Annotated in this window: 55 protein-coding genes and 1 tRNA gene (1 of these 56 running past the window's edge); 26 read left to right on the top strand and 30 right to left on the bottom strand. The window is 59.5% G+C overall.

All coding sequences use genetic code 11. The features are described from left to right. Positions 1–1,037: the 5' portion of an LPS export ABC transporter permease LptF gene (gene lptF, locus ACR0C9_RS01330; RefSeq protein WP_480780197.1), read on the bottom strand. It extends 103 nt beyond the left edge of the window; the window shows 1,037 of its 1,140 coding nt (coding positions 1–1,037); the start codon lies at positions 1,035–1,037; the stop codon falls past the left edge of the window. Between the two features lie 297 nt (positions 1,038–1,334). Between lptF and ACR0C9_RS01325 the strand changes: the two genes are divergently transcribed. Beyond that, the gene (locus tag ACR0C9_RS01325) at positions 1,335–2,615 is read left to right on the top strand and encodes a hypothetical protein (protein WP_480780196.1); all 1,281 of its coding nucleotides are present in this window, start codon (positions 1,335–1,337) and stop codon (positions 2,613–2,615) included. Positions 2,616–3,035: 420 nt separating this feature from the next. After that, positions 3,036–3,431 carry a hypothetical protein gene (locus ACR0C9_RS01320; protein WP_480780195.1) on the top strand — a complete coding sequence of 132 codons (396 nt, stop codon included), beginning with the start codon at positions 3,036–3,038 and terminating at the stop codon, positions 3,429–3,431. 482 nt (positions 3,432–3,913) lie between these two features. Here the strand turns inward: ACR0C9_RS01320 and ACR0C9_RS01315 are convergent. Next, positions 3,914–3,989 (bottom strand) — tRNA-Trp (locus ACR0C9_RS01315). A gap of 142 nt (positions 3,990–4,131) precedes the next feature. On the opposite strand from ACR0C9_RS01315, the gene ACR0C9_RS01310 reads away from it, so the two are divergent. Continuing rightward, positions 4,132–4,839: a DUF374 domain-containing protein gene (locus tag ACR0C9_RS01310; protein ID WP_170622939.1), complete on the top strand. Its 708-nt coding sequence runs from the start codon at positions 4,132–4,134 to the stop codon at positions 4,837–4,839. Here the strand turns inward: ACR0C9_RS01310 and ACR0C9_RS01305 are convergent. From ACR0C9_RS01305 to ACR0C9_RS01285, 5 genes are all read right to left on the bottom strand, one after another. Continuing rightward, on the bottom strand, positions 4,836–5,081 hold the full coding sequence (locus tag ACR0C9_RS01305; RefSeq protein WP_170452499.1) for a MoaD/ThiS family protein: 246 nt from the start codon (positions 5,079–5,081) through the stop codon (positions 4,836–4,838). The two genes, ACR0C9_RS01310 and ACR0C9_RS01305, sit on opposite strands and share 4 nt — an antisense overlap. Next, on the bottom strand, positions 5,074–7,329 hold the full coding sequence (locus tag ACR0C9_RS01300; RefSeq protein ID WP_170452501.1) for a xanthine dehydrogenase family protein molybdopterin-binding subunit: 2,256 nt from the start codon (positions 7,327–7,329) through the stop codon (positions 5,074–5,076). The genes ACR0C9_RS01305 and ACR0C9_RS01300 overlap by 8 nt, the downstream gene beginning before the upstream one ends. Beyond that, complete coding sequence (locus tag ACR0C9_RS01295; protein WP_170452503.1) at positions 7,329–7,808, bottom strand: (2Fe-2S)-binding protein; 480 nt, start codon at positions 7,806–7,808, stop codon at positions 7,329–7,331. Before ACR0C9_RS01295 ends, ACR0C9_RS01300 begins: the two co-directional genes overlap by 1 nt. Next, entirely contained in the window at positions 7,805–8,671 is an 867-nt protein-coding gene (locus tag ACR0C9_RS01290; protein ID WP_480780194.1) for an FAD binding domain-containing protein, read from the bottom strand. The genes ACR0C9_RS01295 and ACR0C9_RS01290 overlap by 4 nt, the downstream gene beginning before the upstream one ends. A gap of 162 nt (positions 8,672–8,833) precedes the next feature. Continuing rightward, positions 8,834–9,685 (bottom strand): LysR substrate-binding domain-containing protein, encoded by an 852-nt coding sequence (locus ACR0C9_RS01285; RefSeq protein ID WP_480780193.1) that lies wholly within the window; start codon positions 9,683–9,685, stop codon positions 8,834–8,836. Between the two features lie 104 nt (positions 9,686–9,789). Between ACR0C9_RS01285 and ACR0C9_RS01280 the strand changes: the two genes are divergently transcribed. Further along, positions 9,790–10,494, top strand: coding sequence for an SDR family oxidoreductase (locus ACR0C9_RS01280; protein WP_480780192.1), 705 nt, complete (start codon positions 9,790–9,792; stop codon positions 10,492–10,494). Between the two features lie 4 nt (positions 10,495–10,498). Here ACR0C9_RS01280 and ACR0C9_RS01275 read toward each other — a convergent pair whose 3' ends face one another. From ACR0C9_RS01275 to ACR0C9_RS01265, 3 genes are all read right to left on the bottom strand, one after another. Further along, positions 10,499–11,770, bottom strand: coding sequence for an NAD(P)/FAD-dependent oxidoreductase (locus ACR0C9_RS01275; protein ID WP_480780191.1), 1,272 nt, complete (start codon positions 11,768–11,770; stop codon positions 10,499–10,501). A 215-nt stretch (positions 11,771–11,985) separates the two neighbouring features. Beyond that, a complete protein-coding gene (locus tag ACR0C9_RS01270; protein WP_480780190.1) occupies positions 11,986–13,143 on the bottom strand; it encodes an acyl-CoA dehydrogenase family protein in 1,158 nt (385 codons plus the stop codon). Between the two features lie 112 nt (positions 13,144–13,255). After that, positions 13,256–13,819 carry a TetR family transcriptional regulator gene (locus ACR0C9_RS01265; RefSeq protein ID WP_170452525.1) on the bottom strand — a complete coding sequence of 188 codons (564 nt, stop codon included), beginning with the start codon at positions 13,817–13,819 and terminating at the stop codon, positions 13,256–13,258. Between the two features lie 303 nt (positions 13,820–14,122). Between ACR0C9_RS01265 and ACR0C9_RS01260 the strand changes: the two genes are divergently transcribed. The 7 genes from ACR0C9_RS01260 to ACR0C9_RS01230 all read left to right on the top strand — a co-directional run bounded on the left by ACR0C9_RS01260 (position 14,123) and on the right by ACR0C9_RS01230 (position 22,565). After that, the gene (locus ACR0C9_RS01260; RefSeq protein WP_170452529.1) at positions 14,123–14,587 is read left to right on the top strand and encodes a nuclear transport factor 2 family protein; all 465 of its coding nucleotides are present in this window, start codon (positions 14,123–14,125) and stop codon (positions 14,585–14,587) included. A gap of 11 nt (positions 14,588–14,598) precedes the next feature. Then, a complete protein-coding gene (locus ACR0C9_RS01255; protein WP_480780189.1) occupies positions 14,599–15,219 on the top strand; it encodes a pyridoxamine 5'-phosphate oxidase family protein in 621 nt (206 codons plus the stop codon). Between the two features lie 48 nt (positions 15,220–15,267). After that, positions 15,268–15,429, top strand: a complete 162-nt coding sequence (locus ACR0C9_RS01250) for a hypothetical protein (RefSeq protein WP_170452532.1) — start codon at positions 15,268–15,270, stop codon at positions 15,427–15,429. Between the two features lie 141 nt (positions 15,430–15,570). Then, positions 15,571–18,042 carry a heavy metal translocating P-type ATPase gene (locus ACR0C9_RS01245; protein WP_480780188.1) on the top strand — a complete coding sequence of 824 codons (2,472 nt, stop codon included), beginning with the start codon at positions 15,571–15,573 and terminating at the stop codon, positions 18,040–18,042. After that, the gene (gene cueR, locus ACR0C9_RS01240) at positions 18,039–18,428 is read left to right on the top strand and encodes a Cu(I)-responsive transcriptional regulator (protein ID WP_170452536.1); all 390 of its coding nucleotides are present in this window, start codon (positions 18,039–18,041) and stop codon (positions 18,426–18,428) included. Before ACR0C9_RS01245 ends, cueR begins: the two co-directional genes overlap by 4 nt. Positions 18,429–18,524: 96 nt before the next feature. After that, entirely contained in the window at positions 18,525–19,397 is an 873-nt protein-coding gene (locus ACR0C9_RS01235) for an NAD(P)-dependent oxidoreductase (protein WP_170622925.1), read from the top strand. A gap of 69 nt (positions 19,398–19,466) precedes the next feature. Next, the gene (locus ACR0C9_RS01230) at positions 19,467–22,565 is read left to right on the top strand and encodes an aminotransferase class III-fold pyridoxal phosphate-dependent enzyme (protein ID WP_480780187.1); all 3,099 of its coding nucleotides are present in this window, start codon (positions 19,467–19,469) and stop codon (positions 22,563–22,565) included. A gap of 41 nt (positions 22,566–22,606) precedes the next feature. Here the strand turns inward: ACR0C9_RS01230 and ACR0C9_RS01225 are convergent, their stop codons facing one another. Both ACR0C9_RS01225 and hemP read right to left on the bottom strand, forming a co-directional pair. After that, positions 22,607–23,083: a hypothetical protein gene (locus tag ACR0C9_RS01225; protein WP_170452540.1), complete on the bottom strand. Its 477-nt coding sequence runs from the start codon at positions 23,081–23,083 to the stop codon at positions 22,607–22,609. Then, the gene (gene hemP, locus ACR0C9_RS01220) at positions 23,080–23,253 is read right to left on the bottom strand and encodes a hemin uptake protein HemP (protein WP_170452542.1); all 174 of its coding nucleotides are present in this window, start codon (positions 23,251–23,253) and stop codon (positions 23,080–23,082) included. The genes ACR0C9_RS01225 and hemP overlap by 4 nt, the downstream gene beginning before the upstream one ends. Positions 23,254–23,477: 224 nt before the next feature. On the opposite strand from hemP, the gene gph reads away from it, so the two are divergent. Further along, entirely contained in the window at positions 23,478–24,140 is a 663-nt protein-coding gene (gph, locus tag ACR0C9_RS01215) for a phosphoglycolate phosphatase (protein ID WP_480626333.1), read from the top strand. A 269-nt stretch (positions 24,141–24,409) separates the two neighbouring features. On the opposite strand, the gene dld is transcribed toward gph, so the two are convergent. From dld to ACR0C9_RS01195, 4 genes are all read right to left on the bottom strand, one after another. Next, entirely contained in the window at positions 24,410–26,119 is a 1,710-nt protein-coding gene (gene dld, locus ACR0C9_RS01210; protein WP_170452547.1) for a D-lactate dehydrogenase, read from the bottom strand. An 18-nt stretch (positions 26,120–26,137) separates the two neighbouring features. Further along, positions 26,138–27,289 carry an alpha-hydroxy acid oxidase gene (locus tag ACR0C9_RS01205; RefSeq protein ID WP_170452549.1) on the bottom strand — a complete coding sequence of 384 codons (1,152 nt, stop codon included), beginning with the start codon at positions 27,287–27,289 and terminating at the stop codon, positions 26,138–26,140. A gap of 12 nt (positions 27,290–27,301) precedes the next feature. Then, positions 27,302–29,365, bottom strand: coding sequence for a TRAP transporter large permease subunit (locus ACR0C9_RS01200; protein WP_170622923.1), 2,064 nt, complete (start codon positions 29,363–29,365; stop codon positions 27,302–27,304). A 118-nt stretch (positions 29,366–29,483) separates the two neighbouring features. Then, complete coding sequence (locus tag ACR0C9_RS01195; RefSeq protein ID WP_170521774.1) at positions 29,484–30,533, bottom strand: TRAP transporter substrate-binding protein; 1,050 nt, start codon at positions 30,531–30,533, stop codon at positions 29,484–29,486. A 335-nt stretch (positions 30,534–30,868) separates the two neighbouring features. Between ACR0C9_RS01195 and ACR0C9_RS01190 the strand changes: the two genes are divergently transcribed. Together ACR0C9_RS01190 and ACR0C9_RS01185 are read left to right on the top strand one after the other, a co-directional pair. Further along, the gene (locus tag ACR0C9_RS01190; RefSeq protein ID WP_170452553.1) at positions 30,869–31,642 is read left to right on the top strand and encodes a FadR/GntR family transcriptional regulator; all 774 of its coding nucleotides are present in this window, start codon (positions 30,869–30,871) and stop codon (positions 31,640–31,642) included. 111 nt (positions 31,643–31,753) lie between these two features. Next, positions 31,754–32,578, top strand: a complete 825-nt coding sequence (locus ACR0C9_RS01185; RefSeq protein WP_480707766.1) for an IclR family transcriptional regulator — start codon at positions 31,754–31,756, stop codon at positions 32,576–32,578. Here ACR0C9_RS01185 and ACR0C9_RS01180 read toward each other — a convergent pair. After that, positions 32,575–33,141, bottom strand: coding sequence for a tetratricopeptide repeat protein (locus tag ACR0C9_RS01180; RefSeq protein ID WP_170452557.1), 567 nt, complete (start codon positions 33,139–33,141; stop codon positions 32,575–32,577). The two genes, ACR0C9_RS01185 and ACR0C9_RS01180, sit on opposite strands and share 4 nt — an antisense overlap. 30 nt (positions 33,142–33,171) lie before the next feature. Further along, positions 33,172–33,657: a winged helix-turn-helix transcriptional regulator gene (locus tag ACR0C9_RS01175; protein WP_170622915.1), complete on the bottom strand. Its 486-nt coding sequence runs from the start codon at positions 33,655–33,657 to the stop codon at positions 33,172–33,174. Between the two features lie 103 nt (positions 33,658–33,760). Between ACR0C9_RS01175 and putA the strand changes: the two genes are divergently transcribed. Both putA and ACR0C9_RS01165 read left to right on the top strand, forming a co-directional pair. Continuing rightward, positions 33,761–37,159: a bifunctional proline dehydrogenase/L-glutamate gamma-semialdehyde dehydrogenase PutA gene (gene putA, locus ACR0C9_RS01170; RefSeq protein ID WP_480780186.1), complete on the top strand. Its 3,399-nt coding sequence runs from the start codon at positions 33,761–33,763 to the stop codon at positions 37,157–37,159. Between the two features lie 42 nt (positions 37,160–37,201). After that, positions 37,202–37,945, top strand: coding sequence for a rhomboid family intramembrane serine protease (locus ACR0C9_RS01165; RefSeq protein ID WP_480780185.1), 744 nt, complete (start codon positions 37,202–37,204; stop codon positions 37,943–37,945). A gap of 7 nt (positions 37,946–37,952) precedes the next feature. Here ACR0C9_RS01165 and ACR0C9_RS01160 read toward each other — a convergent pair whose 3' ends face one another. Together ACR0C9_RS01160 and ACR0C9_RS01155 are read right to left on the bottom strand one after the other, a co-directional pair. Then, positions 37,953–38,738 carry an inositol monophosphatase family protein gene (locus ACR0C9_RS01160; RefSeq protein WP_480780184.1) on the bottom strand — a complete coding sequence of 262 codons (786 nt, stop codon included), beginning with the start codon at positions 38,736–38,738 and terminating at the stop codon, positions 37,953–37,955. 98 nt (positions 38,739–38,836) lie between these two features. Then, positions 38,837–39,742, bottom strand: coding sequence for a LysR family transcriptional regulator (locus tag ACR0C9_RS01155; protein WP_170452567.1), 906 nt, complete (start codon positions 39,740–39,742; stop codon positions 38,837–38,839). Between the two features lie 94 nt (positions 39,743–39,836). On the opposite strand from ACR0C9_RS01155, the gene metF reads away from it, so the two are divergent. After that, a complete protein-coding gene (gene metF / locus ACR0C9_RS01150) occupies positions 39,837–40,703 on the top strand; it encodes a methylenetetrahydrofolate reductase [NAD(P)H] (RefSeq protein ID WP_170622907.1) in 867 nt (288 codons plus the stop codon). 228 nt (positions 40,704–40,931) lie between these two features. Next, positions 40,932–41,588 carry a J domain-containing protein gene (locus ACR0C9_RS01145; protein ID WP_480780183.1) on the top strand — a complete coding sequence of 219 codons (657 nt, stop codon included), beginning with the start codon at positions 40,932–40,934 and terminating at the stop codon, positions 41,586–41,588. 59 nt (positions 41,589–41,647) lie between these two features. Here ACR0C9_RS01145 and ACR0C9_RS01140 read toward each other — a convergent pair whose 3' ends face one another. Next, complete coding sequence (locus ACR0C9_RS01140; RefSeq protein WP_170622905.1) at positions 41,648–42,166, bottom strand: YHS domain-containing (seleno)protein; 519 nt, start codon at positions 42,164–42,166, stop codon at positions 41,648–41,650. 239 nt (positions 42,167–42,405) lie between these two features. On the opposite strand from ACR0C9_RS01140, the gene yghU reads away from it, so the two are divergent. After that, positions 42,406–43,284, top strand: a complete 879-nt coding sequence (yghU, locus tag ACR0C9_RS01135) for a glutathione-dependent disulfide-bond oxidoreductase (RefSeq protein ID WP_170452572.1) — start codon at positions 42,406–42,408, stop codon at positions 43,282–43,284. A 57-nt stretch (positions 43,285–43,341) separates the two neighbouring features. Here the strand turns inward: yghU and ACR0C9_RS01130 are convergent, their stop codons facing one another. Beyond that, positions 43,342–44,130, bottom strand: coding sequence for an SseB family protein (locus ACR0C9_RS01130; RefSeq protein WP_480780182.1), 789 nt, complete (start codon positions 44,128–44,130; stop codon positions 43,342–43,344). Continuing rightward, complete coding sequence (locus ACR0C9_RS01125; protein WP_480780181.1) at positions 44,123–44,710, bottom strand: uracil-DNA glycosylase family protein; 588 nt, start codon at positions 44,708–44,710, stop codon at positions 44,123–44,125. The genes ACR0C9_RS01130 and ACR0C9_RS01125 overlap by 8 nt, the downstream gene beginning before the upstream one ends. 151 nt (positions 44,711–44,861) lie before the next feature. On the opposite strand from ACR0C9_RS01125, the gene ACR0C9_RS01120 reads away from it, so the two are divergent. Genes ACR0C9_RS01120 through ACR0C9_RS01105 form a run of 4 tightly spaced genes read left to right on the top strand, consistent with a single transcriptional unit; the run spans position 44,862 to position 49,436 of the window. Then, positions 44,862–45,521 carry an ATP-binding cassette domain-containing protein gene (locus tag ACR0C9_RS01120; RefSeq protein ID WP_170452578.1) on the top strand — a complete coding sequence of 220 codons (660 nt, stop codon included), beginning with the start codon at positions 44,862–44,864 and terminating at the stop codon, positions 45,519–45,521. Further along, on the top strand, positions 45,499–47,085 hold the full coding sequence (locus ACR0C9_RS01115; RefSeq protein ID WP_480780180.1) for a KpsE/RkpR family capsule polysaccharide export protein: 1,587 nt from the start codon (positions 45,499–45,501) through the stop codon (positions 47,083–47,085). The genes ACR0C9_RS01120 and ACR0C9_RS01115 overlap by 23 nt, the downstream gene beginning before the upstream one ends. A gap of 5 nt (positions 47,086–47,090) precedes the next feature. Beyond that, positions 47,091–47,924, top strand: a complete 834-nt coding sequence (gene kdsA, locus ACR0C9_RS01110; protein ID WP_480780179.1) for a 3-deoxy-8-phosphooctulonate synthase — start codon at positions 47,091–47,093, stop codon at positions 47,922–47,924. A gap of 15 nt (positions 47,925–47,939) precedes the next feature. Continuing rightward, positions 47,940–49,436: a phosphomannomutase/phosphoglucomutase gene (locus ACR0C9_RS01105; RefSeq protein ID WP_480626341.1), complete on the top strand. Its 1,497-nt coding sequence runs from the start codon at positions 47,940–47,942 to the stop codon at positions 49,434–49,436. Between the two features lie 30 nt (positions 49,437–49,466). On the opposite strand, the gene ACR0C9_RS01100 is transcribed toward ACR0C9_RS01105, so the two are convergent. Beyond that, positions 49,467–51,419 carry an AsmA family protein gene (locus tag ACR0C9_RS01100; RefSeq protein WP_480626342.1) on the bottom strand — a complete coding sequence of 651 codons (1,953 nt, stop codon included), beginning with the start codon at positions 51,417–51,419 and terminating at the stop codon, positions 49,467–49,469. Between the two features lie 95 nt (positions 51,420–51,514). Between ACR0C9_RS01100 and rimO the strand changes: the two genes are divergently transcribed. Together rimO and ACR0C9_RS01090 are read left to right on the top strand one after the other, a co-directional pair. Then, positions 51,515–52,903 carry a 30S ribosomal protein S12 methylthiotransferase RimO gene (rimO, locus tag ACR0C9_RS01095; protein ID WP_170622896.1) on the top strand — a complete coding sequence of 463 codons (1,389 nt, stop codon included), beginning with the start codon at positions 51,515–51,517 and terminating at the stop codon, positions 52,901–52,903. A 110-nt stretch (positions 52,904–53,013) separates the two neighbouring features. Further along, a complete protein-coding gene (locus ACR0C9_RS01090; RefSeq protein ID WP_170622894.1) occupies positions 53,014–53,364 on the top strand; it encodes a hypothetical protein in 351 nt (116 codons plus the stop codon). Positions 53,365–53,490: 126 nt separating this feature from the next. Here ACR0C9_RS01090 and ACR0C9_RS01085 read toward each other — a convergent pair whose 3' ends face one another. Next, a complete protein-coding gene (locus tag ACR0C9_RS01085) occupies positions 53,491–53,676 on the bottom strand; it encodes a hypothetical protein (protein ID WP_170452593.1) in 186 nt (61 codons plus the stop codon). Positions 53,677–53,905: 229 nt separating this feature from the next. Between ACR0C9_RS01085 and ACR0C9_RS01080 the strand changes: the two genes are divergently transcribed. Then, on the top strand, positions 53,906–54,148 hold the full coding sequence (locus ACR0C9_RS01080; RefSeq protein WP_170622891.1) for a CDGSH iron-sulfur domain-containing protein: 243 nt from the start codon (positions 53,906–53,908) through the stop codon (positions 54,146–54,148). On the opposite strand, the gene ACR0C9_RS01075 is transcribed toward ACR0C9_RS01080, so the two are convergent. The 5 genes from ACR0C9_RS01075 to ACR0C9_RS01055 all read right to left on the bottom strand — a co-directional run bounded on the left by ACR0C9_RS01075 (position 54,131) and on the right by ACR0C9_RS01055 (position 56,085). Next, on the bottom strand, positions 54,131–54,409 hold the full coding sequence (locus ACR0C9_RS01075; protein ID WP_480780178.1) for a DUF6455 family protein: 279 nt from the start codon (positions 54,407–54,409) through the stop codon (positions 54,131–54,133). The genes ACR0C9_RS01080 and ACR0C9_RS01075 overlap by 18 nt on opposite strands. Then, the gene (locus tag ACR0C9_RS01070; RefSeq protein ID WP_480582581.1) at positions 54,409–54,678 is read right to left on the bottom strand and encodes a DUF6455 family protein; all 270 of its coding nucleotides are present in this window, start codon (positions 54,676–54,678) and stop codon (positions 54,409–54,411) included. Before ACR0C9_RS01070 ends, ACR0C9_RS01075 begins: the two co-directional genes overlap by 1 nt. A gap of 13 nt (positions 54,679–54,691) precedes the next feature. Next, complete coding sequence (locus ACR0C9_RS01065; RefSeq protein WP_170452601.1) at positions 54,692–54,943, bottom strand: DUF6455 family protein; 252 nt, start codon at positions 54,941–54,943, stop codon at positions 54,692–54,694. 69 nt (positions 54,944–55,012) lie between these two features. Then, positions 55,013–55,381, bottom strand: coding sequence for a YigZ family protein (locus ACR0C9_RS01060; RefSeq protein WP_170622887.1), 369 nt, complete (start codon positions 55,379–55,381; stop codon positions 55,013–55,015). After that, positions 55,378–56,085 (bottom strand): M48 family metallopeptidase, encoded by a 708-nt coding sequence (locus ACR0C9_RS01055; protein ID WP_480780177.1) that lies wholly within the window; start codon positions 56,083–56,085, stop codon positions 55,378–55,380. The genes ACR0C9_RS01060 and ACR0C9_RS01055 overlap by 4 nt, the downstream gene beginning before the upstream one ends. Positions 56,086–56,184 lie beyond the last annotated feature (99 nt).

The raw sequence follows: 56,184 nt of genomic DNA, 5'->3' as shown, positions 1-56,184 counted from the left end.
GCAGGAACGTAGAGCAGGCCCCACAGCCTTGGATCATCGATAACAACTGGTGACACGAAACCTCGAACCCCTTCGAGCAGGACCAGGATGGTAAAGGCACCCAGAATCTGGGGCCAGAGCCCAAATCGGGAAAAGCTGCCCAGCATCAGCGTTGAATACCCTGCCAGCGACACCGCGATACATATGGCAATCCATGAGAATCGCTGGTGCAACTCTTCGACCAGATGGCCCCGGCTGTGCCGTTCGGCCTCTTCCACCGACTTCATGTCATAGATCAGCTCGGCGGTTGAAATCGCCTCGAGGCTGCGGCGGGTCATGCCACCGGATCGCGTAAGGTCCGAGATGTCGTAGGACGCATCCTGAAACAGGGTCGACGACAGGGTCCGACCCTCTTGGTTCAGGCGCAGCGCGAGCCCGTCCACCATGACCAGATGGATGCCCGCGCTATTGTTGACCAGATAGGCGGTCGCGCTGGAATAGCTGACCGCATTTTCCGGATCGCGACGATCAGAGACAAAAACCTCTTTCAGCGTGCCATCCAGATCGATGCGCCCGATATAGACGGTAACATTCTCGGCCGGATGCAGGAACTCGCCTTCGTTCAGCAACTGAGCGGTCACGTCGCCTGCAACCTCGGCTTGTCTGATCTCAAGCTGTTCGACCGAGGCCGGGCGCAGAAACACACTGATCACCGCCATCATCAAACCTGTGATCAAGCCGAACAGAACCACCGCCCGCGCCAACCGCCAGGGGCTGGACCCGGTCGCCAGCATCACCGTCAACTCGCTTTCCCGGCTCAGACGGTTGGTGACGTACACCGCCGCCGCAAACACGGCCATTGGCATCACGGTGCGGATCAGAGTGGGTAAGGTCAGCGCGGTGAATTCCAGAAACACCATCGCCGACTGCCCGCCGCTGATCACGCTGTCAAACAGGCTGACAGACCGGGTAACCCAGAAGACCCCGACAAGGACCAGAGTGAAAAAGCCGAACAGAATCAGCAATTGCCGCAGGAAATATCCATCGAAACGCGACATGGGCCCTCTTTCCGGTTTCTGTTCTGCCGGGACATTAGGCCATTCATCCGCCAGAGGAAACCGGGTTCCGCGCGATGAACGCCCGCGCCCAAGATACCTGTTTAGGGGAAGTGACAGCGGCAGGCAGCCAATCTGCACGCTTCGGGCTTACCAATAGACTTGTAACATGTAGCAGTAGCCAAGTGGCCGATCTGAGGCTAGCCAACGGCGGCAGCCCTCACTGGCTTGGCTTTCCAACTGTGACGCTGTTTAAACAAAGTTGAATTCTTGGTCAGGTATCTGATTGTCGGCAATGCCATGAAAACGCGGTTCGGTCGCGCGATTGGTGGCAAAATAAGAAGCAGGGCCAAATTTCCACGTGGGAACAAGGTTCAACACATAGCAGAGGGCGACGTGGCAAATCAGGAAGAAGCTAATAAGAAGATAGTCTATTTGCACGTGGGGCACGCCAAAACAGGCACGTCCGCACTTCAGACGTTTTTTGCCCGACACACTGAAGAGCTATCTCAAGCGGGAATCTACTATCCACCTCTGGTCGATTTGACCGATGCTATCAAGGGAAAGGCCACAGGCGGCAACGGTACGCCCCTGGGTTCCGTCCTGGCAAAAGACATCGAAGAAACAAGTATCTTCAAAAGAAAAGAGGCTGTTCGAGAAACGGTAGGCGACTTTGTCGCTCGAAATTTGGCGGTGTTTCAAAGGAATGAGCCGCATGTCCTGATCTCAAGCGAATTCCTGCAGGCTTTTGACAGCAAGCGTTTGAAAGAATTTGCGTTGGAGTTGCAAAACTTGGGCTTTGCAACTCACATCGTGTTTTTTGCCAGAAACTACAGTGAGCTATTATTTTCAAGCTGGCAGCAAGGCATCAAACGCGGTCGATTTACCGGTGACTTTCGTCAGTTTATTGAAGCCGCAGAAGACACTATGGGCGCAACTATGGAAGAGATTTTAGCCGCCCAAAGATTGGGTTTGACCTTTGATGTCTTTAACTACGACGATGCCAAACGCGACATATGCAGCTTCTTCTTGGAAAAGGTTCTGAACCTACCACCTGGGAACTGGCCAACAGTGAGCCCTCTCAGGGTCAATCGATCGTTAACTGAACGCGAAAGTCAGTTTCTTCGAATGATAAACGGCGTATTTGATCATGCAACTTATCCGCTGATTGCGGATCGTCTGATCGAGGCTTCCCCGGAACTCGAATTTAGTCATGGTCCATCACCGGATGACATTGCTATCGTCAATCAGAAATTTGCAAAACAAACGGCACTTATTAATCAACAAATCAAGGGAAGCCCACTCACCGAGCCAACGGCAGAACAGGACAACCAAGAAGACGAAACTCAAACCCTAATGCGAATTATGGCCGTCTTCTTTAGATACGTTGAAAATGAAAAAAGACGTGATTTCCGGGGATTGAACCCAGCTGGCACCAAGCATGCAAGGTTGAGTCGCAAGGAGTTGGAAGAGCGCCTTGAGGTAGAAACAAGAAAGACAAATTTGTTGGAGACAAAGCTTGCCAACCTTCGGCGACATCCATTGAAAAAGTTGTACCACAGAGTCGTCAAACGGCTTTAGAGCGACTTTCTGCAACTCTACTCAGCGAAACCAGTGCCTTACGTGGTTGCAGGTGCTGTTCGCGAAGGTTAGGCCCCCGGCACATCTTGCCCCACCCTTCCCTCAATGCAGGAAAGCAACTCGCCCCATCCGGTGGCAGGCTGCTCGTGGCCTGCGTCCCAACAGCAAGGTTTAGGCAAGGGCTCACCCAGCCTCTCTAGCCTTCGTGTATTTCCTATGTGAATTGGTTCCTTTGTCGGAATGCGGACTCGAGTTAAGATTATTTCAAATATGGCGCGCCTGAACGATACCCAGATATTTCAAGCCCTGGCGCCCACCTCAAATTTCATAGTCCGTTCAATGGAGTAACCCATGCCTAAACTTGATCCTCAAACGCAAAAGAAGGTCAACGCATTCTGAAAAAAGAAAAAGCCGGCAGCCGTGAAACACAGCGCGAAAAAAGAGAAGAAACGTGCCGAAACGGCCCTAGCAAAAGCGAAATGGTCCGTGAAACAAGCGCCAGCACCCGAGAAAAAAGCCTATGCCGAAGTAGAGCAAGCGGTCGTGGAAATGTGCGCTGAAGAAGGGCTGGAGGAAGTGCAAAAAGCAATGTCCGACGCAAAAGTGGAAAAGGCAAAAAAGGAAGTAAAGGCGCGGATCAAACAGAGGGTGGGTCAAATTCAGAAGGCCAAACAGCGTGTCAAAAAAGCCTTGGCCAAACTGCCACCGAAACCGGCGCAGGCCGTCGAAAAAGAACTGGAATCCACTTTCAAGTCCACGCTGAAATTCTGGAAAGACCTTGAGGCTGACGCCAAGAAAGAAGGTCTGGCCGATTAATTTGCTCGGCATTTCGCCGCACCGGCCCTAAATTCGCTCGTCAGGCGCGTTAAGGCAGTTTCCTGTTTGCCGACCTATGGCCTATGTACTACGCCCACCGGGGTATCAGTATTTGCGACCCCAATTGCTGTCGCTGGGTTGGCAAAGTTTGCAACCCCTCTTTCGCTCTAATCAACAGGGACTAACAGCGAGAGCCCAGGATGTTACGCTGACCTACAGACCAAATGGTGATGGCAGTTTCTTTGTCCTTACCGTTGTTGTGGCCCAGCTCTTTCAGCAATGACGTGTACAAACCCCGCATTTTGCTGGGTCCTGCTCGCTGGCCGCAAAGGTTCTCCCTGAAACCTGGCCGACCACCTAATAAGGTGGAAACGATGCCGGGCTTGATTTGAACCCTGCTTCACACGCTCTTTCAAACGCACAAAAAACGCGCCGAGGTCAGTGACGAGCGCGGTGATACAGTTACGTGATTGGTTTGGAAATGGCAGGGGCAGCAGGGTTCGAACCCGCGACCTACGGTTTTGGAGACCGTCGCTCTACCAACTGAGCTATACCCCTATGGTGAGGCCCCAAATAGGCCAGCCGCGCGGCGGACTCAAGAGGCTTTTTTACAATCTCTCATACTTCGCAATCTGACAAACAAGTTGCGCGGGCCGTGCAGTTGGGTAAGACAAGGTCTGGTCAGCAAAAGGAACCCGGTGTGAGCCTCCGCAAGAAGATCGCAGACAGCGAAGCCGTACTGAACTGGACCGCGCGGCGGATTGCCAGCTATATCCGGATGGTCAACCGCAACACGCGCTGGCAGCGCATCGGGTATGAGGAGCTGGACCAGCTGGCCGAACAGGGTGAGCCGGTCATTGTCGTCCTCTGGCACCAGCGGCTGGCCCAATCCCCTTATTTCTTTCCGCTGGATAAAGGGCGCATCTGTTCAATTACGTCCTCGGCGCGGGCAGGCAGCATGGTAGGTCGGGTGCAGAAGCTGTTCGGCATGGACACGATCGCCATGACCAGCAAAAATTCCAACAATATTGCCGTGTCGCGCGAAGTGATCGGAAAGGTGAAGCAGGGCATTTCCATCGGAATCGCCGCGGACGGTCCGCGAGGGCCGGAACGGGTTCTGTCGACCGTGCCTCTGGTATGGGCGCGCACCTCGGGCAAGCGCGTGTTCGGCATCACTTTTTCCGCCAAACACGGGCGCGAGGCGGGAACCTGGGACCGGTTGCTGATGCCGCGCCCGTGGCGCAACGAAGGCGTGTTTCTGTGCCGTGAGTGGACGGAAACCGTACCGCGCAAGGCCAGCGAAGACACCCTTGAGACCCTTCGCCTCAGCCTTGAGGCGCATATGAACGACATCACAGCCGAGGCTGACCGTATGGTCGGGCGCGCGCCGTGGACGCCAAAGGGCTAGCCGCCCCGCAACCTCTGCATCAGATAGACTTCGCTGCCTTCCGGGATGGGTTCGGTCAGGCCGGTGGCAATGACGCGCCCGTCGATGGCGATGGACACCCCCGCGTCGATGGGGGCCTGCAATTGCGGGTGGGCGCGCACTAGGGCGCTCAACAGCTCTCCGGTGGTGGCGGCTTCGACCGTCACCACTTGCCTGCCCCCGGTCAGTGACCGGAGGCTGGACCAGAGGTGGACGTCAATCATTGTCCTTCAACGCAGCCAGAATCCGCGGCGGTGACATGGGCAGTTGTTTCATCCGAACCCCTGCCGCGTTCGACACCGCATTGGCGATGGCAGCGAGGGGCGGCACGATGCCTGTCTCGCCGACCCCACGCACACCAAACGGATGGCCGGGGTTGGGAACCTCGACGATCACCGTGTCGATCATCGGCAGGTCGCTGGCGACCGGGATGCGGTAGTCGAGGAAGACCGAGTTCTGCAGCCGTCCATCCTCGCCATAGATGTATTCCTCGTTCAGTGCCCAGCCGATGCCTTGTGCGGCCCCGCCCTGATACTGGCCTTCGACATATGCCGGGTGGATCGCCTTGCCTGCGTCCTGAATGACCGTGTAGCGGGTGATCGAGGTTTTGCCGGTTTCCGGATCGACCTCGGCATCGACGATATGGGTGCCGAAGGACACGCCCGCGCCTTCGGGGGTGGCCTCGAAATGCCCCGAGATCGGACCGCCGGTGCGACCCATGTTCGCCGTGATATCGGCCAGCGGTAAGGGGTCGAAATCGCCCGCGTTGGGCCCGGAAGGCACCGCGCAGCCGTTTTCCCATTTCACCGCGTCCACAGGGATGCCCCATTTGGCCGCCGCGCGTTCGCACAGCTTTTCAACCGCGTGTTTCGCCGCCTTGATGGTCGCCAGACCGCTGGCATAGGTCACGCGACTTCCGTGCGAGACGTCGTTATAGCCCAGCGTTGCCGTGTCAGCGATGGTGACGCGGATGTTCTCGTACGGAATGCCCAGCACTTCGGCCGCCATCAACGCCATGGACGCGCGCGAGCCGCCAATATCGGGCGTTCCGACCATCAACTGGGCCGAGCCGTCCTCGGACAGCGCCAGCGATACCGAGGTTTCGCCGCCGTGGTTGAACCAGAACCCGCAAGAAATCCCACGCCCCTGCCCCGGTTTCAGCGGGGCCGCGTAGTGAGGATGCGCCTTGGCGGCTTCCAGCGTTTCAACCAGACCGATGCGTTCATAGGTTGGCCCGTAACTGGCCCTTGTGCCCTCATGCGCGGCGTTTTTCAGGCGCACTTCGACCGGGTCGAGGCCCAGCTTGTTGCACAGCTCATCGATCACCGATTCGACGGCAAAGGCCCCCATCGGAGCCCCCGGCGCGCGATAGGCCGCCTGCTTCGGGCGGTTGGCCATAACGTCATAACCGATCTGCCTGACGTTGGTCAGGTTATAGGGCGCAAAGGCGCACATGGCGGTCATGTCGCCCGGCGCACCAGGGAAGGCCCCGCCTTGCAGGCGGAACACGCCCTGCGCCGCCGAAATCGTGCCGTCCTTCTTCATCCCGATTTTCACATCCATCGACGCGGATGAGGTCGGACCGGTGGCCCGGAACACCTCGGAGCGCGACATAACGATTTTCACCGGACGGTTGGCCTTGCGGCTCAGCGCCAGTGCGACGGGTTCAATGAAAACGGTGGTTTTGCCGCCGAACCCTCCGCCGATTTCCGACGCGGTTACGCGCAATTGCGAGGTCTCAATGCCCAGCAGCGCGGCGCAGGTTTTCTGTGCGATCCAGTGGCCCTGGGTGGTGCACCACAGCTCACCCTTGCCGTCATTGCCCAGCATACCCAGACAGGCATGCGGTTCGATATAGCCCTGATGCGTCGCCTCGGTCACAAAGCTGTCTTCGATGACCAGATCAGCCTCGGCAAAGCCAGCCTCGACATCGCCATGGCCGCTTTCGTGATAGCGGACAACGTTCGGATGCATGCCTTGCGGCACCGAGTAATCCGCAGCCCCTTCGCGGATCACCGGCGCGTCCGCTGCCATCGCTTTGTCTACATCGGTGACATGGGGCAGAACTTCGTATTCAACCTCGATCAGCTTGAGCGCATCGCGGGCCGCCAAAGCCGAACTTGCGGCAACCGCTGCGACCGCGTGACCGTCATACAGCGCCTTTTCACCGGCCATGACGTTTTCCAGCACGTTCCAGAACTCGCCCGCCAGACCGGGGGCAAAGGGCACGTCAGCGAAATCGGCGCGTGTCACGACGGCTTTGACGTCCTTGTGCGCCTCGGCTTTCGAGGTGTCGATCTTCACGATCCGCGCATGGGCATGGGGCGAGCGCAGAACCGCGCCGTGCAACATGCCGGGGGCCGACATATCCGCGCCGAACTTGGCACGGCCCGTGACCTTGTCCAAACCATCGGGGCGGTTCGGGCGGGTGCCCACAAAGGTGAAGTCAGATTTGCGATCGTCCAGAGCCATTATGACGCCTCCCGCAGGTCTGCTGCCGTTTCCATCACGGCGCGAATGATCTTGTCGTACCCGGTGCAGCGGCAGAGGTTGCCTGCCAGCCAATACCGCGCCTCTTCCTCGGTGGGGTCCGGGTTCTTTTCCAGCAGCGATTTGGCCGCCACCAGAATGCCGGGCGTGCAGATGCCGCATTGCAGGGCAGCGTGCTCGATGAACTTCTGCTGCAATGGATGCAGCACGTCACCGTCTGCAATCCCCTCGACGGTTTCGATCTGTTTGCCGTCCGCTTCGACCCCCAGCACAAGGCAGGAACAGACCAGACGACCGTCAACTGTGACCGAACAGGCCCCGCAGTCTCCGGTGCCGCAGCCCTCTTTCGCGCCGGTCAGGTTCAGTTTGTCGCGCAGACAGTCCAGCAGTGTTTCGCGCGGGTCGCACAGGTATTCGACCGTGTCCCCATTCACGGTTGTGGATACGTGGAGCTTGCTCATACATCTTCTCCCTTCGCACGGGCATAGGCGATCTTTGCGGCGCGCTTGGCCAGAACGCCTGCGACCTCGGTGCGGAATTCAATTGTGCCACGCTTGTCGTCAATTGGGTTGCAGGCGGCAGAGGCCGCAGCGGCCAGCGCGTCAAGCGCTGCATCGTCCAGCGTGCTGCCAATGATCGCCGTGGCGCAGTCTTCCACCAGCAGAACAGTCGGTGCCACAGCACCCAAAGACACACGCGCTTCGGTGATGGTATCGGCGTCCAGACGCAGGCTGACACCGACGCCGACAACCGCAATATCCATTTCGGTCCGCGGAATGAACCGCAGATAGGCGTCGCCTGCGTTGTCGCCACGGGCGGGGATGTTAACCGCCGAAACCAACTCTCCCTTCACCAGCGAGGTTTTGCCCGGTCCGGTCGGAATATCCTCAACCGCGACCTCTCGGGTACCCTCCGGCCCGGTGACCGTGACCGTCACACCCGCAGCCACCATGGCAGGCACCGAGTCCGCCGCAGGCGACCCGTTGCACAGATTGCCGGTCAAAGTCGCGCGCCCCTGAACCTGAGTCGAGCCGATCAGGTCCATCGCCTCGACCACGCCGGGCCAGTCGCGGCCAAGTTCGGCATGCTCGCTCATTTCCGCGCCGGTGGTTGCCACGCCCAGCGTCCAGCTACCATCCGCATTGCGGGTGATGTCGTGCACACCGTTGATTTTCTTGACATCGATCAGCGTGTCGGGCGTCACCAGCTCGGCGCGCAACTGTACCAAAACATCGGTGCCGCCTGCCAGAAATCGTGTTATGCCCGTTGCGTTTGCCGCCAGGGCCGATGCTTCGGCAAAGCTGGCAGGACTGTGATAATCCATGAATTTACCTCGCGCCTGTATCTCAGGGTTCACTGGGGATCGGGGCGACGTTAGAGGAGCCTAATGCCCGCGTCTATGGCTGGAATGGTAAATTTTCGCGGTCCCATTTTGCACGGTCGGGGGAACAGCAAACGCTTGGCCCGCCGAGCGTACTATGGGCGCTTAGACCTGTGACAGCAACCAACGCCGCATCGCTTCGACCAGTTTGGGCTGGCGCGGCTTCCTCGGGGTCACGATGTAAAACCCCGGATCGCCGCTCAGCACCTGCTCGAAGGGTTTGACCAACTGGCCTAAGGTCAGTTCGGACCCGACCAGCGCCGCATCTGCCAGGGCAAACCCCTGTCCCGCTACAGCCGCGTCAATTGCAAGGCTGGTGTGGTTGAAGGTCATCATGCGCGGCCTTCCGTCCACCCCAGCATGTTCCAAAAACAGCGGCCAAAGACCATGTGAATCGCTAAGCAACGTATGCCCCAACAAATCCGGCACATCAGACACGCGCCCTGCCAGATCTGGCGCGCAAACCACAATAAGTTCGGTCGAAAACAAGGGCTCGGCCCGCAGATCGGATGTCAGATGCGATTGACCGTGGCGCACAGCGATGTCGGCACCGTCCTTGCCGAATTCGGCAAGATGTTCCTGCGCATCGATCTGAACCTGAATTTCCGGGTGCTTTGCCGTGAAATCCGACAGCCTGGGCACTAGCCATTTCGACGCAAAGCTGGGCGTCACGGAGATTGTGATCTGACGCTGGTCTGCCGCCTCTTCCACCGCGTTTTCGATCAGGCGAAACGCGCGTTTTAGAGGCGCGCTGAGTTTGCGGCCCTCTTCCGTCAGGTGCAGACCGCGCGGCATCCGATCGAACAGGGCAATGCCCAAGCGCGCCTCAAGCCCCCGAACCTGCTGCGCCACAGCCCCTTGCGTGACGCCCAGTTCTTCCGCCGCAAGGCGAAAATTCAGATGTCTGGCCGCAGCTTCAAAAGCACGCAAAGCGTTCAGAGGTGGAAGGGCTGGCATATCCGCACACAGTAGATTTTCTACAGGCTTAGAGCAGAAGAACTGATTGGTCAAACGCAGCGCCGAGGCTCATTCTAAGGACAGATGCAGATTGGAGTGCGAAAATGACAGAAAAAGTTGCCCTGATAATGGCCGGTGGCAGCGGGATGGGCGCCGACGCGGCCCGTCGGCTGGCCGCTGACGGGTTCAAAACCGGTATCCTGTCCTCATCCGGAAAAGGTGAGGCATTGGCCCGGGAACTGGGTGGCGTCGGGATAACCGGGTCCAACCAATCCACCGACGATCTGCAACGGCTGGTGGATGCGGCCATGTCCCATTGGGGACGGATCGACGTTCTGGTCAATTCAGCCGGGCATGGCCCAAAAGGCGCGGTGCTGGATCTGTCGGATGACGACTGGCATCTGGGGATGGAGGTGTATTTTCTAAACGCCGTCCGCCCGACCCGGCTGGTGACCCCGATCATGCAGGCCCAAGGCGGTGGATCAATCATCAATATCTCAACCTTCGCCGCATTCGAACCGGACCCGGCCTTTCCGACCTCGGGCGTATTTCGCTCTGGCCTCGCGGCTTTCACCAAGCTCTATTCCGACAAATACGCGGCAGACAACATCCGCATGAACAATGTGCTGCCCGGCTTCATCGACAGCCTGCCCGAGAAACAGGACTTCCGCGACAGGATTCCGATGGGCCGCTATGGGCGCAGTCGCGACGAAATCGCGCCGGTGATTTCTCTGCTGGCTTCTGAGGGAGGCGGATACATCACCGGACAAAACATCCGGGTCGATGGTGGTATCACCCGCTCGGTCTGACGTATCAGAGCCGCGCCTTGATCAGATGCGTCAGCGCCGCGCCGGTTTCGAAATAAGCACGGCGCAGGCGCGTCCAGCTTTCGCGGTGCTCGGATACGACTGGCACCGGCAGGCATGAGAAATCCCCTGTCAAAAGGCTTTCAGCCATCAACCGCCCGAACATCGTGCCGGGCCCGATGCCGCGCCCGGAAAACCCATGGGCGGACAGGGCGTTTGGGCCAAGCTGAGTGATCTTGGGAATATGATCCGACGTCATGGCTATCCGCCCGTGCCAGCCCTGAACCAATGGTTGATCCGATAGGTGCGGAAACAGTTCGGCCAATTTGCGACTGACCCATCCTGTATGGGCCGCGCGGCCAGCATGGCTTAGATCCCCCATCCCGCCAATGATCATGCGTCCGTCCTGATCCAGCCGGAACGATGTCATGATCAGGCCGGTATCCCAGCATCCTTCGCCCTGCGGCAGAATGCTGTTGCGCAGATTGTGGGACAAAGGCGCGGTCGCATATTGAAAGTAGTAGACCGGCACATAGGCGGGCGCGGTGTCCTCAATACCTTGATGATAGGCGTTTGTGGCTTGAATGACCGCCCTTGCGCGCACCGATCCGCCGGGGGTTTCCAGAACCCAAACCTCACCTTCCCGGCGCAGGTTGCGAACCGGACTGTTGGTGTAGATCTGCGTGCCGAACTCACGCGCCACTCGCGCCATACCCTGCACATAGGACAGTGGCTGGATCGTACCGGCCCGAGGATCAAACAGCGCCCCATGAAACGCCTCGCTACCGGTTCTTTGCGCTGCGGTCCGGGCCGACAACAGCTCGACCGGAGCGCCCGCCGTGCTAAGCTGCGCGTGGCGGGTTTGCAGATCGCGCAACCCGGCAGGTGAGTGCGCGCAGTGAAGTGTTCCGTTCCGCACCGGCTCGCAATCGATCTGGTGCTTTTCGATCAGGGCAAAGACCTCGGACGGAGCTTGGGACAGAAGGTCAATCAGGCGGTCACCAGTTGCCTGACCCAAGTGCTTGCGAATGTCGTCGGGGGGCAACCAAAGGCCCGCATTGACCAACCCGACATTCCGCCCCGAGCCGCCATGGCCGATGTCCTGCGCCTCCAACAGACAGACCGACGCGCCGGATTTCGCAGCGTAAAGCGCAGCGGAACACCCGGTGTATCCGCCACCGATAGTGGCCAGATCCACCGTCACATCGGCTGAGAGGGGCTCGGCGTTCAGGTCTTCACGGCATGTCTCGCGCCACAGAGAGTGTTCGGGGTTGGTCACGGGTCACCTTTCATCCTTGTCCGCAGCATTAGCGCGCAAGGTGGCAGCAACTCAAGATGAGGAAAGAGGAACGGCCTGTCGGGGTCGTGTCGGCGCAAATTTCGATGGCAGCGGTGAATATGACCCTTCGGGCCTGAACAAACGCCCTCTGCAAACTGCCCGGCCCAACCAGCACAGTCGTTTCGACAGAAACGACAAAGATGGGCGGGAGCCCCTTAGACGTCGAGTGACCGCGCGATCAGTTCTTTCATAACTTCGTTAGTGCCGCCATAGATCATCTGCACGCGTGCATCCGCGTAAAGACGGGCAATCGGGTATTCCATCATGAACCCATAGCCGCCAAACAGTTGCAGGCATTCGTGCATGATTTCGTTCTGCACCTCGGACCCCCAGTATTTGACCATCGAGGCTGTCGCGGCGTCCAGTTCTCCAGCCTCCAGCTTGGCGATACAGTCGTTCACAAAGCTGCGCAGCACTTCGGCCTTGGTCTTGCACTCGGCCAGTTTGAAACGCGTGTTCTGGAAGTCCATGACACGCTGACCGAAGGCCTTACGCTCTTGCACGTATTTCACCGTCTCGGCGATGGCGAAATCGATTGCCCCAAGGGCCATCAGACCGATGGTCAGACGTTCCCAGGGCAATTGCTTCATCAACTGATAAAACCCCTGCCCCTCATCCGGGCCCAGCAAGTTCGTCAACGGCACTTTGACATCCTCAAAGAACAGCTCGGCGGTGTCGTTGCCCTTCATGCCCAGCTTTTTGAGGTTACGCCCCCGGCGAAACCCATCCGCGCCTTCGGTTTCGACCACGATCAGGGAGACACCCTTTGCCCCAAGGGACTTATCCGTTTTCGCCGCAACAACGATCAGGTCCGCCGACTGACCGTTGGTGATGAAAATCTTGGACCCGTTGAGCTTGTAAGAGTTGCCATCCTTCTCGGCCGTCGTCCGCACGGCCTGAACGTCGGACCCGGTGCCCGGTTCTGTCATTGCAAGCGCGCCGACCATTTCGCCCGAGATCAGCTTGGGCAGCCATTTTTGCTTTTGGTCTTCGCTGCCATAGGTCGCGATGTAGTGGGTCACGATGGACTGAATTCCATACCCCCAACCCGCATCACCACGCGCGGCTTGTTCATAGATTGTCACGGCATCGAACCCCATGCCGCCACCAACGCCGCCATATTCTTCGGCGACCGAGCCCGCCATCAGCCCTGCTTCGCCGACCTTGTGCCAAAACACGCGGTCGACAACGCCGTTGTCGGCCCATGTTTCAACATTCGGGGAAAGTTCATCATCCATGAACCGGCCTGCCATATCGGCAAACATGCGGTGTTCATCTGTAACCCAGGCGGCGGACGAGGTGAAAAGCGACATCTTCAGATCTCCGGATAAGCGTTTGTTATAGGCTACCTAGCCCAGCGCTTCCCGCCAATCCATGTGACGTGGCGTTGGGCCCCTGAACAACGCAACGTTCTTTCCCGGAGGGTTAGGCCAGGGCGGTTTTCAGCAGTAATGCGGCAGCCTCTTTGGCGTCTTCGGCAGGGTCGCCGCTTTTCAACAGCACGGCAGAGACTATTGCACCTTCCTGCAGCAAGACAATCTGTCGTGCCAGCGTTTCAGGTGCAGGGGCGCCCGCCTTTTGTGCAAGGTGCGTGAAATGATCCAGCATCACCTGCTTGTGTCTGGCGGCCTGAACATGGATCGGATGATCGGCTTCCTGATACTCGGCCCCCGCCTTGATGAACATGCAGCCGCGAAACTCGTCCTGTTCGAACCATTCCTTGAGGGCGTCGAAACTGGCCAGGATTTGCCCCGCCGGCGTGTCGGCCCTGTCTGACATACGCCCCAGAACCCACTCGCGAAAGCTTTCGTCCCGCAGGCGCAGGACGGCCAGGATCAACTCTTCCTTGGTGCGGAAATGCTTGTACATCGAGGTTTTCGACACGCCCGTTTCCACCACCAGCTTGTCCATGCCAGTCGCGTGAAACCCGTCGCGATAGAACACCTGCATCGCCTTGCGAACAAGCTCATCTCGTTTGTTTGGGCGCATGATCCCGCTCCTGCATGTACTGACCTGTACATATTAAACTTGGCCGCGCGGTTCAATCCACCTTGCCTACCCCGTTGAAATACATAGCTTTTCGCCCCGTTTCTTAAGGAATTACATCAAGTCGCAAAATAATACTTGAGTTTATTGACAGATCGGTACACTTTAGAGGTATTCTTACCGATCAGTTCACCCAAGGATTTGACCGATGAAACGACACGCCAACCTTGTTCCACCACAATATCTGCCGGTCCTGTTGACCCTGGCGATGATCGCCGCTGCACTCGTCTGAAAGAGCACCCGAAAATGTCCCGACCACCGCTGCCGCCCTTCACCGTCGAAACCGCCACGCAAAAGGTTCGTATGGCAGAAAACGCCTGGAATTCCCGTGATGCAGATGTCGTGACCCCGGCCTATACCGAACACAGCCAATGGCGGAACCGGGCCGAATTTCTGTCCGGCCACGCCGACATCCACGCCTTCCTGACCCGCAAGTGGCGCAAGGAACTGGACTATCGCCTGATAAAAGAGCTTTGGGCCTTTTCCGACAATCGCATTGCGGTGCGCTATGCCTATGAATGGCACGATGACAGCGGTCAGTGGTTCCGGTCTTATGGCAATGAGAATTGGGAATTTGCCGAGGACGGGCGCATGTCGCATCGTCACGCCTCGTTAAACGATTTGCCGATCACCGAGGATGACCGCCTGTTTCACTGGCCGCAGGGCGAACGCCCGGAAGACCATCCGGGGCTGTCAGACTTGGGTCTGTGAAAGGACAAACCATGCCGCGCGCCTTTTCCGAACTGACCTTCACCCCAGCCGTTCGCGCCCATCAGGAACGGATGGGATCGGCAAAAACCTATGCCAAGTTTATCGAAGGTGGCCCACAGCAAGGCCACCTGATCGGCGATGCGGAAAAAGCGTTTATCACAGCGCGGGACGGGTTCTATCAGGCCACCGTGTCCGAGACTGGATGGCCTTATGTTCAGTATCGCGGCGGCCCTGTCGGGTTCTTGAAGGTGCTGGGGACACAGACCATCGGCTATGCCGATTTTTCCGGCAACAAACAGTATATCTCGCGCGGGAATCTGGACGGGAACGATCGAATTGCGATGATCCTGATGGATTACGCCAATCAGCGCCGTCTCAAGATTCTGGGGCGTGTGGAGTTTACCGAAGGCGAGGCGGCCACAACCAGCCTGTATCCCGACGGGGCCACCACACGCGCCGAACGCGCCGTGATCATCCGGGTCGAGGCGCTGGACTGGAATTGCCCCAGCCATATCACGCCCCGTTGTACCGAGGCTGAACTGCGCCCGCATCTGAACGCCCTGGGACAGCAACTGGCGCAGTTGCAGGCTGAAAATGAACGGCTGAAACAAGCACTGGCCCAATCGAATTAGGTCGCAGAGACCCTTCAAATCACCTTCGCGGACGGAGGACGGACTACCATGCTACGTTCAACGATGAATATCGCCCTGATCGCGCTTGCAGGTGCCGGTTGCGCCTTTCTTGTTGTCCTCTATGGTTTTTTTGCCTCCCCGAATGCGGTCCGGACACAGCCCGCGACGGGTGAACAGACATTGTTGCTGGACCGTTTGCTGCAAAACTGACGGTGTACCTCGTCAGACGCACTTCCGAATGCCCCAACTGCATTAACGCCTGATTTCCGCGAAAATCCATGGCGCGCCCCTTGACCTTCCCGTCACTGGAACCCTCATGTGGAGGGCAAAGATAGTTCCGAGACGAGTCGTATGGCACAGCCTCAACCAATACAGATCAAGATCACCGGACTGAACTGCGCCTCTTGCGTTGCGCGGGCCGAAGCTGCGTTGAACGGTGTTGCAGGCGTCGAGTCCGCCTCGGTCAACTTGGCAACCCACACTGCGCAGGTCGTAACCACGGGTCCGGTTACGACGCTGACCGAAGCGCTGGACGATGCCGGTTATCCTGCGGCGATCGAACAGACTGTCCTTGCGCTCACCGGGATGAACTGCGCCTCTTGCGTGGCGAAGATCGAACGTGCGCTTGCCGCGACCACAGGTGTTTTGACTGCTGATGTCAATCTGGCGACCGGGGCGGCTCGGGTGACTTATCTTGAGGATGCCACCACGCCCGCGACACTGGCTCGGGTCGCGGCCGATCTTGGTTATCCGGCCCGGATCGAGGGGCAGAATGGCACTGCCCCCGCGACGCAGGATGATGAGGCGCAAAAGCTGAAGCAGACCACGTTGCTGGCCGCGCTGCTTGCGGCACCGGTGTTCATTCTTGAGATGGGCGGCCACATGATCCCCGCCTTCCACCACTGGGTGCACGGCACCATTGGCGCGCAAACCAGTCAGTTGATTCAATTCGCGCTGACGACAGTTTTGCTGATCGGTCCTGGGCGGGTGTTCTATCGAAAAGGCATCCCGTCCCTGCTGCGCGGAACGCCGGATATGAACGCGCTGGTCGCGTTAGGAACCGGTGCCGCCTACCTCTATTCGGTGACCGCGACCTTTGCGCCCGGCGTGCTGCCGCAGGGCACAGCAAATGTGTATTTCGAAGCCGCCGCTGTCATCGTGGTTCTGATCCTTCTGGGCCGCTGGATGGAGGCGCGCGCCAAAGGCAAAACCGGCGTAGCCATTCGCAAGCTGATCGGGCTGCAGCCCAAAACCGCGCGAGTTGAACAGGGCGGCGCTGCTATCGACCGCCCCATTGCCGACATCACTGTGGGCGACATCCTGCAAATTCGGCCCGGCGAGCGCATCGCGGTCGATGGGCAGGTGTTGGAGGGCTCTACGTTTGTGGATGAAAGCATGATCACAGGCGAACCCGTTCCGGTCGGCAAATCACCCGGCGATCCGGTTGTTGGGGGCACCATAAACGGAACCGGTGCTCTGCGGGTGCAGGCCACACGTGTCGGGGCCGATACAGTCCTGGCGCAGGTCATTCGATTGGTGGAACAGGCGCAGGTGGCCAAACTGCCAATCCAGGGGCTGGTGGACCGGATCACCTATCGCTTTGTTCCGGCAGTCATCACTGTCGCTGTTCTGACCGTCCTCGCGTGGTTGCTATTCGGGCCTGCGCCCTCATTGCCGCTGGCGCTGGTGGCCGGGGTCTCGGTCCTGATCATCGCCTGCCCCTGCGCCATGGGTCTGGCAACGCCGACCTCGATCATGGTGGGCACGGGCCGGGCAGCCGAACTGGGCGTGCTGTTCCGCAAGGGTGATGCGTTGCAGCAATTGCAACAGGCAAAGGTGATCGCATTGGACAAGACCGGTACGTTGACACTGGGCCGTCCCGAATTCGACAACATCACAACGACAACCGGGTTCGACCCGACCGAGGTGCTTCGTTTAGCTGCGGCGCTGGAAGCACGTTCAGAGCATCCGATCGCATCGGCAGTCACGCGGGCCGGTCCCAAAGATTTGCCCGATGCGTCCGAGGTTCAATCCCTGACGGGCCTCGGGGTGCAGGGCGTGGTCGAAGGTCGGCGCGTTCTGATCGGATCCAAGACCCTGATGCAGCAACAGGGCCTTGACCTTGGTGAGCTGCAAGCCGAGTCCGACGCCCGCGCCACCGAAGGCGCAACGCCGCTATTCGTGGCGATTGATGGGCGGCTGGCGGCGGCGCTGTATGTTTCCGACCCAATCAAACCCGGCACGCCCGAGGCTTTAGCGCGCCTGCGCGAGGCCGGTTTGACGTTGGCGATGGTCACCGGCGACAACACCCGTACGGCGAGGGCATTGGCCAACCGTTTGGGTATCGATCATGTCACAGCCGAAGTCCTGCCGGACGGAAAACGGGACGCGATACAATCCTTGCAGGACCGGTTTGGCTCCCTGGCTTTCGTTGGCGACGGCATCAACGACGCCCTTGCCCTTGCTGCGGCCGACATAGGTGTCGCCATAGGGACCGGCACAGACGTAGCGATTGAGACTGCGGACGTCGTTCTGATGTCCGGCGATTTGCGCGGCGTTGCAAATGCGGTTGAAATAAGCCGCCGCACAATGCGTAACATTCGGCAGAACCTGGGCTGGGCCTTTGGATATAACATCCTTCTGATCCCGGTTGCGGCGGGGGTTCTCTATCCGTTTGGAGGTCACTTGCTGTCCCCGGCCTTGGCCGCAGGGGCGATGGCCTTGTCCAGTGTCTTTGTCGTCTCGAACGCGCTGCGCCTGCGGCGGGTACGCGCGGATCTGCCTGATAACGCAAAGGCGACATCCAAGGAGGTCCGCGCATGAATATCGGAGATGTCGCTGCACAAACCGGCCTGCCCGCCAAAACCATCCGCTACTACGAAGAGATCGCTCTGATCAAACCCCTGCGCGACGACAATGGGTACCGGGTCTTCCGCCCTCAGGACCTGCACAAGCTAACCTTTCTGGGCCGCGCCCGCGCTTTGGGGTTCACCATCGAAGATTGCCGCACCCTGCTGGCGCTTTACGAAGACGAAACGCGGGCCAGTGCGGATGTCAAACGGGTGGCCCGCGATCATCTGGCGCAAATCGATGCCAAGATCGCGGACCTGAAGGCCATGCGCGACACGCTGAGTCACCTGATCGACGCCTGTGCAGGGGATGATCGCCCCGACTGCCCGATCCTTCAGGATCTGGGCGGCAAGGCGTGACGCGGGGTTGCCCTTTGGGCGCAGCTTTGCTTTGTCTCTGACCAACACTCCGGCCCGCTGAATGATACGGGGCCGGTCAGCAGAGAGGATCACCAAATGGCAAAAGTTGCGTTTCTGGGTTTGGGCGTCATGGGCTATCCAATGGCCGGACATTTGCAGGCGGCGGGTCATGAGGTGACCGTTTTCAATCGGACAGCCGCAAAGGCCGAAGCCTGGGTTGCCCAACATGGCGGCGCGATGGCGATCACCCCGCAAGAGGCTGCTCAGGGCGCAGATTTCGTGATGGCCTGCGTCGGCAATGACGACGATTTGCGCATGGTCTGCACCGGCGAGGACGGCGCCTTTCAAGGCATGGCCGAAGGGGCAACATTCGTCGATCACACCACCGTGTCCGCCAAGGTCACACGCGAGCTGTATGCCGCGGCGCATAGCAAGGGAATTGCCTTTGTGGACGCCCCAATCTCGGGCGGTCAGGCGGGTGCCGAGAATGGCGCATTGTCGATCATGTGCGGCGGCGATCAGGTGGCTTACGATGCGGCAGAGCCGATCATGCAGGTCTATTCCAAGATCTGCCGCAGGATCGGTGACAGCGGCGCGGGGCAAATGACCAAGATGTGCAACCAGATTGCCATTGCCGGTCTGGTTCAGGGCCTGAGCGAAGCGTTGCATTTTGCCGAAAAGGCCGGGCTGGATGGGCGCTCGGTCGTTGAGGTGATCAGCCAGGGTGCTGCGGGCAGCTGGCAGATGGCGAACCGCTATGAAACCATGCTGGACGATCATTTCGATCATGGATTTGCGGTGGACTGGATGCGCAAGGATCTGGGGATCTGTCTGGAGACGGCGAATGAAACCGGGGCCTCCTTGCCAGTGACGGCTTTGGTCGACCAGTTCTACAAGGATGTGCAAAAGCTGGGTGGCGGTCGGTGGGACACGTCCTCGCTGTTCAAACGTTTGCGCGCGCTGGACTGAGGTCAGGGGGGCTGTCTGCCCCCCGCCGCGCCTGAGGGCGCGTCTCCCCCCGAAGATATTTTCAGCCAGATGAAGGGGATCCTGGTGTCGGACGAACAGGGTATGAGCGATATGACTGTGTTCTGGGCAACTGCGCTGCGGCTGCACTGGGGGCTTGAGGCGCGTTTGACGCGGCTGGATGGTGAGTATGATCTGAACTTTCTGGTGCAGGCGAAAAACGGGCAGGATTACATTCTCAAGGTCATGCGCCCCGGCTGCGCGCGCGGTTTGGTGGATCTGCAGATCAAGGCGTTGGAGTATATTGCCGCGACGGCCCCGGGCCTGCCCTTCCCAAAGGTCTTTGCGGATTTGAATGGCGACGTTTTGCCGGAGATTCAGGACGAAACCGGTGCATCCCGTTTGGTCTGGCTGCTTGAGTGCTTGCCAGGCGAGTGTTACGCGCAAGCCGCGCCCAAAAGCGAGGAATTGATCCTGAGGTTGGGGCGTGTTCTTGGCGCGACGGATCGGGCGTTGGAAGGCTTCGCGCATGACGGGTTGGATCGGGCAGGGTTCAAGTGGGATCTGACGCAGGCCGGTTGGATTGCGGATCAACTGGGTGTCATTCAGGATGAAGACCGGCGCAGATTGCTGGGCGAAATCGTCGCCGGGTTCGACGCCATTTCGGACACGCTTGCGAGCCTGCCGAGACAGGCCATTCACAACGACGCCAACGATTACAATGTTCTGATCGAGGGCGCGCTGGGTCAGGGCCAAACCGTCACGGGCTTGATCGATCTGGGTGATATGTGCGCTGCGCCCCGCGTGTGCGACCTGGCCATTGCCGGTGCCTATATCGTGCTGGATCACCCGAAACCCGAACGTGCGCTGACAGCACTGGTACGCGGCTATCACGCCGCGAACCGCCTGAGCCCGCAGGAGCTTGATCTGATCTGGCCACTTCTGCGGATGCGGTTGGCTGTGTCCGTGGTGAACTCGACCCTGATGGCGGCGGAGAACCCGGTTGATCCCTATGTGACGATTTCACAGGCTCCGGCGTGGCGGTTTCTGGAAAACGCTGCGGTCAATGGCGGCTTGATGCCAGCGCGTCTGCGCGCCGCATGTCACCTGCCGGTCACCGACGGGGCCGAGCGTGTTCACGCTTATCTGGCGGCACATCGCGGTCACTTTGCCCTGATGTTCGGACAAGACCTTGGCGAGGTTCCCATGGGCTCGCTGTCGGTGGAAAACTCGACCTGGCCGCAAAACCCGTTCCACATGCCTTTAGAAGAAGCCGCACGGGTCGGGGAAGAGTTCGGAGACGGGCTCTGGCTGGGATATTACAACGAACCGCGGCTGATTTATGCGGAACCGGGGTTTCGCAAAGGCCCGTGGAAGGCGTCCGACCGGCGGACAGTGCATCTGGCGGTGGATGTCTTTGCCCCGGCAGGGACCGCATTGCACGCGCCTGTCAGTGGGCGGGTCGAAGTGGTCGAAAACCGGGACAGCCATCTGGATTATGGCGGCGTGGTGATCCTGCGCCATGAAACGCCCCAAGGCGATCCGTTCTACACCCTCTACGGCCATCTGGACCCCGAGGTCTGTGATCGGCTGAAACCGGGCGATCCCGTGGCGCAGGGCGCGGCCTTCGCACAGCTTGGCGATGCCAGCCAGAATGGCAGCTGGTCCCCGCATGTGCATTTCCAATTGGCGCTGACGACGGTTGGGATGGAGGCCGACTGGCCCGGCGTGGGCGACCCGGACGAGATGTTCCTGTGGCATGCGGTCTGCCCGAACCCCGCCGCGTTGTTGAACTTGCCGGATGACAAGGTGCTCTATCAACCGACCGACAAGCAGGCCATTCTGCAAGGCCGCCATGATCATTTCGGCGGCAACCTGTCGCTGACCTATGATGATCCGGTCATGCTGGTGCGCGGGTGGAAGCACCATCTGTTCGACGAATGGGGTCGCCCCTATTTGGACGCGTATAACAACGTCCCCCATGTGGGCCATGCGCATCCTCGCATTCAGGCCGTTGCGGCGGATCAGTTGAAGCGCATGAACTCGAACACGCGGTATCTGCATCCGGCACAGACGGCGTTTGCCGATAAGGTCTTGTCGAAACTGCCCGATCACCTTGAGGTCTGTTTCTTCGTCAATTCCGGCACCGAGGCCAACGAACTGGCCCTGCGGCTGGCCCGCGCCCATACCGGGGCCAAGGGGATCGTGACGCCGGATCATGGTTATCACGGCAATACCAACGCGGCGGTGGCAATCTCGGCCTATAAGTTCAACAAACCCGGCGGGGTTGGTCAGGCGGATTGGGTTGAACTGGTCGAGGTCGCGGATGATTATCGCGGATCGTTCCGGCGCGATGATCCGGACCGCGCCCAGAAGTTCGCCGATTTCGTCGATCCGGCGATCACCGCGTTGCAAAGCAAAGGCCATGGGCTTGCCGGGTTCGTCGCAGAAACCTTCCCCTCGGTCGGGGGGCAGATCATACCGCCCAAGGGCTATCTGCCTGCCGTTTATGAGAAAATTCGCGCTGCTGGGGGTGTTTGCATCGCGGATGAGGTGCAAACCGGGCTGGGTCGTCTGGGTGACTACTATTTCGGTTTTGAGCATCAGGGCGCGTTGCCGGACATCGTGGTGATGGGCAAGCCCATCGGTAACGGCCACCCTCTGGGCGTTGTGGTCACCACCAAAGAGATCGCCCAAAGCTTTGACAACGGGATCGAGTTTTTCTCGACCTTTGGCGGCTCGACCCTGTCTTGCCGGATCGGCAAAGAGGTGCTGGATATCGTCGATGACGAAGGCCTGCAGGAGAATGCGCGCCTGATGGGTGCGCGGCTGATCGACGGGTTGCGCCAGATCGAATCTGATTTCGGATGTGTCGGAGATGTTCGCGGGATGGGGCTGTTTCTGGGGGTGGAGTTGATCAACCCCGACGGCTCGGAAGGCACTGAAATCTGCAAATACGTCAAGAACCGGATGCGCGACCACCGCATCCTGATCGGCAGTGAGGGGCCAAAGGACAATATCCTGAAAATCCGCCCGCCCCTGACCATCGAAGCCGAGGATGTGGATATGATCCTGTTCGCGCTTAGGGATGTGTTGTCAGAGGTCGGTGATTTCACTCCGGCGCAGGTTTGCGATCACGACCACCATCACGCGGGATGTGGCTGCTGCTGACAAAGTAACCCCGGCCGTTAAGCCGGGGTTTACCGCGTCGTTTAGTGCAACACGGTCGAGGGGGTCTGGTGGCCGGTGGTCTGCATCGGAATGGCCGTCATCATGCGCCGCAGGGTCAGGCCCAGTTCCTCGGACAGTGATGCCAGAGCCGGGGCAAAATCCGGACGCACGATCAGGGATGCCATCATCATCGCATCCTCGCGCGCGCCTTCGGCTGCCGCGCCGATCATTTGCGCGAAACAGTTTTCATCCGCGCCCAGGCATCCGCATCCCAACCCATGCCGCACCAGCGGTCGGCGACCGTGATGGGCACAAAGCGAGCACAGCCGATCCAGCGTCAGCATCGCCGCCCGGCCCTGATCCGCGCCCAGCGCAATGTCGAAATCACTTGCTGCATCCGCACGGCCCTTGGGGCCATCGCCCCAAAGCCGCAGATACATAACAGCACCTGCTTCGATCGGGTCGAGGTCGGACAACCGGCCAACGGACGCCCCACCCCGCGACGTCGGCGCGCTCATTTGGTGAGAATCAATTTGCCCGCGCGGGTGATGCGCAGGGTATACATTTGATCGCCCAGCTCGATATGGGCCAGGTTGCCACCCTTTGTCAGCTCTTCGGCTTTGTGCGAAGGCAGCATGGACACAGCATAGGATTGAGTAGGGTTCGGGGTCGGGGTCTGCGCGTTCATCGGTCAACTCCAGAAGTTTTCAGGCAAACGGCCTTGTTTGTTCGCGGTTTATTACTCTGGCTGACCCGAGAATGGGCTGGCTCTCTGTTCCTGCGCTTAATCTGATTATTTTAGTAAGGTATGTCAAGTGCCCTGTTTGCACGCGCGGGAATTTGCCGGTTTGCGACCAGCGCCAAGCCACGATAAGTCTTTGACAAATTCAGCAATTAGGCAGGTATTCAGTGATGGCAGCGGTTGTATTTGACCTCGATGGAACTCTGATCGACAGCCTCGGCGATATCGTGGCAGCCGCAAACCGGACGCTGGACGACGTCGGCCTGCCGCCCCTGCCCCCAGAGGTCATCGGTCGATTCGTCGGAAACGGTCTGCCCAAGCTGGTCGAGCGCGTGATCCGGCACTGTAACCTGCCGATGGACCGCCACAGCGAACTGACCAAAGTGATGCTGGCCCATTACAATGCCGGGGCCAGCAAAACGACTGTGCCCTATGATGGCATTCCCGAGGCGTTGGACGACCTCAGACGCATGGGCTGTACCCTTGGCGTCTGTACCAACAAGCCCGAGGCCCCGGCCCATCACATTCTGGATGCGCTCAACCTGTCACCTTTCTTCGATGCGGTCCTTGGTGGCGACAGCCTGGACACACGAAAACCCGACCCCAGCCACCTGTTCGCCAGCTTTGACGCGCTCAGCGCCCCAGGGCCACGCCTGTTTGTCGGGGACAGCGAAGTGGATGCAGAAACCTCGGACCGGGCGGGGATTCCATTTCTGCTGTTTACCCAAGGCTACCGAAAATCGCCGGTCGCGGAGATTCCGCACACCGTTGCCTATGACAGTGCAACCGAATTACCGGCGTTGGTATCTCGGATGCTGGAAGAGGCACAGTAAACCCACGCCCAAAAATTATTGAGGGGCCGGCCGAGGGGGTAGTGACCAGCCCCTCATCGGGGAAAAACTGTTTGGTCGCGCGCGACCTGTGGTTGGGTTCGTTCTAACGAATCCCTTTTCGCGGCGAAATTGGGGGTTTCCCGTAGAGAAACAAAAAAGTTGCAAAAGGCTGCTTTGGATACCTGCGACGGTCCCGCAGTATCAATCAGGCCGACCTGGCGAACAGGATGCTGTTCACGCTCGTTCCGCGACTTCTGCGAGCCTTAGTCCTATTGTGCGGCAGAGTTCACACCGCGTTGATCCTGATAGTGTTTTGCCTTCGACATTTTCCCGATACCCGGATTGAACGAGTTGGTCGGATCGCAGCATGTGTAATGTGCCGCCAGATCGGGCTTGGCCTTATACAGGTGGCCAACATTGTGTTCTGCCGGGTATTCCGCCCCGCGCTGATCGAACAGCTTCAGCATCGCAGCCTTGAGCGCCTTGGGATCTGCCCCCTTCCGGACCACGTAATCCTGATGCATCACGTGGCACATGAAGTGGCCGTAATAGAGTTTGTGGACCAGTTGATCCTCGATCTCGGGGGGCAGTTTTTCCAACCATTCCCTATCGTTGCGGCGCAGGGCGACATCCAGCGCGATGATGTCTTCAACCTCATTGGCATGGATGGCCATATAGCGCACGGCGGCACCCGCGGCGGCAAACCGGTGCAGACCGGCAATCTTGGCCTCGCGCGCGTCGCATTCGAAGAAATCCGCATCACGGTCTTTCAGAAATTCCGGCAACCAACTGGCGGCCTCGGCGATGCCACCCTCTTTCATCTTCAGGATCAGGTGGTGTTCGTACTTGTCCCGGAACTGCGTCATTCGTTTAGGCAGTACGCGGGGCCACAAAGACACCGCCATTTGCATGAACCTGTCGGTAAAACTGCTGAGGAACGGAACGCGGCGCAAACGGGCATCCACGGCCCCCTTCATGGCAAAGAAGAATGGCAGCCGATCTGTGCCCAGCTTGTCGATCATCACCACCGTGTCCTTGCCGTATTTCGCGGTGATGTCGAATACCTCACGCTGCATGTATTCGGCGGATACCGGCAGAGACTGGAACTCGGACAGGATATGTCGACGCAAGTCTGCCAGATCCTCGGGGTCGTTGGTTCCGATATAGAAGACCTGTTCGGCCTTGTTCTTGGGGAAGGTATCAAGACGCACGGCAAACACCGCCAATTTTCCGGCGGATCCGGCGGATTCGAACAGTTTGGCCTTGTCCGCGTTGAACCGCGCAGGTGTTTCGGCATCCACGTCCCGTACGATCTGCGCATAGTCGCTGGCCGAGGCGCGCTTGTTCGTCGCCCCCGGATTGCGCTCGAACTGTCCTGCATCGAGATTGGCAAGGATTTCCTCGGGCGTTTCGCCCAGATCGATGCCCAGATGGTTGACCAGTTCCAACTCGCCCTGTTCGGTGATCCGGGCATAGACGGACAGTTCCGTATAAACCGGCCCGCGTTCAACCAGCGAACCGCCCGAGTTGTTGCAGACGCCACCCACAATCGACGCGCCGATACAGGATGATCCGATCACCGAATGCGGCTCGCGCCCAAGCGGGGCCAGCAGTTTCTCCAATGCAAACAGGGTGGCGCCCGGAAAGCTGACGATCTGCGCGCCATCATTCAGGGGCACCAGAGCATCCATCCGCCGCGTGTTGATCAGCACCACATCGCGATCATAACTGCCCGAAGGGGTCGACCCCTCGGTCAGTCCGGTATTGGCCGCCTGCATAATGACGATCTTGTCGGCGGCAACGCAGGCTTGCAGCACCTTCCACTGTTCCAACAAAGAACCGGGTTGAATGACGCACAGCGCCTCCCCCTCGCCCGAGCGGAAGCCGCGCCGGAACCGCTCGGTCGCGCGTTCGCCTGTCAGGACGTGGCGCGATCCGACGATGGAACGGAAATGTTTGATCAGCGCGTCATTGGTCATGGCAGCCTCCGGCCCGTTCTATACGTTGCGAAAACGGATGTTCTCGCGGCTCAGTTGATCGATGCTGGTGACGCCCATCAGTTTCATGTCGCGTTCAATCTCGGCCCGCATCAAGCCAAGGGAGCGTTCGACCCCCGCCTGCCCTGCAGCGGCCAGCGGGTACAGATAGTGCCGTCCGACGCCCACAGCTTTGGCCCCTATCGACAGTGCCTTCAGCACATGCGTGCCACGTTGGATGCCACTGTCCATCATCACGTCCAGCTTGTCACCCACCGCATCGACAATCTCGGCCAGTTGATCGAACGGCGTGCGCGACCCGTCCAGTTGCCGCCCGCCGTGATTCGACAGGATGATGCCGGTGCAGCCGATCTCGGCGGCGCGTTTGGCATCCTCGACGGTCATGACGCCCTTGAGGCAGAACTGACCGTCCCAGTCGCGCACCATCTGCGCCACGTCATCCCAGTTCATCGACGGGTCCAGCATGTCGGTGAAATAGCCGCCGATGGAACTGGCACCGCCGCCCATGTCGACGTGTTCTTCCAGTTGCGGCAGGCGGAATTTCTCATGCGTGACATAGTTGATCCCCCACATCGGCTTGATCGCAAACTGGATCATGCCACCCAGCGTCAGGCGGAACGGGATGGAAAACCCGGTGCGCAGGTCACGCTCACGATTGCCGCCGGTGATGCTGTCAACGGTCAGCATCATCACCTCGACACCGGCTTCTTTGGCGCGCTGCATCATGGCCGAGTTCAACCCGCGATCCTTGTGGAAGTAGAACTGATAGACCTGCGGGTTCTTGTGCTTTTGCCGCAACTCCTCAAGCGAGACCGTGCCTAGCGAGGACACCCCGAACATCGTCCCGTATTTCTCAGCCGCCGCTGCCACCGCGCGTTCGCCCTGATGGTGGAACAGGCGCTGCAGGGCGGTAGGCGAACAATAGACCGGCATGTCCAGCTTTTGCCCCATCACCGTGACCGACATATCCACGTCCTTCACCCCGCGCAGGACCGAGGGCAGCAGGTCGCAACGGTCGAACGCGTTGGTGTTTTCGCGATACGTCACCTCATCATCCGCGCCACCGTCGATGTAGTTGAAGATCGGCCCCGGCAGCCGCTGTTTGGCCAGCCGCCTGAAGTCGTGGAAGTTATGACATTGGGTCAGGCGCATCAGGCAGGCTCCTTAGTAAGCGACCGAAGGTAGCCAGGTGGCTAGGGTTGGCCACAGGAAGACTAATGCCAGGCCGGTCAGCTGCAACAGGACAAAGGGGATAATGCCTTTGTAGATGTGGGTCAGCTTGATCTCGGGCGGGCACACGCCTTTCAGGTAGAACAGGGCGAAGCCAACCGGCGGTGTCAGAAAGCTGGTTTGCAGCGTCACCGCGACAAGGATGACGAACCACACCAGCGCCGGTTCATCCAGAACGCCAAAACCGGGAATGTCGATGCCCAACCCGTTCACGATGGGGCGCATCAAGGGCAGCACGATCAGCGTGATCTCGATCCAGTCCAGCACAAAGCCCAGCAGGAAGACGATGAACAGGATGAAGAGGATGGTGCCGTTGGCTCCGAACCCGGTGGATTGCACGACGTGTTCGATCAACTCGTCGCCGCCCAATTCACGCAGGACGTAGGAGAATACAGTCGCCCCAAGGAAGATCGCGAAGATATAGGCGGTGGTGTTGAAGGTCGAGACCAGCACGTTCCACAGTTTCGCAAAGCTCAGCTTGCGATAGCCAAGCGCCAGCAGCGTCGCACCCAACGCACCGATACCTGAGGCCTCGGTTGGAGTGGTCAGACCAGCAAAGATCGACCCCAGAACCGCGAGGATCAGCATCAGCGTCGGGATGACCGCGATCAGCACGTCCTTGACGGCGGCCCAGTCGGGGGCCTTTGCGCCCTCGGGCACCGGGGCTGCGTCGCGCTTCACCAGCGCGAGGATGAAGATATAGGTCAGGTAGAGGCCACCGATGATCACGCCGGGGAAGACAGCGGCCATGAACAGGTCTCCGACAGACAAGGCCATCTGGTCAGCCATGATCACCAGCATGATCGACGGCGGGATCAGGATGCCCAGCGTGCCCGAGGCCGACACCACACCCGCCGCCAGCGTCGGCTGGTATTTCTGCTGCATCATCGACGGCAGCGACAGCACGCCCAGCAGCACAACAGACGCACCGATGATGCCCGTCGAGGCCGCAAGGATGATCCCGATCAGAGTCACGGTAATCGCAAGACCTCCGCGCACGGTGCCGAACAGGCGCTGCATCGAAGACATCAGACGCTCGGCCACACCGGATTCGTCCAGCATCAGGCCCATGAAGATGAACATCGGCAGCGCCACCAGAACCGCGTTGGACATGGTCGCGTAGACACGATTTACCACCGCGCCGAGGGTCAGGTAATCGAGCCCGGTAAACGTGCTTTCCAATCCGGTCCACAACATCAGATCATTGTCGAACAGGTAGGCCAAACCACAGTAGGCCACACCGACACCGGCCAGAACCCAAGCCACCGGATAGCCGGTAAACAGAAGCGCGATAAAGGTCAGGAACATCGCGATGACCAGCTTTTCCTCGGTCGTCTCAACAAGGAACGTCAGGCCCACGCAAACGGCGGCAAAGACAGCCAGCACCAGCAGGATACGGCGCAGCGGCGCGCCTTTGCGTTCCGAGGCCGGCCCATAAAGCAGCGCGTGTCCATCGTGGATCAACCGCGCCAGCGCGGCCAGCGCCAGCAGGATGAAACTGATCGGAATGACCGCCTTAAACGCCCAACGAGCAGGCAGACCGGTGGGGCTGTCCGACCGTTCATTGACGCGGAAGCTTTCGTAGAAATAGTCATAGCCCTGATCGATCATCAGATAGATGAACGGGGTCAGCAGGGTCAGGATGCCGATCACTTCGATGATCCGCTGCGCCCGGCGAGACAGCTGCATATGCAAGACGTCCACACGCACATGGCTGTCGGTGATCAGGGCGTAGGAAATGCCGATCATCGTGACGATGCCGTAAAAGTGCCACTGGATCTCATCCAGCTTGGGATAGTTCTGGCTGAACAGGTAACGCAGCGAGACCTGAGAGAAGATCGCCGCCATCAGCAGGACGTTCGCCCACATGACCACGTGACCTACGGCCTTGACGCTGGTGTCGATCGCCACGGCGATTTTCTGGCGGTCAGTCTCGGGATGTTCCAGGATGCCCTCATAGGCTTCGACCGGATCGTTGAGGTTCTTTTGCGTGGCCATGGTCATTCCTCGCTCAGCAGCCCGGCGCGCGGGCGGTGAAAGGTTAGAAAGTCCGAAATTCAGAAACAAAGAACCGGAGCCACGGTTGCCGCCGCCCCGGTTGCGTCAGTCAGGAAGGTTACTGACGCGGGAGGAAGGCGTTGGTCTTCCACAGGTCATAGCCATCACGGAATTCGTTCATGTCGGCCAGGACTTTGGCAAAGAAGGCGTCGTTTGCGGCTTCCTCAGCAGCAACCTCTTCCCAGGTCGCGCGGAAGGTATCCAGCATCTCGGGCGACCATTGCTTGATGGTGACACCGTTGTTTTCGACATTGTCGATCAACGCTGCGTGCTGAATGGCTTCGCCTTCGGCAAAGCTGTCCGCCATCGAGGCCTTGCAGGCGTTTTCGATGATTGCCTTGTGCTGATCGCTGGTCTCGTTCCAGACATCCTTGTTGATCATCAGCTCAAACACGGTCGCCTGCTGGTGCCAGCCGGGGAAATAGTTGAACTTGACCAGCTTGTGGAAGCCCAGACGCGCGTCGATCGCGGGCATCGAGAATTCGGTCGCGTCGATAGCACCTTTTTCCAGTGCTGGGAAAATCTCACCACCCGGCAGCAGCGAGGTTGCGACGCCCAGTTTCTGCATGACTTTGCCGCCCAGACCGAAGAAGCGCATCTTCAGACCGTTCAGATCTTCGGGCGAATTGATCTCGGTGGCGAACCAGCCAGAGGTTTCGGGGGCAATAACCGCGCAAGGGATGACGTGGACGTTGTAGCCGGCCTGATCGTACATCTCCTGATACAGGCTCATGCCGTTGCCGTAATACAGCCATGCCATGTATTCGCCTGCCTCGGGACCGAAGGGCACAGCCGAGAACAGCGGCGCGGCGGGGATTTTACCGGCCCAATACCCGGCAGTGGTGTAGCCCGAGTTGATCTTGCCGGTGGACACAGCGTCCAGAATTTCGAACGGCGGAACCAGCTTGCCCGGCTCATACACCTTCATTTTCAGCGTACCGCCCGACATCAGGTCCAACTGCTCGGCCACGCGCGGAATCGGCGAGCCCAGGCCCGGCAATTCGGTCGAGAAGGCAATCGGGGTTTTCAGCAACAGCTTGTCAGCGGCAATCGCTGGTGCGGCCAGAACGCTGGCAGCAACGGCCAGGCTCGTCAGGGTCTTCTTCATGAAATCTCCTCCAGGGTAGGTCGGGCAAGTGCCTCGATCAGCGGCGCAGGCTCTTCCAGCGCCTCTCCGGTGGTAAACTAACTTTACCATTACAAACCAGTCAACAATTTTGTTTACCAGTGGGTAAGATCATCAAGGCAATTACAGGAGCTTTCCCAATTTAATTTGATCGACGACGGGCGCTTCCTCAGCGTCCGTCACGCCGAAAATCGCATTTAAATGAATGAATTGCGCCCAAAAATCAGGCACAGCGTGTTTTCTTGAGTTTTTCCAACAGATGGTTATATTTATTTACCAATAAAGCCATTCATTGCACCCAAAGCGAGGCGACACCCATGTCCACCAAAGCGATTTTCGAACCAGTCGGACACGAATCGCTGGCTGACGCAGTGGTTGCGCAGATCGAGGATCTGATTGCTTCGGGCATCCTGAAACAGGGGCGCAAACTGCCGTCGGAACGCGATCTGGCTGAGATGCTGCGCGTGTCACGCCCGAAACTGCGCGAGGCATTGTCGGTTCTGGAAGAACGCGGCCTTGTGACCACGCAACACGGGGAAGGCACCTTTGTTGCCGCTTTGACCGGGCAAGCAATGCTGCCAGCCCTGTTGGCCCTTTACGAACGGCACGAGCCTGCGTTTTTCGACTATCTGGAATACCGGCGCGAGCAGGAAGGCTTTGCCGCCCGCCTCGCCGCGCGTCGTGCAACCAAGGCCGATAAGGAACGTATTGCCGAGATTCTGGCCGAAAACGAACGTGCCTGGCAGGAGAATGACGCAAAGGCATCGCGCGAGGCTGATTTTGCGCTGCATGCCGCAATTGTCGATGCCAGCCAGAACGCCACGTTGATCCATATGATGGCCTCGATCTACGAGTTGACCAAACAGGGCGTTTTCTACAACCGCAGCTTTTTGAAATCGATTGATGGTTCGGGCAAGAAGCTGCTCGACCAACATCTGGAACTTGGTCAGTCCGTCATAGATGGGGACGAGCAGCGCGCTGAACAGGCCGCGTTCGATCATATCGATTTCGTGGAAGACTCGTTCCGGCTGGGCATCGAACAACAGCGGCGCGAGGTGATGGCTGAAAAGCGGCGGATACTCTCAACGTGACTGAGTGAGACCAAGATCGACTCAACGACCAAAAAATAAAAATATTTTCCACTATATGAAAAATACCGCCTGCCCCCTATGGTTTTGCCGAAACGCAATAAGGGGGCTGGATTGGACACACCGAAACGACCGCGCGGCAGGCCGAAATCCCTGTTCAAGGAAAGCTCGGCCGGGACGCTGCAATCTCTGGACCGCGCCCTTGGCACCCTCAGCGCCGTTGCCCGGCTGGAACGCTGCACTCTGACGGATCTGAGCCGCGAGACCGGCGTGCCGACCGCAACCACCCACCGCATACTGGCCACGCTCGCCAATCGCGGCTTTGTGCGCTTTGACGAAGACCGGCAGGAATGGATGGTCGGGATCGAGGCGTATCGCGCCGGGGCCGCCTTTCTGAAACGCAACAACGTGGTCGAAATCTCGCGACCCATCATGCACAGGCTGATGCAGGAGACCGGCGAGACCGCAAATCTGGCCGTACCAGACGCCGGAGACGTGGTCTTTGTCGGCCAGATCGAGACGAAGAACCCGATCCGCGCCTTTTTTCCGCCGGGTGCGCGGACGCCCATGTACGCCTCGGGCACGGGCAAGGCGATTCTGGCCGCGATGGAGCCCGATGGCGTGCGGAAACTGCTGTCTTCATCAACGCTCGAAGCCTTCACTGAACACACGCACAGCGATGTCGCCTCTCTTGAGGCGGATTTGCAGGTTATCCGGCAGCGCGGCTGGTCGTATGATGTCGAAGAACGCTATCTTGGGATGTCCTGTATCGGCGCGGTGATATTCAACGAACAAAACCTGCCCTGCGCCGGAGTGTCCGTGTCCGGGCCAACCGCGCGGTTTAATTCGGAAACGATTGATCGGTTCGGCGATCTGGTCTCAGCCGCTGCACGTGAAATCACGCGCGCCGTTGGTGGGCGGCCGATGCACCCTGATTAGATGTCCTGTCCGGGCGGGTCCAACGGTCCGCCGGGTGCCAGCAGGGCCCGTTCCGACAACCAGGGATTAAGGTCCAGCGCGTCTTTTAGCGCGGTTCTTGCCTCGTCCAGCCGGTTCAGGCCAAGCAGCGACAAGGCCCGCCCGCTGATCGCCGCAACATGGTTCGGAGACAGCTCAATCGCGATGTCGAGGTCGCGCAGCGCCGATCCGTAATCCTGCCGCAGGTAATTGACAAAGGCCCGCTGATTGTACCCTTCCGCATATTGCGGGCAGTAGTCGACTAGCGCGTTCAACTCGTCCAAAGCCCCGATCAGGTCCCAAGCCTCGCGCCGCGCCATGCCCCGATCCAGCATAGTCTGGGATTTGGCATCGGGCGCATCGGTCCAAAGCTCCCACATCTGGCTGGAGAATACGCGCGCCTCGGTCTCGGACCCGGCCTTTTGGGTCTGCGCAATCAGGTCACTGACGCCGTCGATATGATCTGGCGCGTCCGGGCAAGACTGTGCTGTCGCCGCAGACGCTACCGCACACCCAATGATCGCTGCCTGGAGTAGATGTCGCATAATCCAAGGATGGCGCGGGATGAGGTTCTGTCAAGTTGCGTCCAGTGCGCCCAGCATTCCGGTTTCCTTTACAGCCTCCATCGCGACAAAGGTCGATGTGCTGGCCACATGCGGCAGGGACGAGATCTTTTCGGCCAAAACAGCCCGGTATTCCGACATGGAACCGGTCCTGACCTTCAGCAGATAGTCGAAATTCGACGCAATCATATGCGCCTGTTCGATCTCGGCAATCTTGCGGACCGCCGCATTAAACTCGGCCAGCGCCTTTTCCCGCGTGTCCGTCATGCGCACCTCGACAAAGGCCACGTGATCCAATCCCAGCCGGATCGGATCCAGCATCGCGCGGTAGCCTTTGATGACCCCATCCGCCTCAAGCCGTTTCAACCGCGCCTGCGTCGGAGATTTGGACAACCCGATCCGCCGGGCCAGATCCGCGACCGAGATACGCCCATCCTCGGCCAGGGCTTGCAGGATGGACCGGTCGAACCGATCCAGTTCAGGAAAGTGCATTTGCATCGTTCAAAACCCAAATTTCAGGCGAATGGCCCATGATACATCAACCTTCAAGCGATTGTCCTGATTTTTTACGCATATACTACTAAAAACGCCCGGAGGATTCATGTCACACAGCCTGCGCACCCTAATCGACACTCAAACCTATGCGGAGCAGTCATCTGTGCTGCAGTCCCAGATCGACACGGCAAACCTGACCGACGCAGATCGCACCGCCATTTGCGCTGCCGCCGCCCAGCTGGTCCGCGACATCCGGTCAAGTACCTCGCCGGGGATGATGGAGGTGTTTCTGGCCGAATACGGCCTGTCGACCGACGAAGGCGTGGCCTTGATGTGTCTGGCCGAGGCGCTGTTGCGCGTGCCGGATGCAGACACGATCGACGCGCTGATCGAAGACAAGATTGCGCCCTCGGACTGGGGCAAGCATCTGGGCCAGTCCTCATCCTCGCTGGTCAATGCCTCGACCTGGGCTTTGATGCTGACCGGCAAGGTGCTGGATGAAGGCAAGGCGTCCCCCGTCAGCGCCCTGCGCGGGGCGATCAAACGGCTGGGTGAGCCGGTCATTCGCACCGCCGTTGGCCGCGCCATGAAGGAAATGGGCCGGCAATTCGTTCTGGGAGAGACCATTCAATCCGCCATGGGCCGCGCCAGCGGGATGGAGGCCAAGGGCTACACCTATTCCTATGACATGCTGGGCGAGGCCGCGCGCACCGAGGCCGACGCCGCCCGCTATCACCTGTCCTATTCCCGCGCCATCGCCGCCATTGCCGAGGCGTGCACCCATGACGACATCCGCGCAAACCCCGGCATCTCGGTCAAGCTGTCCGCCCTGCACCCGCGCTATGAATTGGCACAGGAAGAGCGTGTCATGGATGAGCTGGTGCCGCGCCTGCGCGCACTGGCCCTGTTGGCCAAAGCCGCCGGGATGGGCCTGAACGTGGACGCCGAAGAGGCCGACCGCCTGTCCCTGTCGTTGCAAGTGATCGAAGAGGTTATGGCCGAGCCTGCGCTGGCCGGTTGGGATGGCTTTGGCATCGTTGTGCAGGCTTACGGGCCGCGCGCGGGGTTGGTGCTGGACACGCTCTATGACATGGCGCAGCGCCATGACCGCAAGCTGATGGTCCGTCTGGTCAAAGGCGCCTATTGGGATACCGAGATCAAGCGTGCGCAGGTCGAAGGGGTCGATGGGTTCCCTGTCTTTACTCACAAGGCTGCCACCGATGTGTCCTATGTCGCCAATGCGCGCAAGTTGCTGGGCATGACCGACCGCATTTATCCGCAATTCGCGACCCACAACGCCCACACCGTCAGCGCCATTCTTCATATGGCCAAGGATCAGCCGTTCGAATTCCAACGCCTGCACGGCATGGGTGAGACGCTGCATCAACTGGTCATGGAGAAGCACAAGACCCGCTGCCGCATCTATGCTCCCGTCGGGGCGCATCGTGACCTTCTGGCCTATCTGGTCCGGCGCTTGCTGGAAAACGGTGCGAACTCGTCCTTTGTGAACCAGATCGTGGATGAGGCCGTGCCGCCGGAAGAGGTTGCAGCCGACCCGTTCACCGCCGTTCAGTCGGCCTCGACACCGCTTCCGACCGGGCCGGAACTGTTTCTGCCGGAACGCCCGAATTCCAAGGGGTTTGACCTGCGGCATACACCGACGCTCGACAAGATCGATGCGGCGCGGGACCGGTTTCGGGCGCATCACTGGTATGCGCAGCCCCTGCTCTCCGAACAGGCCAAACCCGCGGCGGATCAACCTGTCATCAACCCGGCGCACCCTCAGGACAAGCCCGGCGCCGTTGCCCCCGCCAGCACCGCAGATGTCGAACTGGCTTTGGCCTCTGCCAGCCCCTGGCAGGCCCCTGCCGCGCAACGCACTGAGGTTCTGAACAAGGCCGCTGATCTGTACGAGGCCCATTTCGGTGAGCTGTTCGCCCTTTTGGCCCGCGAGGCCGGGAAATCGCTGCTTGATGCTGTGGCCGAACTGCGCGAGGCGGTGGACTTCCTGCGCTACTATGCGGCCAACATCCCTGCGGCCAAACCGGCCGGGATTTTCACCTGCATCAGCCCGTGGAACTTCCCGCTGGCGATCTTCACCGGTCAGATTTCCGCAGCTCTGGCAACCGGAAACGCGGTTCTGGCAAAACCCGCACCGCAAACCCCGCTGATCGCGCATCGCGCCATTCAACTGCTGCACGAGGCCGGGGTGCCCCGTGATGCGCTGCAACTGCTTCCCGGCGGGCCAGAGGTGGGCGCGGCGCTGACTTCGGACGCGCGCATCTCGGGCGTGGCCTTCACGGGATCGACGGCAACGGCGCTGAAAATCCGCTCGGCCATGGCACAGAACATGCGGCCCGGCACGCCGTTGATCGCTGAAACCGGCGGTCTGAATGCGATGATCGTCGACAGCACCGCGCTGCCGGAACAGGCCGTGCAATCGATCATCGAAAGCGCGTTTCAGTCCGCTGGCCAGCGATGCTCGGCCCTGCGTTGCCTGTATCTGCAAGAGGACATTGCCGACGACGTCTTGACGATGCTGAAAGGCGCGATGGACGCACTTCGCGTCGGCGACCCGTGGCTGATTTCAACCGATTGCGGCCCGGTGATCGACGAAACCGCGCGTCAGGGCATTGCGGATCATGTCTCCAAAGCGCGGGCCGAGGGGCGCGTTCTCAAAGAACTCGGCACCCCGCCCGAGGGGGTGTTTATCGCCCCGACCCTGATCGAAATCAGCGGCATCGCCGATCTTGAGCGTGAGATTTTTGGCCCGGTTCTGCACGTGGCCCGCTTTAAGGCGCAAGAGATCGATCAGGTGATCGCGGACATCAACGCCACAGGGTATGGCCTGACCTTCGGCCTGCACACCCGCATTGACGACCGCGTCCAGCACGTGACCGAGGCGATCCACGCGGGCAACGTCTATGTCAACCGCAACCAGATCGGGGCTATCGTCGGCTCTCAGCCCTTCGGTGGCGAGGGGCTGTCGGGCACCGGGCCCAAGGCGGGCGGCCCCAACTATATGGCCCGGTTCTGCGCACCGGATCGCCAGACGGCATCTGAGACCTGGAGCGCATCGGCTGAGTTGCCCGCGCCAAAAGGCCAACCTGCCCCGGTTCAGACGCAAACCCTGCCCGGCCCGACAGGGGAATCGAACCGGTTGTCCGAGTTTGCACGGCCACCGGTCCTGTGCCTTGGCCCCGGTTCGACGGCATCACGTGCACAGGCCGATGCGGTTCTGGCCTTGGGTGGAACCGCGATTGAGGCTACCGGAGCGCTTGATCTGCATCGCTTGGAGAACCTGACCGGCATTTCGGGCGTTCTGTGGTGGGGTGGTGAGGATACCGCACGCCAGATCGAACAGCATCTGGCCCGTCGCGACGGTCCGATCCTGCCGCTGATCCCCGGCCTGCCGGACCGCGCCCGCGTGTTGGGCGAACGGCATGTCTGCGTCGATACCACAGCCGCAGGCGGTAACGCCGCGTTGTTGGGCGGTGCGGCATAAGCTGACCTTGACGCTGGGCCCTGAAAAGCCCAGCGTCGCGCCATGTTTCCGATCCGCGACCATAACCCCTCGGGGCGCACGCCCTATGTCGTTTACACGCTGATGGCGGCCAATATCCTGATCTTCCTCAGCTATGTGGGGATCATGGATAACCCGCAACTGATCCAGCGGTTCTATTTCGACTACGCGATCATTCCCGCGCGCATCGCGGATGGCTATGCGTTCGAGACATTCGTGACGTCCATGTTCCTGCATGGCGGTTGGATGCATCTGGCCGGCAATATGCTGTTTCTTTGGATCTTCGGGGACAATCTGGAAGATGAAATGGGCCACCTGCCCTTTCTGCTCTTCTATCTCGTCGCCGGAATAGGGGCCGGGCTGATCCACGTCATCACGGCGCCGGATTCGGTGGTGCCGACAATCGGAGCCTCGGGCGCGATTGCCGGGGTGATGGGCGGCTATCTTTTGCTGTTCCCAAAGGCCCGCGTCGATATTCTGCTGATCCTGATCGTCTATTTCAGGGTCTTTTCGATCCCGGCTTTTGTGATGCTGGGCGTCTGGCTGGTGATGCAGTTCTACGGCAGCCTGAACAGCAACCCCGACGAAGGCGGCGTTGCATATTGGGCCCATACCGGAGGGTTCGTCGTCGGGTTGATCCTGTGTATCCCGCTATGGCTGAATCGCGGCGGCACAGCGTTCTGGGATCGCACCCATGGCCATCCGCCACACCCCGAAACGAAATACAAACTCTCGCAATCACGCATCCCGCGCGTGCCGCGCAAGTAGGCGTGCCTTAGCCCCGGATCACCTTGGCAAAACTGTCAAAGATCGGCTCGTTGGCGCAGATAACCTCGCCGTCTTTCAGCACGCTGCCCTCGGGGTTCAGCGGCTGCACAAAGCCGCCCGCCTCTTTCACGATGATTATGCCTGCGGCCAAATCCCAGGCGTTCAGGCGACGTTCCCAGAACCCTTCGTAGCGGCCAGCGGCCACGTACGCCATGTCCAGGGCGGCAGCGCCCCAGCGACGCACACCGGCACAGGCGGGCATCAGGCGTGCTAGGTCTTGCAGGGTTGCAGGCAGGTCGGAACGACCGCCGAAGGGCAGACCGGTCGAAAAGATCGACTCGATCATGCGGTGACGACCCGAGACACGGATGCGCATGTCGTTCATCCATGCGCCTTCGCCTTTTTCGGCAAAGAACATCTCGTCCTTGGCGGGGTCGTAGATCACACCGGATACGATCTTGCCCTTGTGTTCCAGCGCGATGGAAATCGCCCAATGCGGCAAACCGTGCAGGAAGTTGGTGGTGCCGTCCAGCGGATCGACGATCCAGCGGCGGGTCGGGTCCTCGCCGTCAATCGAACCGCCCTCTTCGGCCAGCCAGCCATAGGTCGGGCGCGCGCCCAGCAGTTCCTCTTTCAGGATGGCCTCGGCGGCGATATCGGCCTTGGACACAAAGTCGCCCGCGCCCTTCATCGACACCTGCAGGTTCTCGACTTCACGGAAATCCTTGACCAGAGACCGCCCCGCCTTGCGCGCGGCTTTGATCATGATGTTGAGATTTGCACTGCCAACCATTGTGAAAAGGCTCCTGTCCGGTCAAACCGCGCGTATACTGATGCAATGCGCCCTTGCCAAGAGGAATGATGCGCATAGCAGCCCCGCGCAAAACGCCGCTACTGGGCCTGCAGCTTGCGCGCCTCGTCGCGGGCCAGTTTGACCAGTTCCTGCACAAAGGGTTTTTCCAGATCTTCCGAGCGGACGGCGGCATATAGACGGCGCGTGATCCCCTCACTCGTCAGTGGCCGGGTGACGTAATCCGAGTTGTACTTGACCTCGCGCACGACCCAGTCGGGCAGGACCGAAATGCCCCGGTTCGACGCAACCAGCAGCAGGATCACCGCCGTCAGTTCGACCTGCCGGATGGCGGCCGGTTCGACCCGCGCCGGGATCAACAGCTGACTGAAGACATCCAGACGCGTGCGCTCAACCGGATAGGTGATCAGGGTCTGACCACGAAAATCCTCGGCCTCGATATAATCCTTCTCGGCCAGCGGATGGGATGAGGCGGCGACAAACACCGCGTTGTAGTCGAACAGTTCGACAAACTCGACACCCGGCAGATCTTCGGGGTCGGATGAGACGACCAGATCAACTTCTTCCTTCTGCAATGCGGGCAAAGCATCAAAAGCCAGACCGGGGCGAATGTCGACATCCACGTCACCCCAGGACTTCCGGAAGGATTCCAGCACCGGGAACAGCCATTCGAAACAGGCGTGACACTCGATGGCGATATGCATCCGGCCCGTGCGACCGTCACGCAGCGAAGTGAACTCCTGCTGGGCAGCTTCGACCTGCGGCAGAATCTGTTCCGCCAGACGCAACAGGCGCAGTCCGGCGGCGGACAGTTTCATCGGCTTCGACCGGCGCAGGAACAGTTCGACCCCAGCCTGATCCTCAAGCCCTTTGATCTGGTGGCTCAGCGCGGATTGCGTGATGTTCAGCTGATCCGCCGCACGCGCCAGCCCGCCGCATTCATGGATGGCCTTGATGGTTCGCAGGTGCCGGAACTCGATGTGCATATGTCGCGCACCTCATGTTGTTCTTGAAGAATATGAGTTTGTCTCACATCGCCCCACATGGCACAAGAGGCTCAATTGATCCTGTGAGGCCATGATGACCAAACCTGAAATTTCGTTCGAGTTCTTTCCGCCCAAAACGCTTGAGGCCTCATTCCGCCTTTGGGACACGGTGCAAACACTGGCCCCGCTAGAGCCCCGGTTTGTTTCGGTCACCTATGGCGCAGGCGGCACCACGCGCGAGTTGACGCGGGATGCGGTTGCGACGCTGCACAAGTCGTCTGGCCTGCCGGTTGCGGCGCATCTGACCTGCGTCGATGCCTCGCGTCAGGAAACGCTTGAGATCGCTGACAAGTTCGCCCGCGCCGGTGTCGAAAACATCGTTGCCCTGCGTGGCGATCCGCCAAAAGGACAGGACAAGTTCATCCCCCACCCCGACGGCTTTGCGCATTCTGTGGAACTGATCGAGGCACTGGCCGAGACCGAGATGTTCAGCATCCGCGTTGGAGCCTATCCAGACAAACATCCCGAAGCCCGCAATACGCAAGCGGATGTGGACTGGCTGAAAGCCAAGCTGGACGCGGGTGCCGATGAGGCGCTGACCCAGTTCTTCTTCGAGGCCGAGACCTTTTTCCGGTTCCGTGATGCCTGTGAGAAAGCGGGTATCGACAAGCCCATCGTCCCCGGCATTCTGCCGATCGAAAATTGGAAGGGCGCGCGCAGCTTTGCCCAGCGCTGCGGCACCCACGTTCCCGATTGGATCGATCAGGCGTTCGAGAAAGCCATTCGCGATGATCGTGAAGATCTTCTGGCCACGGCGCTGTGCACCGAGTTGTGCTCTGACCTGATCGAAGGCGGCGTGGACAAGCTGCATTTCTACACGCTGAACCGCCCGGAACTGACCCGTGACGTGTGTTTTGCGCTGGGCATCACACCCAAGGCCGAATTGCAGAACGTCGCCTAATTCAACCATTCATTGCGCCTTGCCCGGGTCCAAAACTGGCCCGGGCTTTTTTGTGTTCGCAAACCGCCGGAAAGCTGGTGCTGACACTGCACCCAAAGGTTCGCCCGAAATCAGGAACAATCCGCATTCTGGCTTCGCATTGTCACCCCAGCCCAACTCAATACTCTGTAAAAATTGACAAAAACACGACACTCGGGAAACTGAGGATGTGTGGTTGTAAAGAGTGAAATGAGTATGGAGCACGTCGACGAGTTCAAGGCGCGCAAGGACGCTTTGGCGGATCTGGGACTGGACCCGGACGCCGATTCAGAAGACATCCGAGACGCATGGCGGCGGATCGCCTTTCATGCCCATCCTGATCACACAGGGGGGGATTCAACAAATTTCGCGCGGGCCAAGGCGGCCTATGACTATCTGCGCAAAAAGGGCTACACCGCGAAAGAGGCCGATACCGGACCACGCAAGCCGAAACGGCCGCGTCTGAGAAAGCGCATCATCGAGCTTGCGCCCGAGGATATCGCAACCTGCCAGGCGATGCTGGATCCCGGTCGCGCTTTGCCGCATATGTCGAAGCGGGATGAGTCCAACTATGTCGCGTCCGACCACGTTCCGGATGCCGTTGGATGTTATGGGCGTCATCTGACGTATTTCGTCACAACACCGGTCTGCCAGGGGGCCAATCGGGTCGCTCTGCCGACCTCTGTCCTCAGCGCTTCGCGCAATACCGAGACCGAAGTTCTGAGCTTCCAGTCAAATGACAAAGGGGCCGGAGAGGTCGTGATCCCGGACACAATCTGCGAACGCAAATTTCCGGGGGCGAAAAGTGTGCGCATCCGGTTCGAGGCCGATCAGGCCATTCGCAACGAATACTGGCTGGCGAGTTAACCGCGCGGAAAGCCCGGCTCTTGAGGGGGTGAGAGCCGGGCTAAGGGTCGTGAGTGGCCTTAGTTTGTGATCGGGCCTTCCGAAGTGAACTTCGGAATGACGCTGGTGGAGGCGTCACCCCCTTCGATACCCGGCCAGTTGCCTTCGGCGATGTTGATGTTGCCCGGAACATCTTCTTCCCAGAAACCGACAACAACATCGGTGATGTTCAGGTACAGCTTGTCATCGACGATGCGCCACAGATTCGGGTTGGCCGGAACCTTACCGCCCTTGGATACGCCATACGCGCAGTGGCCATCATATTGCGGCGCGTAATAGGCCGGGTTTTCCAGGAACTTGTCGCGGTTTTCTTCGGTCGCGAAGGCCCAGGTGGCACCGTTATATTCGGCGGTGATGTCTGCGTTTCCGCGCACACCTTCGGGTTGCGACTGACCGATGGCAACCTGATCCAGGCTGCGATAGGCAACAACGTCATACCCAGAGACAGCAAAACCGGTGCCGTCGACATATTGCGGGCCAGCGAAAGCTGGAACTGCCAGGGCCATGGCCGCGGCAAAGGTCAAAGCAAAGCGTTTCATGTGGTCAATCCTTTTCAAGTCATCTGCCCAAGGGTGCCGTGTTGGCGGGACTGTCGAGACAATATGCTATTTTTTGGCGCTGCGTAGTCCCCCTCGCGCCGCTGTGACCAAGAACGAGAAAACGTGAGAGGTTTGTCTGAATTTATTACAACAACACGGGGTTGGACTCTGGATACTGCAACATTAGCTGTTAGACGATTGGGTGCGCGGACCCCCGGCATTGGACAGAAAGGCACGAGATGAGCGATCAATCCACTTACACCCCTCCGAAAGTCTGGACCTGGGACAGCGAAAGCGGCGGGCGGTTTGCCAATATCAACCGGCCGATTGCAGGTGCCACCCACGACAAGGATCTGCCCGTAGGTCGCCATCCCCTGCAACTGTATTCGCTGGCCACGCCCAATGGCGTCAAGGTCACGATCATGCTGGAAGAGCTGTTGGCCCTGGGCCATGAAGAGGCTGAATACAATGCCTGGCTGGTCAATATCGGCGAAGGCGACCAGTTCAGTTCCGGCTTTGTCGGTGCCAATCCGAACTCGAAAATTCCTGCGCTGTGGGACCGGTCCGGTGATGAGCCCGTGCGCGTATTCGAAAGCGCCTCGATCCTGTTCCATCTGGCCGAGAAATTTGACGCCTTCCTGCCCAAATCAGGCCCCGAGCGAACCGAGGTGATGAATTGGGTTTTCTGGCAGATGGGCAGCGCACCCTATCTGGGCGGCGGATTCGGTCATTTCTACGCCTATGCACCTGAAAAATGGGAATATCCGATCAACCGCTTTGCCATGGAGGCGAAGCGCCAGTTGGACGTTCTGGATCGGGAGCTGGCCAAGAAAACCTTTATCGCGGGTGAGGATTATTCGATTGCCGATATGGCGATATGGCCCTGGTACGGTCAGCTTGTGCTGGGTCGTCTGTACGACGCCGCCGAGTTTCTGGATGTCGAATCCTACAAGAACGTCATGCGGTGGGCCAAGGCCATCGACGAACGCCCGGCTGTTCTGCGGGGACGCATGGTCAACCGCCCGTTTGGCGAGCCGCATATGCAGCTTCATGAACGGCACGAGGCCAGCGATTTCGAGACCCGCACGCAGGACAAATTGGAACCTGCTGCCGAATAACCGACAAAAAAGGCGACGCGGCGCTGGCTTGCGCCGCGTTTTCCTTTTGGGCGGGGCCTATTTCAGGATCGGAGGTTTGGCCGGGTCACTTCCCGGTATGGGCCGGACAGTCTCGGGCATCTCGGGCTGCGGCAGATCGAACCTCAGTCCGGTTTTGGCCAGCAATCCTGCCGCCACGTCGTCCATGGCAAAAAAGCCCACATCCATCGCCCCGGCCTCGATCCCCGAAAAGGTCAGCGCCTCGGACGCGGCCTTGGCCAGCGCAGGTTCTGCGCCCTCAACCGCCCCGACAAATCCCAGCAAGTGACCTGACGCACCGCTTTGCGATTTGGTCGCCACCAGATAGGCCGCTTGTGCCAGCCCCCCGGCGGTGGCCAGCTTGGCGTCCAGCGCGGTCAACAGCATATCCGGCAGGCCCGCAGGTGGTAGAAACTCGGCCAGCTTCTCGTGCACTTCTTCGGGGGCGTGTTGAAGGGTTGTCGCCAACCACCCCAGCGCCTCGGACGGGATCAGCATCGACGAAGGTGCAACTTCGAGGTTCAGACCCAAGCCAATACCCTGCCCCGCAAGCATGGATGACAGCACCCGACCGGACAGCGCCACATAGGGCACCGGACGGCTCGCAAACTGCGCCAGCCGGTCCTCGCGATCAAAGGCCAATACGAATTGCCCATGGGCCACATCAAACACCTCGGGCGAGATGTTCTCGCCCTGTGCTTCTTCGGTCAGCATCAGGAACAGCTCACTATCCGCCAGACGTTCGAAAAACCTCAGCCGGGCGGTGTCGTCCTGCGGGGCGGCCTGCATTGCGGCATGGGCTGTATCCAGCACGGTTGTCTCAGTCATTCAACACCTCTTGCACCCGCGCGCGCAGAACCGGCAGCAGATCGGCCTCGAACCACGGGTTTTTCTTCAGCCATGCCGTATTGCGCCACGACGGATGAGGCAAGGCAAAGACGCGCGGGGCGTGAGTTTTCCAGTCTTTAACCGTCTCGGTGACGGAACTGCGAACACCAAGGTGGTATTTATGCGCGTGACCGCCGACCAGAACGGTCAACGGCACCTGCCCCAGGGCCTGCATGACGCGATCATGCCAGGTCTTCCGGCAAAGGGCCGGCGGCGGCAGGTCCGCGTTCTTTTCGTCATAACCCGGAAAGCAAAAGGCCATGGGCACGATGGACAGCTTGGCCCGGTCGTAGAACACGGTCTCATCTATCCCCAGCCAGTCGCGCAGGCGATCCCCGGATGGATCGGTAAACGGCCGCCCCGAGGCATGAACCCGCGCCCCCGGTGCCTGCCCCGCGACCAGAATCGGCGTGCCCGGTTGAAACCAGACCACAGGGCGCGGCGCATGAGCTGTTGCCGTCTGTGCAAACTGATTGGCGCACAGACGGCAGGACCGAATATCCTCCATCAGGCTGGTCATGGAATGTTACGTAAGCCTTCCTGCCGCTGGCGCATATTGATGATTTGTTTCATAATTCGACATAATGTAGCCAACATGGGCCGATAGGGAACACCCTCCCTCATCGCCCGACAAGAGCGACACGAAAACTGGATTGAGCAGCAGGCCACCTATGCTTGAGTTCGAGAATGTCAGCAAATCCTTTTGGACCGGGACGCGCCGCAAGGTGATCCTGGACCGGGTCTCGTTCCGGGTCGAACTGGGTACATCGCTTGGCATTCTTGCGCCCAATGGCACGGGAAAAACCACGCTTATCAATATGATGGCCGGGCTGGAAAAACCGGATGAAGGCGTCATTCGCCGCGATTGCCGGGTGTCTTTCCCGATGGGTTTCACGGGTGGCGTATCCAGCAAGATGTCCGCACTGGAAAACGCGCGCTATATCGCAAAAATCTACGGCATGGATCCTGACTATGTCGAGGCGTATTGTAGCTGGTTGTGCAATCTGGGCGAATATTTCAACCAGCCCCTGTCGACCTATTCTTCCGGCATGCGCTCGCGTTTCACCTTCTCGCTGATGCTGGCGCTGGATTTCGACATGTACCTGATTGATGAGGGGATGCCCTCGTCCACGGATGTTGAATTCAACAAGAAGGCCGGTGACATCCTGCGGGAAAGGCTGCGCACGACAACCCTTGTGATCGTGTCGCACAGCCCATCGACGCTGGAAAAATTTGCACAGCAAGCCGCGGTTCTTTTGGACGGGCAGCTTTACATGTTTGAAACCTTGGAAGAGGCAAAACAGTTATATGACTACGAAACCCAAGGTTAGAAAATACAACTTGCGCCGCAAACAGCCGGTCGAAGGCTCGGCCGAGGCGCGCGCGGACGCGATCTCGCGCATTCGCAGCGCGACCGAAGGACCATCTGCCGCAAACGCCCCGCAGCCCGGAACCGAACTGGACGACATCAAGCGTGAGGGGCTAACCGGTCGGCAGCTACGCATTGCCCGTCGGCTGGCGCAGAAACACGGGCTTGCAGCCTCGTCCGATTATGATGCCGTTCGTCTGTTGCGAAAAAAGGGGATCGACCCGTTCGAGCGGACAAACCTGCTGGACCTTGCCGCCGCCAAAACCTCCCAAGGCAGCACAACGTCGAAAAAGCCCAAGGACAAGGTCAGGATACAGCTGCCGCAAACCGTGCAGCACACGGAATTCAGCCCGCCGGGCCCCGAGATGAGCCCGGCAGAACGCCGAAACCTTGAAATCGGTCAAATCCAAAAGGACATCGCGCGCAGGCGGCGCGTCAAGCTGTTCACGCTGTTCGCCCGGCTGGCAGCGTTTGTACTGCTGCCCACCTTTGTTGTGGGGTTCTATTTCTATCGAATCGCGACCCCGATGTATGCCAGCAATTCGTCCTTCTCGATCCTGCAGGCAGATAGTGCGGGTGGGGCCGTCGGCGGCCTGCTGTCCGGTACGCAATTTGCCACGGCACAGGATTCGGTCTCGGTTCAGGATTTTCTGGAATCGAAAGAGGCGTTGCTGCTGCTGGACAATGACGCAAGCTTTACCGAAGTCTTTCAACAGGATTGGATTGATCCGATCCAAAGGCTGGCAGCCGACGCCACGCTTGAGGAAGCCTATAAGCTCTACAGCCGCATCGTCACGATCGGTTACGACCCCACGGACGGGATCATCCGGATGGAGGTGATTGCCCCTGACCCGCAAACCTCGGCCGAGTTTTCCGATCGCTTGATCTCTTACGCCGAAGGTCGGGTGAACAAACTGTCCGGTGAAAAGCGCGACGACCAGATGCGTGACGCGCTGGAAAGCTTTGAATCCGCACAACAGGCGCGCCGTCAGGCGCAGGAAGACCTGATCGAGTTGCAGCTTCAGGGCGCGATTCTGGACCCCGAAAATGTGATTGCCGGGCTACGCGGGCGGATCAACGAAATCGAAATTCTGTTGCAGGACAAAAACCTGGAACTGGCGGCCCTTCTTGACAATCTGCGGCCCAACAAGGCCAAGGTCGACGGGGTCACAGCCGATATCGCACGGCTGGAAGTGGTGCTGGACAACCTAAATGCCGAGATGCTGGATGTTTCGGCAGGCGAAAACTCGCTGGCGCGGTTGAGCGTGCGGATTCAGATGGCGCAGGCCGATCTGGTCGCGCGGGACATGATGCTGCAAAACGCTATGCAATACATGGAAACCACGCGCACCGAGGCCAACAGGCAGGTGCGGTATCTGACCGTCTCGGTGAACCCGGTTCCCAGCCAGGACCCGTCCTATCCGCGCAAGTTCGAAAATACGATTTTGGCTTTCCTGTTGTTTGCTGGTATCTACCTGATGATCTCGCTTACCGCGTCGGTCCTTCGTGAACAGGTATCCTCATAAGACCCATGAAACATGTAAAAATCTCCGACGTTACCGTCGGCAACGATCTTCCGCTGACCATCATTGCTGGCCCCTGCCAGCTTGAAACAGCGGACCACGCCCAGATGATTGCGGGCACCATGAAAGAAGCCTGCGATGCTGCGGGCGCGCAGTATGTGTTCAAGGCCTCCTATGACAAGGCCAACCGCACCTCTCTGTCCGGTAAACGCGGCATGGGAATCGATGCGGGGCTGAAGGTTCTGGACGACATTCGCAAGACCATCGGCGTTCCGGTTCTGACCGACGTGCATACCGAGGCCCAGTGCGCCATCGCGGCTGAGGCTGTTGATGTACTGCAAATCCCCGCTTTCCTGTGCCGTCAGACGGATATGCTGTTGGCAGCAGGCAATACAGGGGCCGTCATCAACGTCAAAAAAGGTCAGTTTCTCGCGCCTTGGGAAATGCCGAACATCATCTCGAAAATCGAAAGCACGGGTAATCAGAACATCTTGCTAACCGAACGCGGGACGTCTTTTGGCTATAACACCCTCGTTGCGGATATGCGGTCTCTGCCACAGATGGCGCAGACGGGGTATCCTGTCGTTATGGATGCCACGCATTCCGTACAGCAGCCGGGCGGGCAAGGTGGATCGTCGGGTGGCCAGCGCGAATTCGCACCGGTCATGGCACGCGCTGCGGTTGCCGTTGGGTCGGCTGCGGTCTTCATGGAAACGCATCAGGACCCAGACAATGCACCGTGCGACGGCCCGAACATGATTTACTTGGACCAGATGCCCCAACTTGTTGACACATTGATGCGTTTTGATGCGCTTGCGAAAGCGAATCCTATTCAGATTTAACGATTGAGACTTGTTATGACCAAACCATTCCCCGAGGTGACGCCAAACACCTGGAGCTTTTTGCGTGACGCGATGATCAAGCCCACGGGCTTTCGCGAATATGATGCACGCTGGAAGTACCCTGACGAGATCAACCTGCCCGGCATGACCGCACTTGGTCTGGGTTTGGGCACTCAGATGCGGCGGCGCGGGATTGACCCGGTCATCGCAGTGGGCAACGACTATCGCGACTATTCCCTGTCGATCAAGAACGCCCTGATCCTGGGGCTGATGCAGGCCGGGATTCAGGTCAAGGATATCGGCCCCGCGCTTAGCCCGATGGCCTATTTCGCGCAGTTTCATCTGAACGTTCCCGCCGTGGCGATGGTGACGGCCAGCCATAATCCAAATGGCTGGACCGGAGTGAAAATGGGCTTTGAGCGTCCGCTGACTCACGGCCCGGACGAGATGTCCGAACTGCGCGATATCGTCCTGAACGGCGAAGGCCAGCCGCATCAAGGCGGGTCCTATGAATTCGTCGATGGCGTGAAAGAGGCCTATATCGACGATCTGGTCGGGGATTTCAAAATGTCCCGTCCGTTGAAAGTGGTCTGCGCCACGGGGAACGGTACCGCCTCGGCCTTTGCCCCCGAGATTTTCGAACGGATCGGGGTTGAAGTCGTACCCAGCCACAATCGTCTGGATTACACTTTCCCCAACTACAACCCCAACCCCGAAGCCATGGAAATGCTGCACGACATGTCGGACAGTGTGAAATCCAGCGGCGCGGATCTGGCGCTTGGGTTTGATGGGGATGGCGACCGCTGCGGTGTGGTCGATGATGAGGGCGAGGAGATTTTCGCCGACAAGGTTGGCGTCATCATGGCCCGCGATCTGGCCAAGCTGCACCCGGGCTCGACCTTTGTGGCAGATGTCAAATCAACCGGTCTGTTCGCCAGCGACCCTGAACTGCAAGCCCTCGGCGTCAAAGCGGACTATTGGAAAACCGGTCACAGCCACATGAAGCGGCGCGTGAAGGAAATCGGCGCGCTGGCCGGGTTCGAGAAATCGGGCCACTACTTCCTGGCCGAGCCGGTCGGGCGTGGCTATGACTGCGGGATGCGGGTCGCGGTTGAGATTTGCAAGCTGATGGACCGCAACCCCGGTCAAAGCATGTCCGATCTGCGTAAGGCCCTGCCTAAGACCTGGTCCACCCCGACCATGTCGCCCTACGCGGCTGATACCGAGAAATACGATATCCTCCAGCGACTGGTCGACAAACTGGTGGCCAAGGCGGACGCAGGAGAAAGCTTTGCCGGTCGCGCCATCAAAGAGGTGGTCACTGTCAATGGCGCGCGGGTCATTCTGGACAATGGCAGCTGGGGTCTGGTGCGCGCCTCCTCGAACACGCCGAACCTTGTGGTGGTGTGCGAAAGCAGTGAAAGCGAGGCGGAAATGCGTGCGATCTTTGCCGATATCGACGCCGTTATCCGCACCGAACCGAGTGTTGGCGATTACGACCAGACGATTTGAACCAGGGGGCGTCGCTGGACGCCCCTTTCATCAATCGCCGCCAAACAGTTTCAGCAGACCCTTCTTCGCCTCATCCTCAAGCTTTTTCTTCAGCGCGTCTTCGATTTGATCGCTGTCGGTTATGGTCGTGTCCAACTCATTGCCGACCTTGTCCAGCACCTTCTGCTTGGCGTCATCCTCAAGCTCTTTGACTTTGCCTTCCGCCGCCGCCTCGATGACTTTGGTCAGGTCAGGCGTGATCGACGGGCTGCTCCACGGACCATGGATGCGCACGGGCACCGAAATTCCCTGCCCCGCATTCGCCCGTAGCGCGGTTGGCGTGAACAGATAGTCCAACGTACGCGCACCCAGATTGACCTTGCCCTCACCATCGGCGCGGAAGTTTTTCAGGGACATCAGCAGGTCAGAGTTGGTCAGCACGCCTTTGTCGATCGAGAAGCTTGCGGTCAGGCTGTCAAACACCGTCGTACCGCCCGACCCGGTTCCCCGGCCCATCAGCCGATCCAGATCGAAGCCCGAAATCACCCCGGACCCGACATCCACATTCCCCTTGCCGCTGAGCGAGCGCATGATCTGGTCTTCACTCTGCCCGACGCCAAGAAACTGAAACGCGCCGGATGCGGTGCCGGACAGACGGTCTACATCTGCAAGTGTCGATAACGCCTGCTTCAGGTTGATGCCGCTGGCTTTCAGATCGCCGCCCACCGACAATCCGTTGCGGTTATTCGCAACCACCTGACCGTTGAGCTGGCCGGAGAACAGCGTTGCCGGGTGCATTTCCAGCACCGCACGCGAACGATCCAGACCAAGCGTCAGGTCAGAGGCCCCGAATTGCATCCCCGGAACGGCAATAGACTTGGCCGTCAGGCGGATTTTGCCGTTGGCCAATGACAGCGGCGACGCATCAATCGGTGCCTTGGACCACCCGTCCGCCGCAGATGACGCGGCCCCTGTCCCGCCCCCCGATCCGGGCTCGGCATCGGTCACGCGCGACAGGTCCAGCGCATCGGTATTCAGGCGCGCCACGATCTGAGGGGGATCGGCGATGGTGATGTCGGCCTCTCCGGCCAGCCGATTGTCATCAAGCTGCGCCACCATTTTGCGCAGGGACACACGGCCATCCTTGGTATAGGTCATCTGCCCCGAGATATTTGCCGTCCGGCCCAAACCGTGGGGAACCGCCACACCGCCTTGCCCAAACGCGGTCAACATCATTTCCGTGCTTTGCGTGATGATCTGCATCTTGCCATCCATCTCGCCGGACAGATTGACATTGCCGTTGAACCCGATCTCTCCGCCCGGGGCGGTCAGCGCCACATCCAGCGGCGTCACAGCGCCCGACGAAAAGGCGGGCAAATCGGGCAGTTTCAGGTCCACCTGCACCGCACCGCCCGGCACTGCCATACTGGCCTGCATCACCATGGGCGCGGATACGTCCGGCCAACTGGCGGACAGGGTCACACCCGCAAAATCCATCTGCGTTACGCCGTTTTCGACGTAGATCAGCCGCGCATCCATCAGTTCCAACCGCTCCAGCGTCACGGCACCGGTTTCGCCCGAGGGCGCGCCGCCTGTAGCGCCCGCTGACGGCGTGGTCTCAGCCGCGCCCATGACCCAGTTTCCGCGACCCTCTGACAATTCCAACCGCAGAACCGGGTTTTGCGCAAAGACCCGCTTGATCTTCAGATCGCCCGCCAGCATTGCGGCAGCATCCACACCAACAGCCAGACTGTCCGCGCTTAGCATCGGATCAGGCCCGGCCCATGGCGCGTTGCCGAATGTTACGGGCCCGGTTTCCATGCCCAAAACCGGCCAGAAGGACAGGTTGACGTCCCCCGACAGCGTCAGCTCGCGCCCCGTGTTGGCCTTGACCTGCTCAGACAGGATCGCGGCCAGCTTGTCCCCGGGCATCAGCAGCAACGCCCCAATGACCAGCCCGACCACGGCCACAACAATGAACAGAATGCGTATCAGCCATTTCATCTATCTGCTCTCCGCCTTTTTGGCTTGATTGAAATCATCATCCAAACGCACCGTGACATTTGCAAGGGGAAGCGTTCCCCACTATATGCCGCGCCATGACCACGAACCCGCCAAATCTCCGCCCCGACCTGGCGCCCGCCGCCCGGATGCCCGAGACGTCCCGTGCAAACCAGCCGACCATCGGCATGGTCTCGCTGGGCTGCCCGAAAGCTTTGGTCGATAGTGAGCGTATCCTGACTCGCCTACGGGCAGAAGGTTACGGCATTTCGCCCGACTATTCCGGGGCCGATGCCGTAATCGTGAACACCTGCGGGTTTCTGGACAGCGCCAAGGCCGAGTCGCTGGATGCAATTGGTGAAGCTCTGGTTGAAAACGGCAAGGTGATCGTGACCGGCTGTCTGGGGGCCGAGCCCGACTACATCCGTGAACACCACCCCCGCATCATGGCGGTGACCGGGCCACACCAATACGAACAGGTCTTGGATGCGGTGCACACAGCGGTGCCACCGGACCCGGACCCGTTTGTCGATCTGCTGCCCGCCAGCAGCGTTCAACTGACCCCGCGCCACTACAGCTACCTGAAAATCTCGGAAGGCTGTAACCACAAGTGCAAGTTCTGCATCATTCCCGATATGCGCGGGAAACTGGCCAGCCGTCCGGCCCATGCAGTTCTGCGCGAGGCCGAAAGGCTGGTCGATAACGGCGTGCGCGAGTTGCTGGTGATTTCGCAGGATACCTCGGCCTATGGGCTTGACCGGAAATACGATGTGAACCCGTGGAAAGACCGCAAGGTGCGCAGCCACATCACCGATCTGGCGCGCGAGTTGGGGCAGTTGGAGGCCTGGGTGCGCCTGCACTATGTCTACCCCTACCCGCATGTGCGCGATCTGATCCCGTTGATGGCGGATTCCGGGTGCAACATTCTGCCCTATCTCGACATCCCCTTCCAGCACGCGCACCCGGACGTTCTGAAACGCATGGCTCGGCCAGCCGCTGCCGCCAAAACATTGGATGAAATCCGCGCCTGGCGCGCGGTGTGCCCGGACATCACCCTGCGGTCGACCTTCATCGTGGGTTATCCGGGTGAGACCGAGGCCGAATTCCAGACCTTGCTGGATTGGATGGACGAGGCGCAACTGGATCGCGTCGGGTGTTTTCAGTACGAAAACGTCGATGGCGCACGCTCGAACGATCTGCCGGATCATGTGCCCGCCGAGGTCAAGCAAGAGCGTTGGGATCGCTTCATGGAAAAGGCGCAGGCAATTTCCGAGGCGAAGCTGCAGGCCAAAGTCGGACAGACGATTGACGTCATTGTTGACGAAATTGACGATGAGGCCGCCACCTGCCGCACCAAGGCAGACGCGCCCGAGATCGACGGAAACCTGTTCATTGACGAAGGATTCGAGGGGCTTAAACCCGGCGATATCGTCTCGGTCACCGTGGACGAGGCTGGTGATTACGACCTCTGGGGACAGCTTGCCTGACCGCTTCGGGCCGTGTCGGAACACGGCCCATCGGTAAAGCGTGACCCGAGTTTATTGGAGAACAGGCGCCCCCGCTCTCACCTTGAACATGAAGCCAAACGGAGGTTTTCATGTTTCGAGTAACTCATTTTGCCAAACGCAGCATGGTGGTCGCCCTGTCGGCCATGATGCTTTCGACCCCCGCTATCGCTGAGGGTTTTGGCCGGTCGTCGGCTGAAATCGTCTATGTCGGCGGCAAGAAATTCAATTTCCATGTCCGGGGTGTTCACCCGCATCACCGCCCCTATTTTGCGCCCAAATCCGGGCATCACATCAAGAAACACCGCAAAAGGGCGCACAAACCGCATGTCCACGCGGGTCACAAACGCAAGGTTTACAGGTACCAGCCGCATCGATCCTTCCGCGGGCACAGGCATCACGCCTTCAAATACAGGCACGGGTTTCGCTTTAGAAAACACTAAACGCCCGACCTATATGTAATGGTTCGCAGCAACGCGTCCGGCAATCAAAAAAAACCGCCCCTAGGGCGGCATCACATTCTCAAATCTTGGGCAGGCGGTCCCAAATCGGGACCGCCTGCAAAGGGTTTATCCCGCAACCGGGTTACAGACAGTCTCGCCTGCTTCGGTGGTCGCCAGTTCATACCCGGCGGCACAGCTTGGGGTACCGGCTTTGTCATAGCTGGGCGAAATATAAACAGGGGTGGGTTCCGGCTGCGCGCAGGCAGTCAGGATCAGCGCAAAGGCTCCAACAGCAGCGAGTTTGATTTTCATGTCCGTCAATCCTCTATTACTTTTCTGATATTGCCCAGTTTTTCGGGGCCGGGTTCAGGATACGGGTTGATCGGCAATCTGGCAACAGAATCGATCACATCCTTGTGAACGAAGGCGAAACCACGCTTGGGACGCCCTGGATCGCAGCACCGTCAGCGACGCGCGCTACCTTTTTTGGCGCATTGCCCTAAACTCGTGACCTGACATCAGCCAAGAACGGAGAAGCCACATGTCCGACGCCCCCATCATCGCCCAGAAAGAGCCCATGGCGGTCGAAGTTGTCGAAGGAAAGAGTTATTTCTGGTGCGCTTGCGGCCGATCCAAGAAGCAGCCGTTTTGTGATGGGTCGCACAAAGACACCGACTTTGAACCCTTAAAATACACGGCTGAAGCAAGTAAAAAAGTGTTCTTCTGCTGCTGCAAGCACACCGGCAAGGCGCCGTTATGCGACGGATCACACGCGCGAATTTGACGGGCGGCGAAGCCGGTTCAAGGCTTGGGCATTGGCGCAAAACTCGGGGGCAGCATCGGCAAGTTGTTGATGCTGGGACAACCAGATCGCACATTGCCCACAGCAATTTGACGCCCGGCATCGGGTGACGAGTTCGGCATAGCCTTCGGCGGAAAGTTGCCCCTCGGCCATTGCCTCGGTCAGCGAAATACCCAGGCAACGGGCCACTGAACGCGTCAGCCAAAAGTGTTTTTCGATCTCTCCAAGGGCGACCTGTGGCATCAACCGCCCCCGACCTGAGCGGATTTCAGGGCCGCGAATCGCGCCCGATTCGGGCAGGTTTCAGGCGCATTTGCGATAGCCTGATGCTGATCCAGCCATTCGGGACAGTCCTTTGCCCATGCGCAACCACGACAGAACTGCACCATCTCGGCCCAGTCTTCCTGGCTCAGGTGGCAAGCGTGATGTGCTGCAACGATATCCGCGCCCGTCGCCTGACCCATTCGCAGAACCAGACGCATATGGGTCATGATATCTCCGAGACGTGGCATAGGCCCCTCGCGTTTACGGTCTGAGTTTTTCCAGCAAAGTGTAGTTGCGGCAGTATTCCGGGGCGCGGCTAAGCGCAGACGCTTCTTTCAACAGGGATTGGCAATGTCCGGGGTTCGGGCAATCTGTGCACCGGACCACGGCGTCTGAAATCTGGTCGATTGATACGGCACCCTCGATGGCGGATTCCTGCAAATCGATATCCAGCATCCGCGCCATGTCATCGACCAAACCGGCGTGCAATCGCAAAGTCTCTCGGCTGGGCATGTCCTGTCCTTTCCCTGTCGCGCTTTGGTCAGAGCGTAGTTGGTGGACAGGGGGAATCCTTGATTCAGGTCAAGCAGAGGCCCCAATTTGGTCGAGATAAGCACGCGTTGCGTCCTGAACGCGGCGAAAACGGTCCCCGCCCAGCTTTTTGCCGCCATACCAGCGCGTAACGATGATGACGTGGTTCTCTAACCCCTCACGCTCCATCATGCGAAGGATGACCATGCCCGCCCCGCTTTCTCCATCGTCGGCCTTGAGCGCCCCGGTTGGCAACGTCGCCGCCCAGGTATTGTGCGTGGCCTTTGCATAGGCTTTATCCGTCTTCAGCTCGGCAAGCACCGCGTCAACCTGATCCCGCGATGTCACAGTTGCCCCAGACACCGCGTATTTCGATCCGCGATCGGTCAGAATCACGCCCAGCCGCACCAGTTCAGTCATTCTGTGACACCCAGCTTTCGCGCGGTTTGCTGTACAATTTCGACCCGCTGCGCGTTGGGTGGGTGCGATCCCAGGAACTGGTCACCCGGATCGGGAATGCGGGCAAAATACTTCGCACCGATCAGCGGGTTGTATCCGGCATTGTGTGTAATGAGGGTTCCCAACTGATCCGCCTCAAGCTCAAAGTCTTTCGCATAGGCTTGCACGGCCACCTTTGCCCCCAGTTTCTGCGCCTTTTCAACAGCGGCGTCGCTTTTGCCACGCTGCCGCTCGGCCTCTCCAAACTTGGCTGCGCCAACACGGGCGTTTTCGCTTTGCCGTCCGATGTGATCCAAAACGTGATGCGCAGCCTCGTGCCCCATCACAAAGGCCAATTCATCCGCATTCCGGGTCGAGCGGATCAAGGATCGCGTGAAGATGATCGCGGGCTGTTTCTTGTCATCCAGAGTCTGAAAGGCGTTTGCAGGCGCGGTCGGGTTCAGATCGACCAGAATTCTGAAATCGCAGCTTTGCGGTTTGGAAGACCTCAGACACTGGGCCCGCGCCTCGCGCCCGACCTCGCGGCTGACCTTGCGAAAAGCTGCGGCGCTGGCGGCTTCTTCTGCCGTGAGCCCACGCCAGTCTTCTGCAGGAATCACGCGCAATCTGTCTGTTGCACAGGCCGACAGAAGCAGGGGAAAAACCAGAAATAAGAAAAGGCGCATCAAAGGTCCTATTAGCCGATCAGGCGTTGATCCCAACATAGCCGGACCAACCGGGCAGTACCACTGCGGTTTCGGCCTGTGACGGGTTGCATTGGCGGG

The organism is Ruegeria sp. C12 (genome assembly GCF_056537745.1).
The sequence above is the reverse complement of the archived record's forward strand: the minus strand, read 5'-3'. Positions and strand labels throughout refer to the sequence as shown.

Coding starts and splice junctions, on each gene's coding strand:
- ACR0C9_RS01325 (WP_480780196.1), top strand. CDS start 1,335: ATGAAAACGCGGTTCGGTCGCGCGATTGGTGGCAAAATAAGAAGCAGG.
- ACR0C9_RS01305 (WP_170452499.1), bottom strand. CDS start 5,081: ATGATTGACGTCCACCTCTGGTCCAGCCTCCGGTCACTGACCGGGGGC.
- ACR0C9_RS01300 (WP_170452501.1), bottom strand. CDS start 7,329: ATGGCTCTGGACGATCGCAAATCTGACTTCACCTTTGTGGGCACCCGC.
- ACR0C9_RS01295 (WP_170452503.1), bottom strand. CDS start 7,808: ATGAGCAAGCTCCACGTATCCACAACCGTGAATGGGGACACGGTCGAA.
- ACR0C9_RS01290 (WP_480780194.1), bottom strand. CDS start 8,671: ATGGATTATCACAGTCCTGCCAGCTTTGCCGAAGCATCGGCCCTGGCG.
- ACR0C9_RS01285 (WP_480780193.1), bottom strand. CDS start 9,685: ATGCCAGCCCTTCCACCTCTGAACGCTTTGCGTGCTTTTGAAGCTGCG.
- ACR0C9_RS01280 (WP_480780192.1), top strand. CDS start 9,790: ATGACAGAAAAAGTTGCCCTGATAATGGCCGGTGGCAGCGGGATGGGC.
- ACR0C9_RS01270 (WP_480780190.1), bottom strand. CDS start 13,143: ATGTCGCTTTTCACCTCGTCCGCCGCCTGGGTTACAGATGAACACCGC.
- ACR0C9_RS01265 (WP_170452525.1), bottom strand. CDS start 13,819: ATGCGCCCAAACAAACGAGATGAGCTTGTTCGCAAGGCGATGCAGGTG.
- ACR0C9_RS01260 (WP_170452529.1), top strand. CDS start 14,123: ATGTCCCGACCACCGCTGCCGCCCTTCACCGTCGAAACCGCCACGCAA.
- ACR0C9_RS01255 (WP_480780189.1), top strand. CDS start 14,599: ATGCCGCGCGCCTTTTCCGAACTGACCTTCACCCCAGCCGTTCGCGCC.
- ACR0C9_RS01250 (WP_170452532.1), top strand. CDS start 15,268: ATGCTACGTTCAACGATGAATATCGCCCTGATCGCGCTTGCAGGTGCC.
- ACR0C9_RS01245 (WP_480780188.1), top strand. CDS start 15,571: ATGGCACAGCCTCAACCAATACAGATCAAGATCACCGGACTGAACTGC.
- cueR (WP_170452536.1), top strand. CDS start 18,039: ATGAATATCGGAGATGTCGCTGCACAAACCGGCCTGCCCGCCAAAACC.
- ACR0C9_RS01235 (WP_170622925.1), top strand. CDS start 18,525: ATGGCAAAAGTTGCGTTTCTGGGTTTGGGCGTCATGGGCTATCCAATG.
- ACR0C9_RS01230 (WP_480780187.1), top strand. CDS start 19,467: ATGAAGGGGATCCTGGTGTCGGACGAACAGGGTATGAGCGATATGACT.
- ACR0C9_RS01225 (WP_170452540.1), bottom strand. CDS start 23,083: ATGAGCGCGCCGACGTCGCGGGGTGGGGCGTCCGTTGGCCGGTTGTCC.
- hemP (WP_170452542.1), bottom strand. CDS start 23,253: ATGAACGCGCAGACCCCGACCCCGAACCCTACTCAATCCTATGCTGTG.
- gph (WP_480626333.1), top strand. CDS start 23,478: ATGGCAGCGGTTGTATTTGACCTCGATGGAACTCTGATCGACAGCCTC.
- dld (WP_170452547.1), bottom strand. CDS start 26,119: ATGACCAATGACGCGCTGATCAAACATTTCCGTTCCATCGTCGGATCG.
- ACR0C9_RS01205 (WP_170452549.1), bottom strand. CDS start 27,289: ATGCGCCTGACCCAATGTCATAACTTCCACGACTTCAGGCGGCTGGCC.
- ACR0C9_RS01200 (WP_170622923.1), bottom strand. CDS start 29,365: ATGGCCACGCAAAAGAACCTCAACGATCCGGTCGAAGCCTATGAGGGC.
- ACR0C9_RS01195 (WP_170521774.1), bottom strand. CDS start 30,533: ATGAAGAAGACCCTGACGAGCCTGGCCGTTGCTGCCAGCGTTCTGGCC.
- ACR0C9_RS01190 (WP_170452553.1), top strand. CDS start 30,869: ATGTCCACCAAAGCGATTTTCGAACCAGTCGGACACGAATCGCTGGCT.
- ACR0C9_RS01180 (WP_170452557.1), bottom strand. CDS start 33,141: ATGCGACATCTACTCCAGGCAGCGATCATTGGGTGTGCGGTAGCGTCT.
- ACR0C9_RS01175 (WP_170622915.1), bottom strand. CDS start 33,657: ATGCAAATGCACTTTCCTGAACTGGATCGGTTCGACCGGTCCATCCTG.
- putA (WP_480780186.1), top strand. CDS start 33,761: ATGTCACACAGCCTGCGCACCCTAATCGACACTCAAACCTATGCGGAG.
- ACR0C9_RS01165 (WP_480780185.1), top strand. CDS start 37,202: ATGTTTCCGATCCGCGACCATAACCCCTCGGGGCGCACGCCCTATGTC.
- ACR0C9_RS01160 (WP_480780184.1), bottom strand. CDS start 38,738: ATGGTTGGCAGTGCAAATCTCAACATCATGATCAAAGCCGCGCGCAAG.
- ACR0C9_RS01155 (WP_170452567.1), bottom strand. CDS start 39,742: ATGCACATCGAGTTCCGGCACCTGCGAACCATCAAGGCCATCCATGAA.
- metF (WP_170622907.1), top strand. CDS start 39,837: ATGACCAAACCTGAAATTTCGTTCGAGTTCTTTCCGCCCAAAACGCTT.
- ACR0C9_RS01145 (WP_480780183.1), top strand. CDS start 40,932: ATGAGTATGGAGCACGTCGACGAGTTCAAGGCGCGCAAGGACGCTTTG.
- ACR0C9_RS01140 (WP_170622905.1), bottom strand. CDS start 42,166: ATGAAACGCTTTGCTTTGACCTTTGCCGCGGCCATGGCCCTGGCAGTT.
- yghU (WP_170452572.1), top strand. CDS start 42,406: ATGAGCGATCAATCCACTTACACCCCTCCGAAAGTCTGGACCTGGGAC.
- ACR0C9_RS01130 (WP_480780182.1), bottom strand. CDS start 44,130: ATGACTGAGACAACCGTGCTGGATACAGCCCATGCCGCAATGCAGGCC.
- ACR0C9_RS01125 (WP_480780181.1), bottom strand. CDS start 44,710: ATGACCAGCCTGATGGAGGATATTCGGTCCTGCCGTCTGTGCGCCAAT.
- ACR0C9_RS01120 (WP_170452578.1), top strand. CDS start 44,862: ATGCTTGAGTTCGAGAATGTCAGCAAATCCTTTTGGACCGGGACGCGC.
- ACR0C9_RS01115 (WP_480780180.1), top strand. CDS start 45,499: ATGACTACGAAACCCAAGGTTAGAAAATACAACTTGCGCCGCAAACAG.
- kdsA (WP_480780179.1), top strand. CDS start 47,091: ATGAAACATGTAAAAATCTCCGACGTTACCGTCGGCAACGATCTTCCG.
- ACR0C9_RS01105 (WP_480626341.1), top strand. CDS start 47,940: ATGACCAAACCATTCCCCGAGGTGACGCCAAACACCTGGAGCTTTTTG.
- ACR0C9_RS01100 (WP_480626342.1), bottom strand. CDS start 51,419: ATGAAATGGCTGATACGCATTCTGTTCATTGTTGTGGCCGTGGTCGGG.
- rimO (WP_170622896.1), top strand. CDS start 51,515: ATGACCACGAACCCGCCAAATCTCCGCCCCGACCTGGCGCCCGCCGCC.
- ACR0C9_RS01090 (WP_170622894.1), top strand. CDS start 53,014: ATGTTTCGAGTAACTCATTTTGCCAAACGCAGCATGGTGGTCGCCCTG.
- ACR0C9_RS01085 (WP_170452593.1), bottom strand. CDS start 53,676: ATGAAAATCAAACTCGCTGCTGTTGGAGCCTTTGCGCTGATCCTGACT.
- ACR0C9_RS01080 (WP_170622891.1), top strand. CDS start 53,906: ATGTCCGACGCCCCCATCATCGCCCAGAAAGAGCCCATGGCGGTCGAA.
- ACR0C9_RS01075 (WP_480780178.1), bottom strand. CDS start 54,409: ATGCCACAGGTCGCCCTTGGAGAGATCGAAAAACACTTTTGGCTGACG.
- ACR0C9_RS01070 (WP_480582581.1), bottom strand. CDS start 54,678: ATGCCACGTCTCGGAGATATCATGACCCATATGCGTCTGGTTCTGCGA.
- ACR0C9_RS01065 (WP_170452601.1), bottom strand. CDS start 54,943: ATGCCCAGCCGAGAGACTTTGCGATTGCACGCCGGTTTGGTCGATGAC.
- ACR0C9_RS01060 (WP_170622887.1), bottom strand. CDS start 55,381: ATGACTGAACTGGTGCGGCTGGGCGTGATTCTGACCGATCGCGGATCG.
- ACR0C9_RS01055 (WP_480780177.1), bottom strand. CDS start 56,085: ATGCGCCTTTTCTTATTTCTGGTTTTTCCCCTGCTTCTGTCGGCCTGT.